Origin of the sequence: Croceicoccus pelagius (genome assembly GCF_001661915.1) — a bacterium.
GTDB lineage: Bacteria > Pseudomonadota > Alphaproteobacteria > Sphingomonadales > Sphingomonadaceae > Croceicoccus > Croceicoccus pelagius.
Window position 1 is genome coordinate 1 of record NZ_LYWY01000037.1, and the last position, 55,887, is coordinate 55,887.

Consider the following 55,887-nt stretch of genomic DNA (forward strand, 5'->3'; position numbering starts at 1 on the left):
GGGATGAGGGATTTACACCGTGGAACTTTACCTGAGGGTTCGTCTGGCGTGTTCTGAAGGGATGAGCCAGCGCGAGGCAGCGAAGCATTTCAACATATCGCGCGACACGGTTCGCAAGATGCTGTCGTATTCGGTGCCGCCCGGTTACCGTCGCAGCGCCCCGGTGCGGCGACCGAAGCTGGAAGCGTTCATACCGATCATCGATGGCTGGCTGGAAGGGGACCGGTCGGTTCCGCGCAAGCAGCGCCATACGGCGAAGCGTGTGTTCGACCGCCTTCGCGCAGAGCATGGCTTCACCGGCGGTTACACGATCATCAAGGATTACATCCGGGAGCGGGTTCAGCGCAGCCGGGAGATGTTCGTGCCGTTGGCGCACGCCCCCGGCCACGCACAGGCTGATTTCGGCGAGGCTCTGGTTGAGATCGGCGGTGTGGAGCAGAAGGCGCACTTCTTCGTGCTCGATCTGCCGCACAGCGATGCCTGCTACGTGCGGGCCTATCCGGCGGCCGTTGCCGAGGCGTGGATGGACGGCCACGTTCATGCCTTCGCGTTCTTCGGCGCGGTACCGCTCTCGATCGTCTACGACAACGATCGCTGCCTGGTCTCTAAGATCCTTCCTGACAGCACGCGGCGGCGCGCGAGGCTGTTCAGCGCCTTTCTGTCGCACTACCTGATCCGCGATCGTTACGGCCGCCCTGGCAAGGGGAACGACAAGGGCAGCGTGGAAGGTCTGGTCGGCTATGCCCGCCGCAACTTCATGGTCCCGATCCCCCGGTTCGCGACATGGGAGGCGTTCAACCTGTGGCTCGAGGAGCAATGCCGCAAACGGCAGAACGATCGGCTGCGCGGCGAGAACGAGACGATCGGCGAGAGACTGCAACGCGATCTGGCGGCGATGCAGGACCTTCCGGCATCGCCGTTCGAGGCCTGTGACCAGACCAGCGGCCAGGTCTCGTCGCAGGCGCTGGTGCGCTACCGGACCAATGATTACTCGGTACCGGTACGCTTCGGCCACCAGGAAGTATGGATCAGGGGCTATGTCGGCGAGGTGGTGATCGGCTGCCGGGGCGAGGTCATTGCCCGTCATCCCCGCAGCTATAGCCGCGAAGACGTGACCTTCGATCCGGTCCATTACCTTCCCCTGATCGAACAGAAGATCAATGCCCTCGATCAGGCCGCGCCCTTGCAAGGCTGGAACCTGCCCGAGGCGTTTGTGACGCTGCGCCGGCTGATGGAAGCGCGCCTGAACCGTCATGGGGGCAAGCATGGCCGGCGCGAGTATGTGCAGGTGCTGCGCCTGCTGGAAAGCTTCACGCTTGCCGATCTGCATGCCGCGGTGAAGCAGGCCCTTGATATGGGCGCGATCGGCTTCGATGCGGTGAAGCACCTTGTATTGTGCCGGGTTGAACGCCGGGTGCCCAGACTGGATATGGCGATCTATCCCTACCTGCCCAGGACGAGGGTGGAGACGACATCGGCGCGCTCGTACATGCGGCTGTTGTCGGGCGAGACGAAGGACGCGGCATGAGCAGCCCGGCTCCCGAACTGCTGCTCACCAATCACCTCAAGACGCTCAAGCTGCCGACGTTCCTGCGTGAGCATGACAAGCTGGCCCGGCAATGCGCGGCAGAGGGCGTGGATCATGTCCGCTATCTTGCCCGGCTTGTCGAACTGGAACTGATCGACCGGGAACGGCGGATGGTCGAGCGCCGGATCAAGGCCGCGCGGTTCCCGGCGGCCAAGAGCCTCGACAGCTTCGATTTTACCGCCATCCCGAAGCTCAACAAGATGCAGGTGCTCGAACTGGCGCGCTGCGAATGGATCATCCGGCGCGAGAACGTCATCGCCCTTGGCCCGTCAGGAACCGGCAAGACCCATGTCGCGATCGGCCTGGGCCTCGCGGCCTGCCAGAAGGGTCTGACAGTCGGTTTTACCACCGCGTCCGCGCTGGTCAGCGAAATGATGGAAGCACGCGACGAACGCCGCCTGCTGCGCCTGCAAAAGCAGATGGCCGGATACAAGCTCCTCATCATCGACGAGCTGGGGTTCGTTCCCCTGTCAAAGACCGGCGCGGAACTGCTGTTCGAACTGATCTCGCAGCGTTACGAGCGTGGCTCGACGCTGATCACCAGCAACCTGCCGTTCGACGAATGGACCGAAACGTTCGGTTCCGAGCGCCTGACCGGCGCGCTTCTCGACCGGCTTACCCACCACGTCAGCATCCTGGAAATGAATGGCGAGAGCTATCGTCTGGCCCAGAGCCAGGCACGAAAAGCACGCCCCAACCCCTGACAGAAATGACAATCCGGGTGTTGGCGACCCCCGCTCGGGCTACGCCCTCACGGCGCTCGCCAACACCCGGATCAACTGGCCTGGTTTTGCGCCGCCCAATGGCCGACTTTTACTCCGCCGTTGACAGTTCCCAAGGGTTGGATGACGCAACCGCATTCAGCTAAGCTGGATTGATGCAGTGGAAACCGCGCAATCTTCGGGAACTCGGTCGAATGGTCGTCGGCGACGCCGAGCATTTCCAATATCGGTCGAGCAAATACATCACCGAGTTTTTCGAGGATTGCGACCTCGAATATGTCCACCAAGGCGAGACACGTCCCGTATGGGCGGCCGAACGGATCGAAGAGATACTGGCGATGCCGCACGCATCCGCAACAGTCATGCCGGATGCCTTTGTGCGGGTGATCCGCCGTCTCCTCGATAGAGCCGAGGTGACGAATGACGATGCGGAGCGCAGCCTAGCCTTGGCCGCACTAAACGTCGTTCTCGCGCGCGAAGGCTGGGCGGCCTTCTACGATGAACACGGCATCGCACAGATTAAACACATCGCCACGAACACTGTAGCGCAGATGGCGAACCCCCATCGGCCGCTCACGCCCTCCGAGATCGAACGTCGAGATCAATTGACAGCCTATCTCAATCGCTGCTCGGAAGATGACTTGATCGGCGAGGTATTGCTGCCCCTGTTCCGCCAGCTCGGCTTCCATCGCATCACCGCAGTGGGTCATAAGGATAAGGCGCTCGAATACGGGAAGGACGTGTGGATGAAATACACGCTCCCAACCCTGCACGTCCTCTATTTCGGGATACAGGCCAAGAAAGGGAAGCTCGACGCGTCAGGGGTCAGCACCAGCAACGTCGCCGAAATCCACAATCAGGTGACGATGATGCTGGGGCATGAGATTTTCGATCCCGAAATAAGTCGTCGCGTGCTGGTCGATCATGCGTTCATCGTCGCCGGCGGGGAAATCACCAAACAGGCTCGCAACTGGATCGGCAATAAGCTCGACGCGAGTAAACGGTCGCAGGTCATGTTTATGGATCGCGACGACATCCTCGACCTGTTCACCGTTACCAATCTGCCCCTACCCAAAGACGCGCTGCCGCCTCCTCCTGCCTCGCCGTGGGATGAGGACGACGACGTGCCGTTCTAGCCGCCTTGCACGTTCCGCATGTGCGCGGCCTCCAGCTCCACCGCCGCATCCTGGACCCGACGGAAGATGCAATCGTCGTGCCCCCTCCCTGCCTTCATGGTTGCCACGGCGCGCTTGGCTTCGTCGGCCGTAATGGTCAGATCGCTCGTATAGCTATCGAACGTCAGCCGGATCGAGAACGCATCCTTTGAAGGATGGCTGACGGTAATCTGGGGGAAGCCCTGGATTCCGAGGCCGTTGACGCGAATGTCGTGAATGATCGCTTCCGCGATCGCTGCGCCTATGTCGCCTGACGAAACGCCGATCGCATATAATGTCCCCATGCTTCTATCTCCATTACGCGCTAGGCGCGGTTCTGCATCCGTCCCCGCAGTTTGGGGCCAGCGCCCCGCTGTGCTAAATCAGCGAGCGTAGGGATTGGCGGCGTCATTGCCCCTTTTGGAAGGGGGCCATGCTTCTGCCCGAAGCGCCAATTCCTACGTTCCGAACCGGCCTTGGACTGACCGGCTCCACACGCCGCTTTCGCGGCCCGCGATCCTTGAAACCTATGCCGGTTTCGTCTCAGCCTTCGCGCGTCGGCGCTTGTTCTGATCTGTCACCTTCTCGAACTCCGGCGCGATCGTCTCCAGCTTGGCGATCAATCCGGACAGATCGTAGCCGTTGCTGTCTTGGCCCTTGTGCCGCTTGAAGCGCTCGACCCGTTTGATAAAACCTTTCGCCTCCAACGCGGTCAGGTGCCGCTGAATCGTCCGTGCGTCCTTGCCCATACGGCGGGCGATCGTGTCCTTGGCAGGATGCGGGTCGTGATCGGCCGACCACCAATGGCTGATGAGCTGAAGCAACACGTTCAGCTCATCAGGCTTCAGACCCATTTTGGCCTGGCCCCACAGCAGGATCGACGGGATCATGCTATAGCCACGCGATAGGACGGTATCCGGCCACTTGTCCTTCCGCTTCTTCGGCTTGGCGATCGCCGCGAGAGAAAAGACGTTCGATCCTGCGTCCTTTGTGGTATCGTTGGGTTGCTTGTTCATGAAGGTGAAATAGCATATTCGCGCGCCATTTCTAGAGGTGGTGGGGAGACAAAAACGACACCCACCCGGAGACATAAGTGTCTCTAGTGTGGGAGACACCCATGTCTTACGAAGCACAGTGAGCCCGTAATCACGATACCGGGTAATCAGGATAAGGAAGCATATTTAGCGGAGACAGATTTGCCTCCCCCAAAATTTCCCGGAGCCGGTTTGGACCGTGTGACATGGCTGACGATGCCCGTCGCCAGTTTTTAATTGAATCCTCAGCCGCGAGCATCTAGATAGGGGACAACATGGCCGTCCCCGCTGTTGCCTATGGCATCAAGGGGCGGCCTTCTTCATATCTGGGGCGATGCTTCCGCCTTATACCAAACCCCATCTCAGCTTCGCCGACCAGCTCGCCCTTCTCGAGGGCCGCGGTTTGGGCGTCACCGACCAAGCCAAAGCCATCCGCCATCTTGAGCGCATCGGCTACGGTCGCCTGTCGCCCTATTGGCAACCGCTGCAAGAGCGCATCCCTGATCCCGACGATGCCACGCGCACCATTCGCACCGATCAGTTTCAAGCCGGTGCCGAGTTTCGCCACGCCGTCGATCTCTATCTCTTTGACAAGCAACTTCGCCTGCTTTTCCTCGATGCCATCGAACGGATCGAAGTCGCGCTGCGCGTGGATCTTGCCCATGCTCTGGGAAAGCGCGACCTCTTTGCTCATCGATCGGTCGCCTATCTCGATCCAAACCGCGCGAACGCCAATTACAAAGGCACGACCCGGCACCTGAGCTGGTTGGCGAAGGCTGACGATTCCGTCGACCGCTGCAAAGACGATTGGGTGTCGGAATTCTATGATACCTACACACCGCCGATGCCGATCTGGATGGCAGTCGAGGCGTGGGATTTTGGGACATTATCTTGGCTGCTAGAAATGGCGCATCCCAACGACCGCTTCGCCATCGCGAAACGCTATAATTTGCTCCCCGATACGCTGGTGAGCTGGATCAAGAGCCTTGCCTTCGTGCGCAACATCAGCGCGCATCATTCCCGTCTGTGGAATACCGGCATCATCAACCAGCCCAAGGTGCCCAAAGCGTTTGAGGCGCCGCGTATGGTCCATATCGGCAACGACGTTGTGCAGCGCAATCGTGTCTATGGCGCGGCAGCAGTTGCCTCCTATCTCGCCAAGCGGATCAATCCGGGCACATCGTGGAGCGGCCGGATGAAAGCACTTTGGCTTTCTTTCCCAGATATGCCCTTCGCCAGCACCGTGCAGGGCGGATTTCTCGAAGGCTGGGATCAGGAGGCAATCTGGAACTGACATAACGCGGAAAGTCGGGCGCGACCCTGCCGGGCACGGCTCTAACACCGCGCCGCGTCGACCGAGCCACCGTGTCGACGTCTCGTCCCTATCGAGTCACGATCCTCGCGTTCGGTGTGCCGCGCGGCGCACCTGCGGCCGCGCAGTGAGCGCGACGTCAGCCTGCAAGTGCCGACTCCCTCCGCTGGAGCCGACTTCGCGCACTGGGCAAAAGAATGGCGGCTTTCGGTATCTACGGCAGGGTCGGCGACCGGCGACTATTGGGGCGCGAAGCTGCCGTCCGGCCTGCTCTCGACAAACGGCAGCTTTCGGGATGAATTCGAGCGGACTCTAACGACCGAGATTATGAAGGATTGCGGGCGCCTTCAGGCGTACGCAAATCCCTCCAATGCAGGAACCCGCAGGCAGCAGGCGGTGGGCTATGGGTATTTCGGATTTTGGCCGCCTGAGTGCATGCGTAACGCAAGATCCGGTGCGTAAGTATTCGATGCAGACGGGCTGGTCGTTGGCGACGTCGAACAGGTTCTGGAGTTGCGATCGGCGGAATTTGCGTCCCAGAATCCGTCGCCTCTTCCGTAGGGCGCAAACGGAACGATCTCCCTGAGCGATGTCGCCTGGGCCCAGTATCGATAGTCGTGCCGGATCACGCTGCGGTCCTTATTGGGAGCGGCGGTGCGCATGGCTGCTGCCGGCGGGTGAAGGTGGCCGCCGTCGTCATAGCTTGCGCATAGTTCCTGTGAGAAGTCGCGGTTCAGGCGCTCAACGACGTAAGGGAAGTCGAAATAGGGGCGCAACAGACGCGCCATTTGCTCGCCCGTCAGCCAATCAGACACTTATGCGGAGCCAACTTGCGGATTGTGAAACATATCGCTGCGCGCCAATCGATGCGTCCTGAACCTAGTGCCTCATTGAAAGTTGCGAGCATTAATCGGACTCTGCACTGCGTTTCCACAGTGCCCTGATCTCGCCTACAAGGGCCTGAATATAGAGCCCTGAATGCTCTGTGGTATCTCCCTTCAATCTGCGCTTCCTCTCGCATGGTCGGCCGGTCAGTTTCCCGCGCCCCCATTCACGTTTTCTTATAAATCTGAAAATCTGGTCAGACCTATTTCCGATTATTCGCAAGCCATAACATAACCGTCATTAGGCGCTGCCGACGTTTGAGCAGTTCCAACAAACGGTTGTGAAATATGAGTCTCACCGAAAATGTCAGAGCGCACGCGAGCCGCAAAGGGCCGGCTCAGGATACCAAACCCAGGTTCCTGAGCGAAGGGAGCAGGTGGACGCTTTCTAAATGTCGAGCGCGCCAAGGGCGAACCGGCGCTGAAGCGTGGATCACTTCTCGCAACATTCGCGGCATCAGCAAGCGGGGGCACGTATGAAGCGCTTGCGTCGCCATTTCTCGGGAAAGCCGGCAGAGCGCCTTCAGAATGCGGTCGTCTCAGAGTGCCGCAATGATATCATCGACCTGATCGAAGTTTATTGCGCGACACTTACGGATGTTGCCACGCCGTCCGTGCTGAGGGCAAACCTTTTGTGGATGATGGTCTTAAGACCGAAATGCTCAATCAAATGGGCACCGCAATTCGAAGTGCCTAGCCAGCGCGTCCTACATCTTAATTACAGCGGATAACTGGGTCCAACAGGAGCGACGCGTGGAGCAGTCGTTGGGTGAGATCGCCCGTAAATGGTCGAAAAACAGCGAGAAGGGAAAAGGGCTTCGGCTAGACGCCGAAGCGCTGGACCAACTCAACGAGATTGGCGTCGGTGAGCTCATACAGGCCGAGGCCGCCAAGCAGCAGAGGTTAGAATGCGGAAAGCGACGAAACCCCTCTACGAGCGGGGAGAGTACAGGCTCGTCTATGACAGAAAACGAGATGGCAGTCTCAGATCGCCGTTCATTCAAATTGTCTGGTACGACAGAGAAGCCGGACGAAATCGCAGCCGTTCGACGGGCACGCAATGCCTTGAAGATGCAGAACGACAGCTAGACGCCCTTTATAGTGAAAATGAGAAGGGCCGGTCCATATGTCATGCTTGTGGCCAAACGATCCTAAGCGCTGAACCATACCTCCTCACCGACGCAATCGCAGCTTACATTGCGGCTCGCGAAGATCGAGCGAGTATTAGCGCAATCCGACCGAGGCTGGGACACATATTTACCTATTTGATAGAAAACGGACTGCAAGCCTCGCGGTGCGATGATGTCGATGAAGAATGGGTAGGTGACTTTCGTGAATGGAATATCGAAGTGCCCGTCGAGATCGGAAATGGGAACACGCGCGAACGGGCTCCAGGGACTGTCGAGGCCAGTGTTCGACAATTGGCAGCCGTTATAAACTTTGCAGCCACGAAGAAGCACACGGTGCATGGTGCCAGCTTTTCCCCAATTAAACCGAGAGATGTTAGCCATACACCCACCTATCGGGCACCGATTGAAACTTTGGGTGCAATGTTCCGCTATTGCACCAACCCGGACCGCCAAATTGGCGAAAGCAAAAAAGCATACGCTAAGAAGATCAAGCAGCGCACCGAACTTCTGCATTTTCTCCAAATCAGCGTATCTACTTGGGCCCGTCCGGACGCCGCACATGATGTCTCCACTGATCCAAAACGCCGCCAGTGGGACCCTGAACAGCGAAAACTCCGACTGAACCCAAAGGGCCGCACGCAGACGCGCAAGTTCCGCCCTACCGTGCCCATTGCCCGGCAGATGGCACCGCTACTCAACGCGACGACGGGCTATTATGTAAATGTTGCGTCTGTGCGGCAAGCTTGGGAGGGAATGCAAAGCGCATTGGGCTTGCCCGGGGATCGGGAGTCCGGGCTAAAGCTCATCCGCCGGTCCATGGCCCAACTGGCACGCAATCGGATGACCCGCGCAGAATGGATCGAAGGAAAGATTATGTTGGGTCACAATCGACCTGACCAATCTGATCTTTATGGCATGGACGAGCCTGGCGATTTGCCACGCGCTCTCGAGGTCACCGAGCAAATTATTGATGAAATCATCATGCTGGCCCCGTTGGCATTTGCGAAAATCGATGCGGACCCAGAAGCCAAATCCGACTCAGAATAGCAAATCCGTGCGTATGTTCCGCTCATTTCACCGGAGAAACACCGGGACGCTGATGTTGAGACAATCGCAAAAATGGCGGAAACGCTGGCGCACCCGACATTGCTAAAACTTCTGTCGCAGGCAGTGTCGGGACGTCCCTAACTACACTGTAAAATCAGGGATTTGTCTTCTACCGTGTTCACGGTTGATCGCCCCCGTTTGCCTGCATTTCGTGTCCCATGTGGGGTCGAAAGTTGGAACAATTTTATGGTGTGTATAACCTATGGCACTGACAGCATTGAAGGTGAAGAACGCCAAGCCCGGTCGCTACGTTGATGGCCGTGGCTTGTGTCTTTTCGTGAAGGAAAGCGGCTCCCGTAGTTGGGTCCTGCGGATGCAGCACAACGGCAGGCGACGCGACTACGGATTGGGATCGGCGCTTGATGTGACGCTGACCGAGGCGCGAGACGCCGCAGCCGCATTGCGCCGCCAGGTCCGCGCCGGGATCGATCCGGTTGCCGAGCGGCGCAAGTCGCGCAAGGTGGTGCCCAGCTTCGAAACGGCAGCACGCGAGTGCTATGAGGCTTTGAAGGACGGCTGGAAGAACCAGAACTACCGCAACTGGATCGCCAGCATGGAAAACCACGTCTTCCCGCTGATCGGCAGGAAGGCCGTCGATCAGGTGGATAGCACCCACGTGGTCGAGGTGCTCACGCCCATCTGGCTCGAAATCCCCGACACGGCTCGTAAGATCTTGCAGCGCATCGGTGCCGTGCTCGACTTTGCGCACATCAAGGGTTGGCGCGAGGAAGAGGCCGCGCTGCGCTCTGTCCGCAAGGGATTGCCGCGCCAGACCGACAAGGTCGAACACTTCAAGGCCATGCCCTATGCAGAAATTCCGGCGTTCATGAAGGAGCTGGCGACCGCATCACCCACCACGGGCCGCGATGCCCTGCGTTTCACGATCTACAACGCCGTGCGGTCAAGCGAGACGCGCAAAGCCGTCTGGACCGAGATCGACCTCGAAAAGGCGGTCTGGACCATCCCCGGCGAGCGCATGAAGGCAAAGGAAACGCATGTGGTGCCGCTCCCTAAGGCAGCAGTTTCGATTCTGCGTCGGCGCTGGAAAATGCGCACGAGCGACGATGGACTTGTGTTCTCCAACAATGGTGAGAAGCCCATCAGCGACATGACAATGACCAAGATGTTGCGCGATGCGGGGATCAAGGGCGCGACCGTCCATGGCTTCCGTTCCGCCTTTACTGATTGGGCGGCGGAGAAGACCGACTTTCCGAAGGAAGTGGCCGACAAGGCCTTGGCTCACAAGCTGAGCAACCAGGTCGAAGCCGCCTATCGCCGCACCGACTTCTTCGACAAGCGGCGTGACTTGATGGCTGCGTGGGCGGAGTTTTTGGCCCCTGATCCGGCAAGGTAGAGTCAATATTGGCGCGTCCCTCCCCAGAGGCACCCCGAGGGACGACGATTTCTTTCATACAAATGCAATTTGCAGAAAATCTACCTTTAGCCGACATACGTAACGCAATCGGCCGGTTGTGGACTGAGAATATCGCGATGAAAAGTTTGTCATATCTGGCAATAGCCAGCCTTGCTCTGCTCTGTTCTTGTGGTGAGGCCGGGTCAACATCGGACCCGGATGTAGGTCTGCAAGTTCAGACCGATCAAAGACCAGAACGAACGGAAGTGCCGCAACCTGATCCGGAGCAGTACGAATTAACCTCGTCTGGTCCGCTTAGCCTAGAAATGGTCCGTCGCGTCAGCTTGCCACGAAGATCTACCGGAAATTCGCCGCCCAGTATCTCCCCAGATGGGACGAAGTTCTTTGCCTACAACGGAATACAGGGACTTTGGGTTAATTCGGTGATGTCAGATGAGGCGGCCAACAATCCTGTAGGCCGTGTTGCGCTTGAAGGGTTTGGTCACGCCGAAACTGTGCCATTCACCTGGTCAGCGAATTCGCGATCGATTCTCGGTGTTAGACAGGCGACAGCAGTGCCGAGTGGATTTGCCCAAGGACCGATGTCGACCGTAGAAATCGCTGTTGATGGCTCCGTTCGTGAGCTACCCGGACTCGAACATCGAGCTGGCAATCTGGATGGGCTTCTCTGGGTTGGAAATCGCGGACTGGCACTTGCCGAGTTTGGCACAAAGGGTAGCTACTACAAGCCCGAGCTGGACAACGCGGAGCCGACGCTCGCGATTGTCGATGCGCGGCGTGGACGGGTCATCCAGTCATTTGAGATGCCCCCATCAGTTGGCCCTCGGAACAGGACTTTGATCACTGGCGTTGATGCACGAATTGATGGAAATGGACGAGTATTTGCACTTCTCGCGGCTACGGGCGATCCGAACGGAACGCGCTGGTTCTTGCTGCGGCAGGGCAACGCCATTCGCCAGCTTGCCATGGATGTCGGGAGGGTCTCGCCCAAACGGTTTGCTGTAACCCCAGACCTGAAATCCGTGCTTGTTGTTCATGATCTCAGCGCAACTGGTGTCATTTGTGAAATTTGGAGCCAGCAGCCCTGTCCGCCCCCGACACCGGTTTCTGGCACTGTGGCTGACTTGCGAGACCTTGAAACGGGCAGGATCATCTGGTCGATCAGGGGGACGGCAACCAATTTTTCGCGGGGCATAAAGCCCGCCATCAGCAATGATGGAAACTACGCCCTTATCGCAATCCCGCCAAACGAAGGAGGCGGTGAGACGATTGCACTAATTTCCATGCGCGACGGTCGCGTCCTCCAGGAAATTGATAACTTGCCAACGTTCGCGGAGAGCGTCAGTTTCAGCGAAGACGACGAGATGATATGGATCAGCGGTCTAGACCTGTTGTTTTCGTATCGGATGCAATGATCTGTCCACTCGCAATGACAGCAATCCGATCTGTCAGCATCGTTATAGTCCCTACTTGGTATCGTGACGATTTCGCTTCAACTTGTCCGAGCTTCGCCGTCCGACCAGTTCACGCAAACTGGCAGTGGTAACGCGGGTTGCCTTGCCAATCTTCACCGTTTCGACTTCGCCACGGGAGATCAGCTCGTAAAGCTTCGTGCGCCCGATGCCGATCATGCGGGCAGCGTCATTGATCCTGACGCAGATCGGCTCGACAGGTTGATGGCCGCTCATTGCGCCGGTTCCTCTTCACGATAGTGAGCGGGATCGGCAATCCAGCGATTGATGGCTGACTCATGCCAGCCCGCGCCATGGATGCTGATCTTGACCTGCGACGGGAATGTGCCCTCGGCGATCTTGCGATAAATGGTGGAGCGGGAAAGGCCGGTGCGGTCGAGCACGGTCTTGAGGCGGATAATGCGTTCGGTATTCGACATGGGGCATTCTCACTTTGATACTGGCGGCCCCTCACCGGAACATAATGAGAACTTTTCAACGCAACTCAAGGATGTTGGGCAAACAGAACGGGCTTCACGCGCACCCAAATGCAGCTGTAGTTTGGGAAGCAGGACAACTACGCATCTCTCGGGACAACCACGGACTTGAGATCGGGCAAGCTGATCAGACGCAAGATTTTTCTCAACCCGTCCCGGGCTCAATCCGCTGGCTATGCTCGATCGTTGGCGGCGGTATCGTTGCTGAGAAATGCGTGAGGTCAGACCTACATGATTCGCGCTTCCATTCAGGAATTAGGGTGCGGCTGGTTTGCGAAAGGGCCAAAACGCATAGCCTCGCTTAGTGTTCTGCCGAATCTGTAAACCAGGGCCACAAACGCAGCATCAATTGGATTGATGCACCAAGAATTGACAGAGCCGCCATTTTGGAGCAAGCGGCTCGCATGAAGCGGTTTGACGCATATGATTCGGGTTTACTTGCTGACCTAGCGTCGATTTCGGCGGGTTATCCCTTCCGTGGCAAGATCGACGCCCTCCCCGAAGGCGACGTTGCCGTGATTCAAATGCGCAACGCTGATCCCGAAACCGGGATCGATTGGGAAGGCCTTGCGCGTATCGAGCTGCCACGGGCATCTGCGAAGGCATTTCTGAGGCCTGGTGACATCATCTTGTCCACACGCGGTGGACGCAACTTCCCCTACTGCATCAAGGAACGCGACGAGCGGGTCGTCTGCTCGCCGCATTTCTTCGTGATCCGCGTCAGAACGGACGCGATCCTCCCCCAATTCCTGGCCTGGCAGATGATGCAGAAGCCCGCGCAGGACTATTTCGCGGCGGGCGCGACCGGCTCCTACATCCTGAATCTCAAGCGCGAGGTGGTGGAGAATCTTCCGATCGCCATTCCGCCGCTCCCGCAGCAGCAGCATATCGCCGACCTTGATGTGGCTATGCGCGGCGAACGCGCGATCCTGACGCAACTTATCGACAACAGAGCCGCCGAAATGACGGCCATTGCCCAACAGCTGCTTGCACCTGCCTTTCAGCGCCCGGAACAGAGAGCATCATGAACGACCAGATCAAACAGGACGAAGTGAACAAGGCCGTTTGGGCCGCCTGCGACACCTTTCGCGGGACGGTCTCTGCCGACGTTTACAAGGACTACGTCCTTACCATGCTGTTCCTGAAGTACCTGTCGGACGTTTGGCAGGACCACTACGACGAATACAAGAAGCAGTATGGCGACACGCCTGAGCTGATCGCGGAACTGATGACGAACGAGCGCTTCGTCCTGCCGGAATCCGCCAACTTCACCACGCTCTACAAGGCGCGGCACGAGCCGGGGAACGGTGAGCGGATCGACAAGGCGCTGCACGCCATTGAAGAGGCAAACGTCGGCAAGCTGCGCGACGTGTTCCAGGACATCAGCTTCAACTCCAACAAGCTGGGTGAAGAAAAGCAGAAGAACGACATTCTGCGCCACCTGCTGGAAGACTTCTCGCGGCCCGAGCTGAACATGCGCCCCTCACGCATTGGAAATCTGGACGTGATCGGCAACGCCTACGAATTCCTAATCAAAAACTTCGCCGCCGATGCAGGCCGCAAGGCAGGCGAATTCTACACCCCGCCCGAAGTGTCCGAACTTATGGCCGAGATCATGGACATGGCCGAGGGCGAGGAAGCCTGCGATCCCACCTGCGGTTCCGGCTCGCTGTTGATGAAGTGCGGTCGCCGCGTGCAGGCCAAGTTCGGCGGATCGAAGAAATACGCGCTCTATGGCCAGGAATCGATCGGCAGCACCTGGGCGCTCGCCAAGATGAACATGTTCCTCCACGGCGAGGACAATCACCGTATCGAATGGGGCGACACCATCCGCAACCCCAAGTTGCTCGACGCCGAGGACCGGCTGAAGCACTTCGATGTGGTCGTCGCCAATCCGCCGTTCAGCCTGGACAAGTGGGGCGTCGACACGGCGGAGAACGACCGGTTCGGTCGTTTTCGTCGCGGCGTGCCGCCCAAGACCAAGGGCGACTATGCTTTCATCCTCCACATGATCGAAACGATGAAACCAAGGACTGGGCGCATGGCCGTGGTCGCGCCGCATGGCGTGCTGTTCCGGGGTTCGAGCGAGGGTAAGATCAGGCAGAAGCTGATCAAGGAAAACCTGCTCGAAGCGGTGATCGGCCTGCCGGAAAAGCTGTTTTACGGCACCGGCATTCCGGCCTGCATCCTCATTTTCCGCAAGACCAAGACGGACGACAAGGTACTGTTCATCGATGCCAGCCGCGAGTTCAAATCGGGCAAGAACCAGAACCAGCTCGAAGAAGGCCACATCGCGAAGATCGTCGAGACCTACCGCAAGCGTGAGACGGTCGAGAAATACGCCTATCTCGCCACGCCCGAGGAGCTGGCCGAGAACGACTACAACCTCAACATCCCGCGTTACGTCGATACCTTCGAGGAAGAGGAGGAGATCGACCTGGTCGCCGTCCGCGCGGAGCGGCTGAAGCTCAAGGCCGAGCTGTCCGCGCTGGAGGAGAAGATGGACGGCTACCTCAAGGAGCTTGGCTACTGATGGCGGGCGAAATCATCCAGTACCAGACGGAGGACGGCGTCACCGTCATTCGCCTTCAGGCGAGTGACGGCAGCGTATGGCTGAGCCAGGCCGATATGGCCGAGCTGTTTCAGGTTACACCGCAGGCGATCACTCAGCACATCCGGGCAATCTACGAGGATGGCGAGCTGGATCAGGACGCAACCTGTAACGATTACTTACAAGTTCGAACCGAGGGCAAACGCGAGGTTTCCCGCCAGATTGCGCACTACAACCTGCAAATGATCCTCGCCGTTGGCTTCCGCGTGCGGTCGCTGCGGGGCATGCAATTCCGGCGCTGGGCATCGGAGGCGTTGAGCGAATATCTGGTCAAGGGCTTCGTCATGGATGACGAGCGCCTGAAGGAGCCGGACAACGACTATTTCGAAGAGCTGCTCGCCCGCATTCGCGACATTCGGGCATCGGAAAAGCTGTTCTACAAGAAGGTGCTCGATATCTACGCAACCGCCGTGGACTATGATCCGAAGGCGGAGGCGAGCCAGCAGTTCTTCCAGACGGTGCAGAACAAGATGCACCACGCCGCCCACGGCCAGACAGCGGCGGAAACCAAACTGGCGCGCGCCGACAGCGCTAAGCCGATGATGGGGCTGACCAGCTGGACGGGCGAGAAGAAGGGCCGCCTGCCCACTAAGCAGGATGCGCAGGTGGCGAAGAATTACTTGGCAGACGACGAGATGGAGACGCTCAACCGCGTTACCGTCGCTTTCCTGGAATTTGCCGAGGCAATGGCGAAGAACCGCAAGCCGATGCACATGGCCGACTGGATCGCCAAGCTGGATGATTTCCTGAAGCTGGGCGATCACCCGCTGCTCGATGGTGCGGGCCGGGTTTCCGCCAAGCAGGCACAGAGCCACGTCGATGCCGAATACGACCGCTGGCACACCCGCGCGATCAACGCGCCGAGCGCGGTCGAGCAGCATTTCATCGAGGCCAGCGCGAAGGTGAAGAAGCTCGCCGCCGACAAGCCCGCCAAGGGCAAGGGCGGTGCGAAATGATTCCGGAGGGTTGGGAAGAAGCATCACTGGGAGAGCTAACGCGGGATCAGGCAATCGGGACGGGCCTTCGCGGAGGGGAAGAAGGCCCTTCGCTGCCGCTCCTCAAGATGGGAAACATCCTCTGGGGTGGTGTTGATCTTCGAGATGTCGAGCACGTCGGTGAAGCCATTATTGCCACCGAAGATTGCCGCGTCACACACGGCGACATCCTTTTTAACACTCGCAATACCCCCCTGCTGGTTGGCAAAACGGCATTTTGGCACGCACCATTTGAAGCCGCGATCGACAACAATATCATGCGAATACGCCTGCGTGCGGAAACGGATTCCGCTTTCGTAGCACGATGGATGGGCAGCAATTTTGGGCGCAAGGCCATTGGCAGGTTTGTTTGTGCGAGCACAAGCGTCGGCGCGGTATATTGGCGAGATCTGCGCAAGCTGAAATTGCCATTGCCTCCGCTGTCAGAGCAGCGCCGGATAACTGAAATCCTATCTACCTGGGACCGCGCCATCGAGAGGGTCGAGGCGCTGATCGCCAACGCCCGCATCCAGAAGCAAGCGCTGATGCAGCAGCTGCTCAGCGGAAAGCACCGACTGCCGGGTTTCAGTGGCGAGTGGCAGCGCAAACCGATCAACGAGATCGTTACCCGCGTTACGCGTCGCAATGACGGCACGGAACTTCCAGTCCTGACGATTTCCTCCACGTCCGGCTTCGTCAGGCAGGATGAGAAATACAGCCGCTTCATGGCTGGAAAGAGCGTCGAAACCTACATCATGCTGAACGAGGGCGAATTTGCCTACAACAAGGGCAATTCCAAGACCTACGAGTTCGGCTGCATCTTTGACCTTGAGGGCTACGAACGCGCGCTCGTTCCGCACGTATATGTCTGCTTCAAGCTCAAGAAGGGCTACAGCCACCGCTTCTACAAAGCTCTGTTCGAAGCGGACTATCTCGCTCCGCAGCTAGGTCGCCTCGTTAACACCGGCGTGCGCAACAATGGCTTGTTGAACATCAAACCCAGCGAGTTTCTCGGCACGAAAGTCCCCGTCCCACCCCTCGATGAGCAAGACGCAATCGCAGCCGTCATGGAAGCGGCTTCGCGCACCGTGATCGAGCACGAAGCCCAACTCACTGCCCTCCGTAAGGAAAAGGCCGCGCTGATGCAGCAACTGCTCACCGGCAAACGGCGGGTCAAACTCCCGGAAAGCGAGGTGGCCTGATGCCGCTGATGACATTCGCAGAAGCAATCGAGGATTCCGCACAGTACTCCAAGCGTCACCTGTTGCTCGGCAACGGTTTCAGCATCGCCTGTCGTGCTGACATATTTCATTACGGGTCGCTCTTCGCGCAGGCTGATTTCACCCAAGTTCCCGAAGTCGAAGCCGTCTTCGCCGCACTCGGCACCCAAGATTTTGAGCAAGCAATCCGCTCACTGGAGAATGCAGCCAGAATCTTGCCACCCTATATCGCACATGGTGATGAGGCCATCGCCAAGATGCTCGAGCACGCTGAGGCACTGAAGGAGATTCTCCTCCAGACAATCGCAGGCAATCATCCCCATGTTCCGCCAGATATTCCCGACGAGAAGTTCTGGACATGCCGTCAATTCCTCGCGAATTTTCTCGCCGGCAACAAGGCAGGTACGGTTTTCACGCTTAACTACGACCTGTTGCTATATTGGACGTTGATGCATGATGACATGCCGTTCGACGATCCGATCAACTTGGCGATAAATGATGGTTTCGGGAACGACGAGGACGAACCCGATGCGGAATACGTTGTCTGGCAGGGAGAAACGAACGCACACAGTGCCTCCGTTATGTTCCTTCACGGCGCGCTCCATCTTTTCGATTCCGGCAAGGAGCTACAGAAGTACACTTGGATCAGGAAAGGTGTCCCGCTGATCGAGCAAGCACGGGCCGCGATCGCGCGTGACGCCTACCCTCTGTTCGTCGCAGAAGGGACTAGTGCTCAGAAGAAGGCCAAAATCCGGCACAATGCCTACCTCTACCAGGGCTTCAAGCAATTCACTGCAAACGTCCAGCAAGGAAAGCACTGCCTGTTCGTTTACGGTCATTCATTGGCCGAGAATGACGATCACATCCTCAAGCGCATTGGGAAGGGTCGATTCAGAGAGCTCTACGTCGGCATCTATGGCGATCCGCAGACGGACGACAATCAAAGGATCATGAACCGCGCGCATGAGTTGGCTGCGATGCGACCTGACCGTTGGCCGCTCGAAGTAGCATTTTACGACGCCGCTTCGGCCAACGTGTGGGGGGCATGAGTATGAGTTGGAATGCACGACGCGAAGGCTGGAAACCCCAAGCCGAGGATGCTCGCGAGGATGGGGACATCGACTATGCGCGGGTTATCCATTCAGCTTCTTTCCGGCGCTTGCAGGGCAAGACCCAAATCCTCAATCTTGGCGATAGCGATTTCTATCGCACCCGCCTGACTCATTCCTTGGAAGTGGCGCAGATTGCTGGCGGGCTTGCCAAGCAACTGGCCAAGAGCTTCCCCAAACACCCTGCCACGGAGCATCTGCCTGACCGAAGCATGATCCAGGCGATCGGCTGCACCCACGATCTCGGTCACCCACCTTTCGGCCATGGTGGTGAGGTCGCGCTCAACTACTGCATGCGGTCGCATGGCGGCTTCGAAGGCAACGGCCAAACCTTGCGTATCCTTTCACGGCTTGAGAGCTTTTCGGCCAGCGCCGGAGCAAACCTGTCTCGCCGCACACTGCTGGGTGTTCTGAAATACCCCGTTGCCTTCTCGCAGGCGCGCAATCCTGCCATTGCACCCAAGCTTTTCAGCGGTCCGACGACGCTGGACATTATCGACGATCAGGCCAGCAAGCCGCCAAAATGCTACCTCGATTGCGAACGCGATGTGGTGGATTGGATTATCAACCCGCTGTCCGAAGCCGAACGCGAGGAATTTCAGGCCAGCGATCCGAAGAACGGCAAGCATCACGTTCCGCGCCACAAATCCCTCGATTGCAGCATCATGGATGCCGCTGATGACATCGCCTACGGCGTACATGATCTTGAGGACGCCATTGCCCTTGGCTTGATCGACAAGGAAACGCTGGCAGCAGCCTTGCAAGATAGGTGCCCCTCGTTTCTCGATGCCCTCAAGGAGAAATATCCCGACGAAAGCGCGAACGACGTTTTCACGCACATGGTCGAAGGTTTGTTCTCCAACAGCGGTACACGCAAACGCTTCATCAGCAGGCTGGTGCACCACTTCATCACCGCTGCTGAGTACGAAGAGAAGGAAGTCTTTTCCGAACCCCTCATTCGCTACCGCGTGGTTTTGCAGCAGCCCCAACGCGATTTCCTGAAGGCTCTAAAAGACCTTGTAGCGGGCGAAGTCATCCTCAGCCCCAGTGTCCAGCATCTGGAATTCAAGGGGCAGACAATGGTGGTTTCGGTATTTGAAGCGTTGCAGGCTGACCCGAAGCGCCTGTTGCCGCGCGACGCCTATGCAAAATTCACGGCTGCCAATGATGATCCGCGCATCATCTGCGATCATGTCGCTGGCATGACGGACACCTATCTCCTGCGTACCTATGAGCGGCTCTTCAGCCCCCGCATGGGTTCGGTGTTCGACAAGCTGTGACCGTGAACATCACCCCCAACACCGCCGAGCTTTACAGCTCCCATATCCCAGCCCTCGCAACGCTGGTTTCGCTGGGCTGGGATTATCTCTCGCCCGAGGAATGCCTTGCTGCGCGCGGCGGCAATCAGGGCATTGTGCTGCGCGATGTGCTGGTCGAGCAGCTGCGGCGGCGGACGTTCGACTACAAGGGGCGGACCTATCCGCTTTCAACCAACGCGATCGACCAGATCGTTCGCGAGCTGACTTCCCCGGCTCTCAACGAAGGCCTGATCACCGCCAACGAGAAGCTCTACAACGCCATCACGCTGGGCATCACCGTCACTGAGTTCGTCGATGGCAAGAAGCACAGCGTCACCGTGCCGATCATCGACTGGGCGCGTCCGCTGGCGAACAGCTTTGTCGCCAGCGAGGAAATGGAAGTGCTCGCCGTGCCGGGCACCCATACGCGGCGCCCCGATATCGTCGGCTTCGTCAACGGCATCCCGCTGCTGGTGATCGAGGCCAAGCGGCCCGACAGTGGCAATCCCAACAAGTCGATGGTGGACGAAGGCATCAGCCAGACGATCCGCAACCAGGGGCAAGAGGAAATCCCGCACCTGTTCGCCTATGCCCATCTGCTGTTGTCCATCGGCATGACCGATGGCCGCTATGGCACCACCAAAACCCCGCGCAAGTTCTGGGCGCAGTGGCGCGAGGAGGAGTTCTCCGAGGACCACTTCCGCCAAGTCAAGAACGCTGCAAAGGAAATCGATCCGCGCGCGGCGATCCTGAAGAACCATGTGCGCGAAGTGCGAGATCACTTCCAGCATCTGTGGAGCGACGAGCAGGCCGTGACCGCACAGGACCGCCTGCTGATCGGCCTCTGCACGCTAGAGCGCCTGCTGGAATTCGTCCGCTCATACGTCCTGTTCGACCGTAAGGTAGACAAGATCGTCGCGCGCCATCAGCAATTCTTTGGCATCCGCGCGTTGCTCGACCAGATCAGCCGGATCAAGCCCGATGGCGCGCGCGAGGGCGGGGTAATCTGGCACACCACCGGTTCGGGCAAGAGCTTCACTATGGTGATGCTGTGCAAGGCGCTGCTGCTGCATGAGAAGCTGAAGGCCTGCCGCCTGGTCGTGGTGACCGACCGCCGCGACCTAGAGAAGCAACTGGCAGGCAACTTCCTGACCGGCGGCGCTTTCGGCTCGGACATTGGCTCGAAAGATGCGGGCAAGGCCAAGGCGCAATCGGGCCGCGATCTGGCCAAGCGCATCGGCAAGGGCACCGAGCGGATCATCTTCACGATCATCAACAAGTTCGGCAGCGCGGCGCGCCACGCGGAATGCCGCAACGACAGCGCGGACATGATCGTGCTGGTCGATGAAGGCCATCGCAGCCAAGGCGGCGAAAACCACGAGCGGATGCGCAAGGCGCTGCCAAACGCCGCCTATGTTGCGTTCACCGGCACACCGCTCCTCAAGGACGACAAGACGGCAAACAAGTTTGGTCGGATTGTCCACGCCTACACGATGAAGGACGCCGTTTCGGACGGCACGGTGACGCCGTTGCTTTACGAGGAACGCAAGCCGATCCTCGACGTGAACGAGCGCGCGATCGACAACTGGTTCGAGAAGGTCACCGCTGGCCTGTCCGATGAGCAAAGGGGCGATCTCAAGAAGAAGTTCGGGACCAAGGGCGCGGTCTATGGCTCTGGCGACCGGATCAATCTGATTGCACTCGATATCGCGACCCACTTCAAGGAGAACTTCAAAGATCTCGACCTTGGCCTGAAGGGTCAACTGGCGACCGATTCCAAGCGCTCAGCCATCCGCTACAAGAAGGCGCTGGATGCAACCGGTCTGGTCAGCAGCGCCATCGTCATTTCGCCACCCGATACCCGCGAAGGGCATTCGGAAGTGGATGAGGCAGAGCTGCCAGAGGTGCTGCAATGGTGGAAGGAAAACGTCAAAGACGATGCGGAAGATTACGAGCGCCAGGTGATCGAGGATTTCTCGACCGAGGGCCGACCCGACATCCTGATCGTCGTCGACAAGTTGCTCACCGGATTTGATGAGCCGCGCAACGCCGTTCTCTACATCGACAAGAAACTCGAACAGCACAATCTGATCCAGGCTATTGCTCGCGTGAACCGGCTGCATGAGCAGAAGAAGTATGGTTTGCTCATCGACTACCGGGGCATTCTGAAGGCGCTGGATACCGCGCTCACGGAATATCAGGACTTGGCCGAACGGACACAGGGCGGCTTCGATCTCGACGACATTGACGAACTCTATGCCGATGTCAGCACCGAGTATAAGCGTTTGCCCAGCCTCCACGCCGAACTCTGGGCAATCTTCAAGCCGGTCAAGAACAGGGCCGATATCGAGCAGTACCGGCAGCTGCTGGTTCCGCAGACCCGCGAGAGCGAGGACGGAACACCTATCGACCTGAACCAGAAGCTCAGGGAAGATTTCTACGAGGCTTTGACAGCCTACGGCATGTGCCTGAAGATTGCTCTGGGATCGCGTTCGTTCTTCGAAGACACATCAATCACCGAAGGACAGATTGCGGAATACAAGCGAGACCTCAAGTTCTTCACCAATCTGCGCAAGATCGTGAAGCAGGACGCACAGGAAACCGTCGACTACAGCGCTTACGAGGATCAGATCAGGAGACTGGTCGATCGCTATGTCGTGGGCGAAGACGTAGAGAACGTGGACGGCGTTCTGATTGTCAACGAGCTTGGAAATCAGCAGGCCGCCGAAACCTGGTCCCCTGAGAAAACACGCAACGAAACTGACATAATCCGATCTAGAGTCCGCAAGACGATCGAGCAGGAACTGGCCGACGATCCCTATGCGCAGCTGTACTTCTCCGATCTGCTCAAGCGGGCCATTGCGGAAGCATCTGCGCTTTTCGACCACCCTTACAAGCAATACATCCTGTTCAAGGATTTGGAGGAAAAGCTCGCCTCCAAGTCGATCGACGACCTGCCCAAACGCCTCGCAGGTCACCGCCATGCGAGCGCCTATTTCGGGATTATCCGGTTGGAGATAGGGGACGAGTTCGCAAAGGGGGATGAGCAAGAAGAATTTATCCAGGCAGCGCTGGATATGGAGAAGTCCGTCGAGAGTGCCATTGCAGAAAACTCGCTGAACCCGGCAAACATTGAAGCGGCTATCCGAAAAGCTTTGTTGCCGCGCCTGTTCGGCCTGACCGGTTTGGACAAGGCAAAGGTTATTACCGAGAAGGTTGTCGAGGTAACACGCATTGGCATTGCTCGTGGAAGTGGTGCAAAAACATGATTGTCCGATACGGCGATCAAGAGGTGTCGTGCCTCGTTCGACAAACCGCAGCTGTCACGGGCCGCATCCGCATCCATGTTTACCCCAACGGTGATGTCGAAATCGAAGCGCCCAGCGATAAGGAAACGGGTCAGATCAGGGCGGCGGCCCAACGACGCGCAAGATGGATATTCCAGCACCGAAACGCAGCAATCACCGCACGGCGAATGGCGCTACCGCGTGAATATGTGAGCGGCGAGACGCACTTCTATCTGGGGCGGCGGCATAAGCTCATCGTCAACGAGAGCAGCGCGCAGCCTTCTGAAGTCAAACTCTTGCGAGGCAAGCTCGTTGTAACCCTCCCAGTGGCTGACCGAGCCGCCGTCAGACGCAGATTGAATGCATGGTATGATGCGCGCGCGGACGAATACCTAAGCGACAAGTTCTCGGAAATCTCAGGCCGGTTGAATTGGGTAGAAGCACACCCACCGCTGAAACTGATGCGCATGAGGACGCAATGGGGCAGCTGTTCCCCGGACGGGGTGATTTACTTGAACCCCGCACTCATACGGGCACCACGTCATTGCATTGAATACGTCATTCTCCACGAACTCTGTCATCTGGTCGAACACAACCACAGCAAGCGCTTCTTCGACTTGCTCACCAAGCAGATGCCCGCTTGGGAGAGCGCAAAACGGGAGCTGGACTCGCTCGCCGAGTTGATCCTCGCGGGACACGAACCAGCGTTCAATCGGACGGTGTCGCAGCAATAGCTCAACCACCGAGTTTACGGGTTTTCAGCTTCGAATGCCCGCTTGCCCTTGCGCCGGAACAGCACGAGCGCCTGCGCGCCGTCAGGCCCGCGCAGCTTGGCGGCGACGGTGAGGAAAGCGCCGTAGAGAGCGGCACGATCATCGTCGGTCAGTTCGACGAGATCGGCCTTGGCGACGAGGCCGCCCAGCTCAATCAGTTGCCGGGTCCGTTCACGGCGTTTGACCTGCCATTCGCGCATGTCGTTTCGTGCCTTTGCCGCTTCAAGCCGATGCCGCGCCGCCGTCGAGCGGCAAAGTGCCCTCCGGTTGCTGGCCAGGTCCGCTCGAAGCGTTGCTCCCTTTGCCCTGAAAGAAGGCCGCGCCGCGCTTGCGCCAGCCCTCCCCAATTGCCTTGTCGGTGTTGGCCACAGCATCGAGCAGCGCGCCTGCAAGGGTCTCAGCGTCGAGCGCATCGGCTCCGGTTGCCATGACCAGCGCTCCGAGGTCGCGCACGCGGCGTTCCTTCAGTTGCTTTGCCTTCTCGGCAAGTGCCTTCAGTTCCAAATCAAAATCGCGGGGTTTGCGCATGGGAAGCCTCCATCGTTTGTGTGATGGAGCCATGATAATCCCGCTTGTAATCCAATGCAGTAAGGTCGCCGGGACAGTGTGATACCGCCTAGTCCCGATCAGGATTTTATCATGAGAGGGCGCGCTTATACGTCGTGCCGACGTGGCGTTTGCGGTGTAACTGGATTGCCGCCATGGCAATCTTTCACTTCAGCGCAAAGGTCATCGGAAGGTCGAGCGGACGCAGTTCCGTGGCGGCGGCAGCCTATCGTGCGGGCGAGCGGCTGCACGACGAGCGGATCGACCGCGATCATGATTTCACCAACAAGGCGGGCGTTCTTCATTCCGAAGTGATGCTGCCCAAAGGCGCGCCCGAGGCCTTCGCCGACCGGGCCACCTTGTGGAACGCGGTCGAGGCCGCCGAGAAGCGCAAGGATGCCCAGCTCGCCCGCGAGGTCGAGTTCGCCCTGCCCCGCGAACTGTCGAAGAAGGACAACATCAAGCTGGCGCGCGAGTTCGTGAAGGCGGAGTTCGTCGAGAAAGGCATGATCGCCGATTTCAATGTCCATTGGGATATCGGCGAAGACGGCAAGGCCAAGCCCCATGCACATGTCATGCTGACCATGCGCGAGGTCACCAAGGACGGCTTTGGCGCGAAGGTGCGCGACTGGAACAAGACGGCGCTGATCGAGCAATGGCGCGAGCGCTGGGCCGATCATGTGAACCGCGCACTCGCCGAACGCGACATCGATGTGCGGATCGATCATCGCAGCCTGGAAGCGCAAGGCATTGCGCTGGAGCCGCAGGACAAGATTGGTCCCGCAGCCTCGCGCATCGGCGTGCGCGGACTGGAAGCCGAGCGGATCGAAGAACACCGTGCCATCGCGCAGCGCAATGGCGAACGGATCATCGCCAATCCGGCTTTGGCACTGGATGCGATCACGCACCAGCAGGCGACATTCACGAAACGCGACCTAGCGGCCTTCGTTCACCGACACAGCGACGGCAAAGAACAGTTCGACGCGGCCTACAAAGCGGTGCGCGCATCACCCGACTTAATCGTCTTGGGCAAGGACGGACGCGGGCAGGATCGGTTCACGTCGCGCGCAATGATCGAGACCGAACAGCGGCTGCATCGCGCCGCAGATTCGATGGCGCAGCGCACCAAACACAGCGTCAATGATGTGCAGCGAAACGCCGCATTCGCTAGCGCCGGAAAGCGCGGCCTGGTCCTGTCCGGCGAACAGAAATCCGCCTTCGAGCATGTAACCAACAGCAAGGGTCTCGCGGTCGTGGTCGGCTATGCCGGGACCGGCAAAAGCGCCATGCTGGGCGTGGCGCGCGAGGCATGGGAAAGCGCGGGCTACACTGTGCGCGGGGCGGCCCTGTCCGGCATTGCCGCCGAGGGTCTGGAGAACGGCTCCGGCATCGCATCGCGCACTATCGCCAGCCTTGAGCATCAATGGGGCAAGGGACGCGAGCAACTCGCTTCGCGCGACGTGCTCGTCATTGACGAAGCGGGCATGGTCGGCACGCGCCAGATGGAGCGCGTGCTGTTCCATGCCGCCAAGGCCGGAGCCAAGGTTGTCCTGGTCGGCGACCAGCAGCAGCTTCAGGCGATCGAGGCTGGTGCGGCATTCCGGGCAATCCATGAATGTCACGGCGGGGTCGAGATCAGCGAGGTCCGCCGCCAGCTATCGGCATGGCAGCAGGATGCGACCCGGCACCTCGCCACGGGCCGAACGGGCGAAGCGATCCGCAGCTACGAGGAACGCGGCATGGTCCATGCCGCCGACACGCGCGAAGTCGCTCGGACAGAGCTGATCGAGCGTTGGGGTCGGGAGCGGCAGACCAACCCCGACGACAGCCGGATCATCCTTACCCACACCAATGACGAGGTGCGCGAGCTGAACCAGATGGCGCGCGAAAAAATGCGCGCAGATGGCGCACTGGGTGCCGATGCCGCGATCAGGGCGGCGCGTGGCGAGCGGCAATTTGCATCGGGCGACCGCATCATCTTCCTGCGCAACGAGCGCGGGTTTGGCGTCAAGAACGGCACGCTGGGCACGGTTGCAATGACAAGTGCCCAAAGCATGGCCGTTCGCACCGACGATGGGCGCGAAGTTACCTTCGACACCAGGGACTACGCCCACATAGATCACGGCTACGCGGCCACGATCCACAAGGCGCAGGGGATGACTGTGGACCGCACGCATGTGCTCGCCACGCCGGGTATGGACAGCCATTCTGCCTATGTCGCCATGTCGCGCCATCGCGAGGGGCTGGCGCTGCACTATGGGCGCGATGACTTTGCTGACCAGTCCAAGCTTGTCCGATTGCTAAGCCGGGAGCGCGGGAAGGACATGGCGGGCGACTACAAGCCCGAACAGGCCTTCGCCGAACTACGCGGCATCAGCTTCCGCGAGCGGGTCATGGAGATGGTTCTGCAGGTGCCGCAAAAGGCCAAATCCATCTTTGGTAACTTCCGCCCGCAGGCCCGCCAGCTTGAACCGCTTCCAGCACAGTCGAACACGCAGAACGACCAGCGCCGCGCGGTCGAACGCTACGCCCGCGCGCTTGGCGATATCGGCACGATGCAGGTCCAGGGCTTGCCCGTGCTCCCGCACCAGAGGGACGCGCTTGAGAAGGCAGGCAGAGCACTCGAAGCGATCCGGCCCCATGCCGCCACCGATCTCGCCAAGGCGCTGGATCGGCATCCTGAGTTGATCGCTGAGGCCGCTGGCGGGCGCAGCCAGGAAGCCATGCGCGCCATGAGCCAAGAGGCTGCCGTGCGTACCGATCCGGCGTTGCGATCCGAGCGCTTCGTCAGCGACTGGCAGGGACTGAGCACAGCGCGCCAGCAACTTGAGCAGCAAGGCGACCGTGCAGGCGCGGCCCGTGTGTCGGCCAAGCTAACCGAACTTGCGAAGGGGCTTGAACGCGATCCGCAGGTCGAAGGCCTGCTGCGCGGCAGGACCCGAGAACTCGGCATTGATCCCAAGCCCGAACGCAGCATCGCCAACGAACTCACCGCAACCCTCAGTCGCGAGCGCACCCGCGCTTTCGACATGGGCATTTAGGAGAACCAACATGGAAGACGAACACATTGAAGAAGTGCAACTGGACCTAGAAGTTGAGGAACCAGCCGCCACGCAGACGGGGCCAGAGGCGGCGCAAGAGTCCGATCCGGCAACGGAAGCCTTCGCCCGCCTCGAAGGGGAAATGGCGATGGTGCGCCATACCGTCCAAAACATGGCCAGGGAGCGAGCCGACATCGTAATCCCGGACTACACGGCAACGCTTGGCCAGATGGCCGATCAGCTGGCACAGGTCTCCAAGACGCTGACCGCAATCGGCAACAAGCCCGCCATCGAGCTGACCCCGGAAGACATTGCAGTTCAGATCAAACGCGCCTCGCTCGACATGCTGCGCGATGCCAGCGACCTGTTCCGGCACGGGCGCAAAGACCTGGACCTTGCAACCGGTCGGCTCGCCGCAATTGTGGGTCGCGTCCACACTGAGGACGAGCAGAAGCGCCAGACTTGGCGCTTTGCAGGCATGGGGTTGGCTGCCGGTATGCTGCTATGGTCGATCCTGCCCGGCACCATTGCCCGCGCCATGCCCGAAAGCTGGCATTGGCCAGAATGGATGGCGGAAAGAGCTCTCGGGGAGTCGTCGCGGTGGAACGCGGGCAGCAGGATGATGCAGAGTGCCGATCCTCTCGCGTGGCAAGTCCTTGTTGCGGCGGCTGACATGCAGCGAGATAACCGGGACAAGATTGAAGATTGCAGGAAGCGTGCGAATTCGAGCGGGAAGAACGTATCCTGCACACTCCAGATTCGGGCGCAAAACGGAGACGATTAGCGCGCCGAAAACCGCCTTCACGCACCAAGAAGCGTCCCGGAAAGCCCCAGAATGTGCTGGAAAAGCCCGCACATTGTGTGGGGTCAATCGTAGGAACGTTTTCTACAACTCTGCCAAAATCTGTTTAAAAACAACGCGCTAAGGCAGTTGACTGGCGCACCCGACAGGATTCGAACCTGTGGCCTCTGCCTTCGGAGGGCAGCGCTCTATCCAGCTGAGCTACGGGTGCGCGGTTCCTTGTGGAACGAGCCAGCCGCTTAACAGCACTCGGCGGCGCTTGCCAGTATATTTGCGCCGGTAATTTCTGCCCGGATGCACACGTTAGCAGTTTTTCAACGCTGTCCTGCCACGTTAACCTCCATGAGCGCAGTTCAGGACTTTCCGATCGACGATGCAGGCAACCCGGTTGGGTGCGAGGAAGACGTTCTCGCCGCACGCTGGGCCGCGATGCATCAGGCCGCAGACGCGATTGCCAAGATGCTTGGCCAGTCGGGGGCGGGATCGGAACGTGCCATGTCGCTCTATCCCGTCGGTCTTCCCGGCGGGGATCTTGCCGAGCTGGAAGAAGCGACCGGCGATCTTCACGCGATGATGGAGCAGGGGCTCTATGCCATCCTGCGCGCGCGGGAAAACGGGGCGGAGGCAAAGGTCGCGGCCAAGACGCTGCTCACCCGCTTTGAGAATCGCCGGCGCGCATTGCTGAGCCAGGAGCGCGAGCAGGCAGACCTCGCCGCCTGACAGGTTTTGCACGGCAGACGTTACGACGCTTGCCATGTTCTCATTTCGTTCCCTACAATCGCGGCATGATCGAATCAGCCGCCATTCCCATTCGCGAACCCACAATCGACACGCTGGCCGGGGCCGCCGCCGTTGCGCAGGGCATAGGGCGCCTCATGGCGCGCAACGATATCTGGACCATACCCGAAATGCCGCTGGTGGGCGGCAGGCGAGCCGACCTGATGGGCATCGATTCGCGCGGCAAGGTCGTGATCGTGGAGATCAAGGTGTCGCGCGCCGACCTGCTCGGCGATGGGAAGTGGACCGATTATCTCGAACATTGTGACAGGTTCTATTGGGGCCTTTCGCCCGATCTCGACCGGCAGTGCCTCGAAAGCGCGGACTTCCTGCCCGAACGCTGCGGCGTGATCGTGGCGGACAGCTATGACGCCGAAATCCTGCGTCCTGCCCCCCTGCTGAAGCTGGCGCCGGCGCGGCGGCGGGCGGAAGTGGAGCGGCTGGCGCGATGCGCCATGCGGCGGCGGCAGGTCGATTTCGATCCGCACTGCGCGCCGTGGGGCGGCGAGCACTCGGGCTGAATAGGCGCAGGTCGGGCACAACCGGTCGACCCGCTTTCTTCACGCGCGCAATACCGGTAAACCGTCCCGCATGGACGGAATCATGACGACTGGCGCGTTGATCGCCATCGCGGCTTCTGCAGCGGCGATGACGGTGATCGTCGGCGTGCGCTATCTGCTGACGAGCGGCGCTTTCGCACTGGCGACGCGGTCGGTTCGGCCCGGACTATACAAGGGGCTCGACAGCCAGATCGGCAAGGAAATTCGCTGGTCGCTGCTGTCTGCCGCGATCTACGGCATCCCCGCCGGCGTCGTCGCGTGGGGCTGGCAGGAGAGGGGCTGGACGCAGATCTACGCCGATCCTGCCGCAATGCCGTTGTGGTGGATGCCGGTCTCGCTGGTGGTCTATCTCTTCGCGCACGACACCTGGTTCTACTGGACCCACCGCTGGATGCATGCGCCGCGTCCGTTTCGCATCGCGCACGCGGTCCACCATGCCAGCCGCCCGCCCACGGCATGGGCCGCGATGGCGTTTCACCCGATCGAAGCGATTACCGGCGCGGTAGTGATCCCCGCACTCGTCTTCTTCGTACCGATCCATGTGGGCGTTCTGGCCGGGGTGCTTGCGATCATGACCGTGATGGGCGTAACCAACCACATGGGCTGGGAAATCTTTCCACGCGCGCTTGTTCATTCGCGCTTAGGGAGCGTGCTGATAACGGCCAGTCATCATCAGGTTCACCACGAGAAGTATCGATGCAATTACGGGCTCTATTTCCGGTTCTGGGACCGGCTTTGCGGAACGGACGCGGGACTGGCAAAGCCGGGCTGGGACGGGCGGTGAAGATGCGCCGTCTTCTGCTGCCGCTGGCCGCCCTGCCGCTGATTGGTGCCACGCCCAAGGCGGGTGCGGATATCGATGTCATGGTATCGAACATGCGGTCCGGGGACGGACAGGTCTTCGCGTGCCTGGCCCCGGCCAAGGATTCGTTTCCCGACTGCAAGGGCACGGGCGGCAAAGACATGAAGATCCCTGCGACCGAGGCAGGGCACTTCACGTTTCGCAACGTCGTACCCGGCCATTACGCAATTGCGATCATCCATGACGAAAACGGCAACGGCAAGATCGACAAGGCGCTGATGATCCCGAAGGAAGGCTTCGGCTTTTCGCGCGACGCGCCGGTCCGCATGGGTCCGCCGCCCTTCAAGGCTGCCGCTTTCGATGTTGGAAGCGAGGACGTTACCCAGCCGATCAAGATGCGCTATATCCTCTAAACCGCGCCTACCCGGAGAAGATGCCTTGCCCGAAATGCCGCTACTGCTGCGCTCGGTCCTCTATATGCCCGGCTCGAATGCGCGTGCGATCGCCAAGGCGCGCACGCTCGACGCCGATGCCGTAGTAATGGACCTCGAAGACGCCGTCGCGCCCGAAGCGAAGGCCGAAGCGCGCAAGCTGATTGCCGAAGCGCTTCACGAAGGCGGCTTCGGATCGCGGTACCGCGTAGTGCGGATCAATGCGCTTTCGACCGAGTGGGGCGCAGACGACATCGCCTCGATGAAAGGCGTGCCGCTCGATGCGATTCTTGCGCCCAAGGTCTGCAGCGCGGCTGACGTGGCGCGGCTTTCCGTTGCCATGCGCGATGCGGCTTTCGGGCCCGAAGTCGCGCTGTGGGCCATGATCGAAACCCCCGAGGCGATTTTGAAGCTGTCGGAGATCGCGGCTGCGGCGAAAGACAGCCCGCTGGCCTGTTTCGTCCTCGGCCTCAACGATCTTGCCAAGGATACCGGCATCGCGCAGCTGCCCGGAAGGGCCGCGTTCCAGCCGGTCCTGACGATGAGCGTGATCGCCGCCCGCGCCCACGGTCTCGCCGTGATCGACGGCGTCTGCAACGCGCTGGATGACGAGGCACGCCTTGTCGCCGAGTGCGAGCAGGCGCGCGATGGCGGGTTCGACGGCAAGACGCTGATCCACCCCAAGCAGGTCGAACCGGCCAATAGGGTCTTTGCGCCGACCGAGGACGACGTCGCCGAAGCACGCGCGATCGTCGATGCTTTTGCCGATCCTGCGAACGCCGGCGAAGGGGCGCTGCGCGTGAACGGCAAGATGGCCGAACGGCTACATCTTCTGCAGGCCGAAAAGTGCCTTTTGCGGGCACAAGTCATTGCGGACAGGCGATAAACTTATATCAACTCCAATAGGGTTAATTTAACACCCCGTTTACCCTTTCCAGCCATACTTGCCCCTCCAGAAAGGCGCAGGCGGTCTCTCGTCTGACCGAAATCTGGGTGGCTTCGGGGGTATCGACATGGACACGGTGAAAGGCGGCTTCGACGACTGGCTCGGCGCCGGCGACACTCTCGAACTTGCCGGTTACGAGGAACAGATCGCCGAGGAACCCCGCGACGCCGGACCCAACGCGCCTCCCCCCGCCATCGGCCAGGACGAGCGCCGGATGCAGGTGCGCGCCTACAACCTGTGGGCGGACCTTCTCGGCTACCGCGCCTATCCCGACATTCGCGATCTCGACGCTTCGGGCGATCCCGATTTTGCCGATTTCTCGATCCTGCTCGACTTTTCGAGCGGCATCGAGGACCCGACCGTGATGCACCTTGGCCGCCGCCTTGCCGAAGAATGCGGTGCCACCGGCACGCATGTAATCGGCCAGCTTTCCGACGTTCCGGCAGGGTCACTGCTGTCGCGCATCACCGATCACTACGTCCAGATTCTCGCCCGCCAGGCCCCGATTGGGTTCGAGGCGGAATTCGTCAACCGTCGCGGCGCACTGATCGTCTATCGCGGCATCCTGCTCCCCTTCTCCAGCGACGATCGCAAGATCGATCACATCTACGGGGTACTGAACTGGAAGGAAGTGGCCGATACCGGCATCGCCGATCTCGTGTCGGGCGAATTGGCAGGTGCCTTCCTTCAGGCAGGCGAAGGCGCAGTCCGCGCCGAAGACCCGCTGCCAGCTCCGCTCTCGCGCCGTCTTCGTGCGATCACGCCGACAGGGTTCGACGCGCTTGACGACGATGGGCCGGAATTCACGCTGCTGATGGCGCGCCGGATGTCCTCGGGCAATGTCGCGCTGCTGGGCGAGATTCCGTTCGATCCGGCACTGATGCGCCAGGCCGCGAACAAGCTTCAAGGCCGCTAAAGGGCACAAAACGCCTTCGGCCCCGTTGGTCGGATATGCCTTTCTTCGGACACCCGCCCCACGTCTTTCCCTATTTCGGCCATCGGAACGCCAACCGCCTGACGATCACCGCCCGCGCGCTGCGCGCCCGCGAACCGAGTTGGGACCACCAGAGCGATCTTGCCAAGATCCGCGCGCTCTGGTCTCAATTCGCGTCCAAGGAACACCCGCGTCTGCCCGTCTCGCTAGTGATCGGAGCGCCCGACGGCAGCGAGTGGCGACACGAAGGCGTCACCAATGACGAAGGCTTTGTCCGGTTCGATATCGAGATCGACGGCTGGGGCCTTCCCGCGACAACCGCGTGGGAGACCGTTCGGTTCGAATGGTACAACGCCAGGGGCGCGCAGAGTGCTGAAGGCTACGTGCTCGCCCCCGGCACCGATGCGAAGCTTGGCGTCATCTCCGACATCGACGACACGATCATCGAGACTGGCATTACCGGTGGCATCTCAAACGTCGCGCGCAACTGGCGACGCTTGCTGGCAACAATGCCCTCTGATCGGACGAAAGTGCCCGGCGCGGGCAAGCTTTACGGCAATCTGGCCGGTGCGATTGCGGACCCAAGCGCGGACAGGGACAAACCCGGCACCCGCCGCATCGCCACGCAGCGGCCGTTTTTCTATGTCTCCTCCAGCCCGTGGAACCTGTTCCATTACCTCGTCGCTTTCATGGAATCGCGCTCGCTTCCGATCGGTCCGATCCATCTGCGCGACTGGGGCTTCAACCGTGCGACGCTGGGTTCATCGGGTCACGGACTTCACAAGCGCATGGCGGCAACCGCGCTGCTCGAAGCCTATCCGCACATGCGCTTTGCGCTGATCGGCGACGATACGCAGGGCGATCTGATCGCCTTTTCGGAAATCGCGATGGAGAATCCGGGCCGGGTGGCCGCGATCTTCATCCGCATGAACGGCGAACCGCACACCCCCGAAGAACTGGCCGCCAAGGCACATATCGAGGACGCGAATATCCCCCTCTGGCTTGGCGACAGCTTCGACGTGGGCGCCGATTTCCTTGACCGCATCGGCGTTTCGCCGGTGGGCGATACCGCGCAGATCGTGGAGACCATCGAGGAAGAAGGCCCCGCCGCAGGCCCGTCCGATTTAGCACAATCCGCCCAAGACGCTTGAGCCTGTGGCCATCCCGGCTTAATCCCCCGTTCAGCGCCCGACGGCCAATCCGGCAAGCAGACGTCCGGACGCCAGGCAGACATGCAAAGAACCCTGTTCAAACCGCTGGCGTACATCGCCATGCTTCTCGCGCTCGCTCTTCTGGGCGCGCGGCCCGCGCTTGCCCAGTCGGTGCTGCGCGATGCCGAGACCGAGGCGCTTTTGAAAGACATGAGCGCGCCGATCATCGCGGCCGCGGGGCTTGAACCCAATAATGTAGATATCGTCCTCCTCGACGAACCGTCGGTAAACGCCTTCGTCGCGGGCGGGCAGGCGATTTACATTCATTCGGGCCTTATCAACGAGGCGGATTCGGCGCTGCAGGTACAGGGCGTGATCGCGCACGAACTGGGCCACATCACCGGCGGCCACGTCATCAATTTTTCCCAAGGCGCGAAAGCGGCCAGCAACATCTCGATCATCTCGCTCCTGCTCGGCGCGGCGGCGGCCGTCGCGGGCGGCGGCGAAGCGGCGATGGGCGTGATCGCGGCAGGCCAGCAGGCGGCGATGGGCAAGTTCCTTGCCTTCACGCGCGGGCAGGAATCGGCGGCAGACCTTGCCGGCGCGCAGTACCTTTCGGGCGCGGGGCTTTCGGGCCGCGGCTCGCTCGAATTCTTCCAGAAGCTGCAGGCACTGGAACACCGCGCTGGCTATTTCGCGAAAGAGGAAGACACCTTCTTCCGTACCCACCCCTTGTCGCGCGACCGTATCGAGACGCTGACCGCGGTCTATGAAAAGGACCCGGCGTGGAACATGCCCTCCGATCCGCGGATCGAGGAACGCTTCCGCCGCGTGAAGGCCAAGCTCTACGGCTATCAGGCAGAGCCCAAGGCCACGCTCGTCGCCTATCCCGAAACCGACAAGTCCATCGCCGGCCACTATGCCCGCGCCTTTGCCCGCAACAAGGAAGCGCTGATCGGCCAGTCGGTCCAGGAGATCGATGCCCTGATCGCGGCAGAGCCGGAGAATCCCTACTTCCTCGAACTGAAGGGTCAGGTCCTGCTCGAATCGGGCAAGCCCGCCGAAGCGCTAGACCCGCTGCGCCGCGCGGTTGAGCTTTCTGGCAATGAACCGCTGATCGCGACGATGTTCGGTCATGCGCTTATCGCGACCGAGGACCGCAGCCACTACGAAGAGGCCGAAGGCATCCTGCGCACCGCCGTCGCGCGCGATCGCTACAACCCGACCGCGTGGTACCTGCTGGGCCGTATCTATGGCGAGCGCGGCGATACCCCGCGTGCGCGCCTCGCCAGCGCCGAACAGCAGATGCTCACCGGCAGGCCGCAATCGGCCTTGCAGAACGCTTCGGCGGCAGAAGCCGGGCTTCCGGCAGAGACCGTCGACTGGCTGCGCGCGCAGGATATCAAGCTCGAGGCGCGGGCCATCATTGAACAGCAGAAGAAGCGCAGGTAAAACCAACCCATGAACCTTGCTGCCAAGCCTTTCCGCCTGACCGCCGCGATCATTGCGATCGTCCTCGCTGTCGCCGCCGCCATTTGGGTCGTCACTGCCCGTGGAGCATCCCCGGAAAGCGAGGCGGACGCCGCCGTTCGCGCCGCCGGGTTCGACCCGGAAGAGCGCGCCGCGATCGAGGCGCTGGTGCGCAACTACCTGCTCGAAAATCCCGAAATCCTGCCCGAAGTCGTCGACCGGCTCCGCGAAAAGCAGGCTGAAGAGGCGATGGCCGGCATTCAGGAACAGCTCTTCACGCCTTATCCGGGTGCCTATCTCGGCAATCCGCAGGGCACGAAAGTCCTTGTCGAATTCAGCGACTATGCCTGCGGCTTCTGCAAGAAGTCGGTCGAGGCCGTGGACGAACTCATTGCCGAAGACCCCAACCTGAAGGTCGTGATCCGCGAATTCCCGATCCTGTCGCAGGGCAGCGTCGATGCCGCCAAGATGGCGCTCGCCGCCGCGCACCAGGGCAAGTACGAGGAATTCCACAAGGCGATGTACGACATCGGCAAGCCCACGCCCGAAAATATCGAGAAGGCCGCACGCGAGGCCGGTCTCGATATCGGGATGGCGAAGAAGGCGGCTGCCAGCAACGCCATCGCCGCCGAAATCGAGGCGAACCGCGCTTTTGCCAACCAGCTTCAGTTCGACGGCACGCCCGCATGGGTGACGCAGGACCAGACCCTGCAGGGCGCAGTCGGCAAGGCTGCCCTTGCCAGTGCGCTCTCCGGCAAGGGCGGCTAAACGGCTCGTCTCACCCGATCGGCAGCGCGGCCTGGCGTTTATGACAGGCCCGCCTTCTTCACGACCGTCCCGATGATCGCCAACACGGACGCATGATACGTGCCGGGCGCAAGCCGTGGTCGATTCTTGGGCCCGCCGGAGTGCTGTCGCGCGACACGCGATTGCGCTATCAGTCGGGTATGTCCGTCCTTCCCGTCGCCCCCGTACCCTTCTTTGCCGACAAGAACCGCGCGTTCTGGCGCCTTCAAGCCCTGGGCTGGGGCGGTGCGATGGTGCTGCGCGCGATGTCCAGCCTCGCGAATGCACAGCCGTTCACGTTCCTCGTACTTGTCTTCCTTGCGACGGTCACGGGCTTCTCGCTCAGCCTCATACTTTCGGTCATCTATCGCAACCTGATGAACCGCCGCGCGATCGTGACATGGGGCGTCACCGCGATCGTTCTGGCAACGGCGGTAGGCGTCTATGCCTTCATCGATTCTTGGGTCATCTCCCTCTACCGGCCCAGTGCCGAACCCAATTTCGCGCAGCTATTCCTTGGCGTGTTCTACCTCGACCTGACGCTGCTCGGCGCATGGTCCGCGCTTTATTATGCGATCAATTTCTACCTGCAGGTGGAAGAGGCGAACGATCGCCTGCTGGACATGGAAAACCAGGCGACGAGCGCGCAGCTTGCGATGCTGCGGTATCAGCTCAATCCGCATTTCCTGTTCAACACGCTGAACTCGATCTCGACACTCGTGCTGCTCAAACAGACGGAACCGGCCAATGCCATGCTTTCGCGGCTGTCGAGCTTCCTGCGTTACACGCTGGTAAACCAGCCGACAGGGCGCGTGACGGTTTCCCAGGAAATCGACACGCTCAAACTGTACCTCGATATCGAGCGGATGCGGTTCGAGGAGCGCCTGCGCACCCGTTTCGACATCGCGCCCGGCGTTGCGGGCGCATTGCTGCCATCGCTGCTGCTGCAACCGTTGGTCGAGAACGCGATCAAGTACGCGGTCAGCGCCCAGGAATCGGGCGCAGAAATCACCGTGAAGGCCGAACGCATCGGCGAGATGCTGCGCATTACCGTGTCCGATACCGGCCCCGGCATTCCGCGCGGCAAGAGGCCGGAAGACGTGATCGGCGTAGCCCACGGCGAAGGGATGCATTCCACCGGCGTCGGCCTTGCGAACATCAGCGAAAGGCTGGCGCAGGCCTATGGGGACGATCAACGCTTCGAGATCGTGTCGCGCCCGCAGGACGGGTTTTCCGTCATAATCACAATTCCGTTCGACACCGAACCTGACGAGGAAGACGAGGCGTACGAAGGCAAGAAGGGCGCAGGGGCGCCCGCCATCGGCCGCCGGATCGCTGAAACCTTGTCGTCCGCTACCCGTTTATCGTCAAACACGTGACAGGATTCCAATTCCCATGACCATCAGAACCATTCTGGTCGACGACGAAAAGCTCGCCATTCAGGGCCTTCAGGTCCGGCTTGAGCCTTTCTCCGACATCGAGGTGATCGCCACTTGCGCCAACGGGCGCGAGGCGATCCGCGCCATCAAGACCGAGAAGCCCGATCTCGTGTTTCTCGACATCCAGATGCCCGGCTTCGACGGTTTTTCCGTTGTGAAGGGCGTGATGGACGTCGATCCGCCGCTGTTCATCTTCGTCACCGCCTATTCGGAACATGCCTTGAAGGCATTCGAGGCGAATGCGGTCGACTACCTGATGAAACCGGTCGAGGAAGACCGCCTTGCCGATGCCATCGAACGTGCACGCACGCGAATCAACGAACGCAAGGGGCTTGAGGAAGTCGAAAAGCTCAAGAACGTGCTGGCCGAAGTCGCGCCCGACGCGATGGACCAGATGCCGGACGAGGATATCGCCGCCGATGGCCGCTACGAAAAGATGCTGAACGTTAAGGATCGCGGCCAGATCTTCCGCGTCGACGTCGACACGATCGAGCATATCGAGGCTGCGGGCGACTACATGGTGATCTCGACCGGAGAGAACTCGCTGGTCCTGCGCGAAACGATGAAGGACCTCGAACGCCGCCTCGACCCGCGCGCTTTCCAGCGTGTCCACCGTTCCACCATCGTCAACCTCAACCAGGTCCGCCAGGTGAAGCCGCACACCAACGGCGAATGCTTCCTCGTGCTCGATTCCGGTGCCGAGGTGAAGGTCAGCCGCAGCTACCGCGACGTCGTTGCGCGCTTCGTGCATTGATTTGTGTGCCCGACCTTCGGGTCGGGCGCCCTCAAACGCCGCAGTTGTTTGTTTGGCCTCAAGCGCCGGCGGGGCCATCCGGCCCCTTGGCTTTCCTCGCATAGGCTCGGGCGGCCGTTCGGCCTTGCGGGTGTCGCTTCGCGCCCCGATTTCAGCACTTGCTCTCAGTTAGAGTTCTACGCAAAGGCACTTCATGACTTTCTCGCTTCCCGGCTTCGACCTTGACCGCTTCGTCCGCGAAACTCTTGCGGAGGATCTTGGCGAGGGCCTGCCGGACGGCGGGCATGACGTGACTTCTGAGAGCGTGATTCCCGCAGACGCGCGCTTCTCCGGCGTGATGGACAGCCGCGATGCGATTACCGTCGCGGGCCTGCCGATTGCCGCAGCGTTCTTCCGCGCGCTCGACCCCACTTGTTCGATCGAGGTGCTGATCGCCGATGGCGAGACGGTCGAAGGCGGGACCGACCTCATGCGCCTGTCGGGCAATGCCCGCGCGCTGCTGACGGCAGAGCGTAGTGCACTGAACACAGTGCAGCACTTGTCTGGCATCGCGACGATGACCGCGACTTACGTTGCCGCGATGGATGGCCACGCGACCCTGCTAGATACGCGCAAGACCATTCCGGGCCTTCGCCACCTCGAAAAATACGCCACCCGCATGGGCGGCGCGCAGAACCACCGCATGGGGCTGTGGGACGCGGCGATGATCAAGGATAACCACGTCGCCGTGGCAGGCTCCGTCAGCGAAGCCGTCGCCCGCGCCGTGCGCGCGGGAGTTCAGAACATCATCTGCGAAGTCGACCGCATCGACCAGATCGAACCCGCGCTGGACGCGGGCGCGACGCATCTCCTGCTCGACAACATGGGGCCGGACACGCTGCGAAAGGCCGTGGCGCTGATCGACGGGCGCGTGCCGGCAGAAGCTTCGGGCGGTGTCAATCTCGACACCATCGGCCCGATCGCGGCGACAGGCGTGACCTACGTCTCGGTAGGCCGCCTGACACAAAGCGCACCTGCCGCCGACATCGGGCTTGATTTCCAGCCACTTTAGGGGGTTTGCTGTCTCAAAGCGGATTGGCAGCTAACGACCCTAATTGCGGACATTATCCCTTGGCGACTTTCGCGTTCAGACAGGATAATTTGGCATCGAAAATATGGAGCAAGTGCGAGCGGGATTGTTCGTTCGAATGTACGACGATATCACTCCAGTTCTGGCCGTGCTCGCTCATCAATTCTAATAAAGCCAGGCACACATATAGTTCACAAACCTCGTCGTTCTCCAAGCCGGAAAAAGTCAGCCATGCTTGAATGTACTCCTGCGGTTGTCCGGCAACTAGCAGCATCGCAGAAGTCACCGCGATGACGTAACGCGGATCGCCGAAACAGAGATTTTCAACATCGATAATCCCCACTTTGCCGCCAATCGGATCAACGATGACATTCTTTGTTGTTGTGTCATGCAGGAAGGCGATGGGCCGTATCTCAAGAAGGCGGTTCCGCATCGAATTGAGAGTTTCAGCGAGACGGTTCGCGTGGCAGTCGCCAAATAAGCCAGCGTGAGAAATGCGCTTACGCAGCCGCGCGAAGTCCTCATCGAGTAAGTCTGGCAAATTCCTGTGCTGCGCCGGCCCAATGCCCGTCACATAGCCAAATGTGCCAGCCGTGCTTAGTTGGCCTACGATTTTCTGGGCTTGCGCGACTTCATAAGCGACCTGTTTGCGCTGCGTCTCTGTCAATGAATTGAGAATCTGTCCCAAGTCAGTGCCTGGAACTCTCTCCATCATGACCCAGGGAAGCCTGGCATCCAAATCCGAGGCAATGATCTCGGGTATGGGAACACCCATGGGCCGTAGTAAAGCGGTCATCTTCACGCTTGCCGCAAGGCTCTGCCTGCGATCATTCGCTCCGGCTTTGACGACCACGGCTGAGCCATCATCGAGATGAACCTCGAAGACGTAGTGAACAAGTCCACTCGTGAACCGCCGGGTTTGGTCAGCCCTCTTGCCAGTTACCTGCTGCGCAATGGCTTCGGCATAGGAGGCCGTAGGGTGAACTTCTGCCATCTGGAAACGCTAGGATTGAGACAGGGCATAAGCAATCTGGAACGTCAGCTACCCACCCCATAGCAGCCAACCGGCGCCCTCTTAGATAATCCCGAAAGCTGCCGCTCCCTAACGCCGCTCGCGAAAGAACCCGCGCAGCAGGTCCGCCGCTTCCGATTCGCCAATCCCTGCATAGACCTCGGGCCGGTGCAGGCAGCCCGCCTGCTCGAAGGTCCGGCACCCGTGTTCTACCGCGCCGCCCTTGGGATCGGACGCCCCGTAATAGACCCGCGCGATTCGGGCGTGGGCGATGGCGCCAGCGCACATGGGGCACGGTTCCAACGTTACATAGAGGTCGCAGCCCGTCAGCCTATCGTCACCCAGCGCCTGTGCCGCGCGGCGAATCGCCAGCATCTCGGCATGGGCGGTCGGGTCTTTCAACGCGCGGGGGGCATTGTGGGCGCTGGCGACAATCGCCCCGTCCCTCACGATGACCGCGCCCACCGGCACTTCGCCAGCCTGCGCGGCCTTGCGCGCTTCGTCCAGCGCGGCCTGCATCGCGGGGGGAAGCGGCCATCGTTTCGCGGTTTCACTCATTTCATTCGCCGACTTGCCCGAATCGCGAGAATGCGGCAATGGGACCTCGCACCGGAAACGGTTCAGCGCCCGTTTGCTTGACGGACGGGCCTGTCGCCGCTATGCGCGCCGCTTTCCGATTACGGATTCACTGTTTTACAAGCGAGTTTATAGCCATGTCGCGCATCTGCGAACTGACCGGCAAGGGTCGCCAGGTCGGCCACAATGTGAGCCACGCCAACAACAAGACCAAGCGCGTCTTTCTGCCGAACCTGCAGAACGTCACGCTGCTGAGCGAAAAGCTCGAGCGCGGCTACAAGTTCCGCGTCTCGACGCATGGTCTGCGCTCGGTCGAGCACAACGGCGGTCTCGACAACTGGCTGCTGAAGACCAGCGATGCCAAGCTGTCGGCACGCGCGCTCAAGGTGAAGCGCGAGCTGAAGAAGGCTGCAGCCGCAGCCTGATTTCTCCCGCAAGGGAAAGATGAAGAAGCGCCCGCGACTATCGCAGGGCGCTTTTTCGCGTTTCCAGCTTCAGCAGGATCGTGCTCTGCATGACTTGCGCGTCGTTGCTGTCGGACACGACCCAGATGGTCAGAGCGCCGTCTGCGCCTTCCTCGACCGCCATGCCTTCGAAATTGTCGGAAATCCCGGGTCCGCCGATTCGCCCGATCAACCGCGCATCGACCCGGCTGGCAGGCTTCGCATCCGCCAGATCGAAAGCGTAGAGCGCACTTTCGAAACGGAACGGCAGGCCGAAACTGCGGCCCAGTACGAGTACGGTGCCATCGGACAGCACCGCCGCCTCCACCGGGCGCAACCCGTCGGGCATGGCGACATGAAAGAGCCAAGGTTCGGGTGCCTCGACAGGGTCGCTATCGAACATCAGGCCGGGAAACGTCCCGTGGCGACCGTCTTCGCGACCTTCTCCAATCACCATAAACCGCCCGTCCGGAGTGCGCGCCAGCGTTTCCGGACCGCGCAGGGGCGACCAGTCCGACATGGCTGCGGGCCGGACCGTTTTCGGCTTTTCGCCTACCTCGCCCAGACGGGAGATCATGTTCTGGTTTTCGCGGGCGAACCATGTGGTGCCGCCCTCGTCGATGACGATCGCTTCCGAATCGACCACGGCAAAGCCGCCCGAGCCATCGGGCACCAAGGCCCGTGCCGTGGCGGTGTCCCCTTCGCCGGGTTTCGGCATGGTGATAAGCAAGCCGCGATCGCTGACGGCAGCCAGTCTGCCGTCAGCAGTAAGCGCAAGGCCGGACAATGAATGAAACTCGCTCGCCTCGCCGGTCAGCCGCCATGCGCCGGCCAGTTTCAGCGGGCCTGCCTCGTCCAGCGCGGCGCCCTCTATAGGCTCCGCCGCGACCGGAAAATCGAACAGGATGCGCGTGCCGCGAGGAACCGTGCGGTCCGGCACGAACAGGATCAGCCACACGAGCAGCAGCAGGGCCAGAAGCCCGCCTGCCCGCGCGATTCGTGTCATCAGTTGCCCGTCGGCCCCGTGAAGAGCAGCGGATCGAGCCGCGCGTCGTTCCACTTCAGGCTCCAGTGCAGATGCGGCCCGGTGGCCCGCCCGCTGGAGCCGACGAGGCCAAGCCGCTGTCCCTGCTTCACATGATCGCCTTCCTTCACGAAAAGCTGCTGCGAATGGAGGAACGCGCTGTTGAGGCCCATGCCGTGATCGATAATCAGCAGCTTGCCTTCGAGCGAGAAGTCATCGACCGCCAGAACCACGACACCGTCGGCAGGGGCCACGTAAGGCGTGCCCGCCCCCGGCGCGATGTCGATGCCCGAATGATAGCTGCCCGGTTCGCCGCGATAGATGCGTTGCGATCCGAACAGGCCGGAAACGCGGCCCTTGACCGGCCAGATAAAATCCTCGCGCCAGCCTTGCGCACCGGTGACTTTATCGCGCGAAGCGTTGATCGCCTCCAGCTCGGGCATGCGGCGCTTCATGAAGGCCTCGCTCGGCCCGCCGGTGCGGCGTGCGGCATTGATATGTTCGATCCGCCAGTCGCGCGGGCTGATCTGAAGCGGCTTTGTCACTTTGGACCCGTCGCTGCGGGTGGCGACCAGAGTCGCGATCGGCCCTGAATCGCGGTCGAACGCGGCAAGGAACTGCCCGTCGGCATCGACCGACACCGGGTCGCCGTTCAGCGTCAGCGAAGTCGTGCCCACCGGCGCATTGCCGCGAAGCCAGCCGCCTTGAGTCATCTCGCCCGAAAGCGTGAAGACACCGGCAGGGAGAGCCTGCGAGGTAGGTGTAGGGGCCGGAGCCGGTTCGGGTGCCGCAGGGGCCGCTGCCTGCGCCTGTCCATCGGACGGTGGTACGACAGTGCAGCCGGTCAGCGCGGCGGCAAGGGCGAAGAAGGTAAGAGGCGCCCTGATCATCCCTTCGGCGAAAGCCGCTCTGTCGCGATCTCACAAGTGGCGTAGGCTTCCTGACGCTCAACGCTCCAATAACGGAGCATGTCGAGCTGGATCGGAACGCCGGACACGGCGCACAGGACGTGGTCCCCCGCGCTCAGCTGGCGAAAGCCGTTGGGGCCGTAGATCAGGCGGGCCGGTTCTTTGGTACTCATCAACATGCAATCCAGATAGGCAAAGGAACCTGTCAAAACAATGACTGCTGGCCCGAAGCGGGATCATCCTGCGACGAGCGGCGCGCTGCCTTGCGGGGACGCGGTGCAGGTGGCGCGGACTCACCGGGAGTGACGTCCAGAGTACCATCGCGGAAACGCAGCGTCAGGCCCGCTTGCGCCGCTGCACTCTCCCGCGTCGTAACGGCATGGCCCGAAGGATCGGTAACTACCGCATAACCGCGTTCGAGCGGCGCATAGGGATTAAGCTGTGGCAGGAGCCGCGAGAGCGAGGCCAGCGCCTGCCCTGCCTCACGCACCCGTTGACGCGCCAGGATGCCGGGATCGGGTACACGAGCCAGATCGCGGCGAAGCTGCACGACATGGCGCTGCAGAAGCGCCGGGCGCAGGCCCCCGCCGCTTTCGGCCAGCGCGCGCCGCGCCTGTTCCGCACGCCCTGCAAGGCCGCGCCGCAACCGGTCGGTCAGGTCGTCGAGCCGCTGGCCCTGCGCCTCGACCAGCATCTTCGGATCGGGAAGCCGCTCGCTCCAAGAAATCAGTCTCTCGCGGGCGAGCGCCACGGGCCGCACGACGCCGCGACGCTGACGCGCGGCATATTCGTCGAGCATGGCCATCAGTTCCTGCCGTACCGGAACGGCCAGTTCGGCCGCGGCGGTCGGCGTGGGCGCGCGCAAGTCGGCAGCGAAGTCGGCCAGCGTCGTGTCTGTCTCGTGCCCCACGGCGGAGATCGTCGGAATCGTCGATTCGGCGATCGCGCGCACGACGACTTCCTCGTTGAAGGACCACAGATCCTCGATCGAACCGCCCCCGCGCGCAACAATCAGGAGGTCGGGGCGCGGCACCGGTCCGTTTGGGGGTAGCGCCGAAAACCCGCGCACGGCATTCGCAACCTGCTCGGCGGAGCCCTGCCCCTGCACCATGACCGGCCAGACGACGACGTGGCTGGGAAACCGGTCGCCCAGCCGGTGCAGGATGTCTCGGATCACCGCGCCGGTCGGGCTGGTCACAACGCCGATCGTGCGCGGCAGAAAGGGCAGGCGGCGCTTGCGTTCGGGCGCGAACAGGCCCTCGGCCTCCAGTTTCGCCTTCAGCTTCGCAAGCAGCGCCAGCAGCGCGCCTTCCCCCGCGATCTCCATCGATTCGATGACGATCTGGTATTTCGAACGCCCCGGGTATGTCGTCAGCTTGCCTGTCGCGATGACTTCCACGCCGTCCTCGGGCCGGAATGCCAGCCGTCCGGCATTGCCGCGCCACATCACACCGTCGATAACGGCGTTCTCGTCCTTCAGCGCGCAATACATGTGGCCTGATGCCGCCCGTTTGACGCCCGAAAGCTCGCCACGAAGGCGCACATGCCCGAAACGATCCTCCACCGTGCGCTTCAACATTTGGGAGATTTGCGAAATCGACAGGGGAGCGGCGTTGTCCCCTTGCCTCTCCTTCGCTAGGAGCCGCGCGTCTTCATCGTAATTTTCAGGGCGATTGGCCAATGAACTTCCTTTTGATCGGCTCGGGCGGACGCGAACATGCGCTGGCATGGAAGCTGGCGCAATCCCGCCTGCTGGTCCCTGAGGGGCGTGAGCCGGGGAAAATATTCGCCGCGCCGGGCAACCCGGGCATTGCCGACCATGCCGAATGCATAACGCTCGACGTGTCGGACCATGACGCGACTATCGCCTTCTGCGAGGAAAATCACGTCGGTCTCGTCGTCGTCGGCCCCGAAGCCCCGCTGGTCGACGGAATTGCCGATGCGCTGCGCGGTGCCGGTATCGCGGTTTTCGGACCCAGCCGGGAAGCAGCCCAGCTCGAAGGGTCCAAGGGTTTCACGAAAGACATGTGTCAGCGCGCAGGGATACCCACTGCCGGTTACGTGCGCGCCGACACGGCGGACGAGGCGCTGGCCGCGCTGAAGAAATTCACCACCCCCGTCGTCATCAAGGCCGACGGCCTGGCCGCGGGCAAGGGCGTGATCATCGCCGAAAGCGAAGCCGAGGCGATAGAGGCGATCCGCGACATCTTCGGCGGGCGGTTCGGCTCTGCCGGTGCGCAAGTCGTGATCGAGGAATTCATGCGCGGCGAGGAAGCGAGCTATTTCGCGATCACCGACGGCGCGACGATCATGCCGTTCGGTTCGGCGCAGGATCACAAGCGCGTGGGTGAAGGCGACACCGGCCCCAATACCGGCGGCATGGGTGCCTACAGCCCCGCCCCGGTGCTGAGCCCCATGCTGCGCGGGCAGGTTCTGGAACGCATCATCGCGCCGACCGTGCGCCAGATGGCAGAAGACGGCACACCCTATCGCGGCGTCCTCTACGCGGGCCTCATGCTGACCGAGGAAGGCCCGACGCTGATCGAATACAACTGCCGTTTCGGCGATCCCGAATGCCAGGTGCTGATGATGCGGCTGGAAGATGATCTGGGCGAAATCCTTCTGGCCTGCGCGACCAACTCGCTCGCCAAGCTGCGGCCGGCGCGTTTCGCGGACCAGACCGCGCTTACCGTGGTGATGGCGGCCAATGGCTATCCCGACACGCCCGAAAAAGGCGGCGCAATCGATGGCCTGAACGCGGCAGAGGCAAAAGGCGGCAAGGTCTTCCATGCCGGCACCGCACAGAAGGACGGTCAGCTTGTCGCCAATGGCGGGCGCGTGCTGAACGTGACGGCCATGGGCGACAGCGTGACCGCCGCGCAGAAGATCGCTTACGAGATGGTAGACGCCATCGATTTCCCGACCGGCTTCTGCCGCCGCGACATTGGCTGGCGCGAAGTGGAGCGTGAAGCGAAGGGCTGAGCGCGAAGCTCAGCCCGCGCCGATCAGCCCAGACGGTTAGCGACGAGCGCCTTCAAATCCGCCTCGGGCCGTGCGCCATAGTGGCTGATGACTTCCGCCGCCGCGACCGCACCCATCGTCAGGCAATCGGCCAGCAGCGCGCCGCGGACGTGGCCGTGGAGGAACCCTGCGGCAAAGCTGTCGCCCGCACCGGTCGTATCGACGACCTTGGAAACGGGTTCGGCAGGCACTTCGGCGCGCTCCGCACCGGCAACTGCAATCGCGCCCTTCTCGCTGCGCGTGGCGACCAGCACCGGCAGCTTCGGCGCAAGAGCGGCAACGCCTGCCTCGAAATCGGCCGCGCCGGTCAGGCCCAGCAGTTCGACTTCGTTGGCGAAGAGGATGTCGATCAGGCCGTCGTCGATCAGCTTGCGGAAATCGTCGCCGTGGCGGTCGAGCAGGAAAGCATCCGACAGCGTGAAGGCGACCTGACGGCCAGCCTTGCGAGCGGCATCGATCGCACCCTTCATCGCGGCGCGCGGATCGTCGGGGTCCCAAAGGTACCCTTCGAGGTAGAGCACCTTGGCGCTGGCGATGAGGTCCGCGTCGATCGCGCTCGCCGGCAAGTGCTGCGACGCGCCGAGGAAGGTGTTCATCGTGCGCTGGCCATCGGGCGTGACGAGGACGAGGCAACGCGCCGTCGGCGGATCGCCTTCGCGCGGTGCGACTTCGTAGTGGATGCCCGCCGCGCGAATGTCGTGCGCGAAGACCGCGCCGAGCTGATCGTCAGCAACTTGCCCGATGAAGGCCGCCCTGCTGCCCAACGCCGCCAGACCTGCACAGGTATTCGCTGCCGACCCGCCGGAAATTTCCCGCGCCGGACCCATGTGGGCGTAAAGCTCCTCGGCCCGCGACGTGTCGATCAGCGCCATCGCGCCCTTGTCGAGCCCTTCGCTTTCCAGAAACGCGTCTTCGCACGGCGAGATCACGTCCACGATGGCATTTCCGATGGCGAGGACGTCGAAACGGGTATCGGTCATGGCTTGGCTAGGGGCCTTTTAGAGGTCGATGGGAAAATTGCAGCGGGGTTAGGCGCACCTGCCCGATACGGCAAGCGCCGAACATCACGCGCTTTATTGACAGCGGAGCCTTATTGACACCGGGCCGGCGCTCGCATCTACCTGCGTCCATGCAGGATGCCCGTTCCGCCCTTTCGATACCGCAGGCCTTTGCGCTGGCGGCGACCCAGCTTGGCGACAGGCGGGTCATCTGGCTTCTGGTGAAGTCGATCCTCATCAGTCTCGTGCTTGCCATCGTGCTGGGCGTTGCGCTGGTCGTGCTGCTGGGCTGGGGGATCGGGGCAATGTTCGGGCTGGACTATGACCAGACCGTGCCGGGCGTCGGGATCGCGATGGTCGCGGTGCTGGGGCTGGTCGGCCTGATCGCGGCATGGCTGGCATGGCGCATCGTCGCGATGGCGGTGCTGCAGTTCTATGCCGACGAAGTCGTCGAGCTGGTCGAGGCGAAGTTCTATCCGGCGCTCTCCCCGCGCGACCTGCCGATGGGCGAACAGGGACGGATTGCCCTTCGCGGCGCGGTGCGGGCGCTTATCGCAAACTTGATCGCCCTGCCCTTCGCGCTGGCGCTGGTCTTCACCGCGATCGGCCCTGCCGTTGTCTTCGCGGTGGTGAACGCATTTCTTCTGGGGCGGGAGCTTCAGGACATGGTCTGGGTGCGCCACATGAAGGACGGCGCTGCCGCGCCGCTGGGCTTTTCCAGCCGCTTCCTTTTGGGTCTGGCGGTCGTCGGCCTGCTGGCCATCCCGATCCTGAACCTTTTGGCCCCGTTCCTGGGGGCAGCGGCGGCGACCCATCTGGTGCATCGCGCCGCGCTGAGGCAGGGGAAGATCGATGCGTAGCCTTATCGCCCTTGCTCTGATCCCGCTCGTCGCCGCTTGTGCCAGCGGGCCCAGCTACACCGTCCCATCCTCGCGCCCCGCGAACAGCGCTCCGGTCCCGCCGCAAGAACCGCAGATCCAGCCGCAGACCGGCTTTCGCGCGCCGCGCATCATGGATGCACCGGGGCTCGACGGCGTGATCGGCACCGATGCCAGCGGCCTCGTCCGCCAATTCGGCAGCCCACGGCTCGACGTATGGGAAGGCGATGCGCGCAAGCTGCAGTTTACGGGCAATGCCTGCGTGCTCGACGTCTTCCTCTATCCCACCGCACCGGGGCGCGGCGAAACCGCGACATGGGTGGAAGCGCGCCGCGGCACTGACGGACGCGATGTCGACCGCGCAGCGTGCATCGCCGCGCTTCGGCGCCGTTGAACTGCTTTCGCACCGAGGTAACCCCGTCTTAAGCTTGTTTGGGTAAGCCATTCCCCGACGAACAAGGGGTTTTGCGCGCTCATGACCATGCATTTCAGCGATATCGCCCGGCAGGCTGCTGCGGATCGGCAGATTTCGGACGAAGAGATTCTCCAGCTCCGCCGCGCCGGTTGGGGGGACGGACAGATCACTGCCGAAGAGGCGGAGGCGATCTTCGCATTGAACGATTCGCTGGGCGGCCGCACCGATGCCTGGGTCGATTTCTTCGTCGAGGCGATCGGCGAATACGTGCTCAACACGTTGGAGCCGCGCGGCTACGTTACCGATGAACAGGCAAGCTGGCTGATTGCGCGACTAAGCGCGAGCGGCAACGTCGAATCGATGGCGGAACTGGAACTGGTCGTCCGCCTTGTCGAGCGCGCATCGAACGTGCCGGAAAAGATGAAGGTCTATGTTCTTGGGGTCATGGAGCATGAGGTGCTGACCGGCACCGGCCCCACCCGCTGCGGCGGTGAGCTTTCACACACCCATGTCAGCGCCGCCGAATGCAGGATCCTTCGCCGCGCAATCTTTGCACCCGGTTCGGACCGCCCCGGCGCGGTTAGCCGCCGCGAGGCCGAAATGCTCTATCGCATCAAGGACGCCTGCCTGGACGCGAACAACGCGCCCGAATGGAAGCGCCTGTTCGTGCAGGCCGTGGGCAACCACCTGCAGGGGTTCTCGTCCGAAAATTCCCAGATCAGCCGCGAACGCGCTGCTGAACTGGAAACGTTCATGGCCGATGCCAGTTCGAACGTCGGCCGCTTCCTCGGCCGCATGGCGAAAACCAGCCCGAACCGTTTCGGTAAAGTATTCGGTCGCAAGGGCACAAACGAACCGACCCGCGGACAGCTTGTCGCAGCCGATCAAGCCGTGACCGCCAGCGAGAAGAAGTGGCTGGATGCCCAGATTTCGGGCAATGGCCAGGTTGACGAATTCGACGCTGCGTTGCTCGACTTCCTCGACGGCGGGAGTGCTCCCGCAGCCTGAAATTCAATTTCTCTGGAGAAATTCGTTCAGGTGGATCCGAGGCCGGTGATGCCGATCGACCCGGAGCGCAGCGTACTTCAGTACGTGAGCACCGGAAGCGGGCCGAACCGCCGGACGCAGGCCCGCATGGGCGGATTTATACGGTGAAACTCTCGCCGCAACCGCATGAGCCGGTCGCGTTGGGATTGTTGAAGACGAAGCCCGCCTGAAAATCGTCCTCGACCCAGTCCATCGTGCTGCCGATCAAATACAGCACGCTGGCGCCGTCGATGAAGAACAGGCCGCCGGGCGTTTCGATACGTTCGTCGAAGGCATTCGCCTCGTTCACGTAGTCGACCGAGTAGGCAAGGCCCGAACAGCCGCGACGCGGTGTCGACAGCTTCACGCCGATCGCGCCGTCGGGCGCCTTGGCCATCAGGTCGGCCACGCGCTGTTCCGCGCTGGCAGTCAGCGTGACGGCGGCCTTGGGGGCGGGGCGGGTCTTCGTGTCAGTCATAATTTCTTTTCCCAGAAGTGGGCACTGCCCATCGCCGGATCAAGGGCATAGGTCGCATAGCCTTCGCTGGCGTACAGCGCCTTCGCCCCTTCGTTGCCCGACAGGACTTCGAGTGTGATCTTGCAGGCCCCACGCTTTTTCGCCTCGTCGGCAATGGCCCGCATCAGGGCGCGGCCGATGCCCTTGCCACGGTGCGAAGGCAGCACGGCCATGTCGTGAATGTTGACCAGCGGCGAACAGGCGAACGTGGAAAAACCCGTGAAACAATTGGCAAGGCCCACGGGTTCGCCATCCTCGCGCGCGATCAGGCTGAACGCTCCGGGATGATCGGCCAATGCTGCAGGCAGTCCTTCCCGCGCCTTGTCCGAAAGCGGCTCACCTCCGCCCATCGGATCGCGCGCATAAGCGTCGAGCAGCACGACAAGTGCTGCCGCGTCCGCCGGATCGCGGTAGTCGGCCAAGGTAATGGCCAAGGTCGAGGCGACGGTCGTGCTCACAACATTCCGAGTTCGAGCTTGGCCTCGTCGCTCATCTTCTGCGGGTCCCACGGCGGGTCCCAGACGAGGTTCACTTCGGCATCGCCCACGCCCGGAACCGCGCCGACGCGCAGTTCGACCTCGCCCGGCATCGATTCGGCCACCGGACAGTGCGGCGTGGTCAGCGTCATGGTGACGACCGCGCGGCTGTTGTCGTCGATCTCGACACCGTAAATCAGGCCCAGATCGTAGATGTTCACCGGGATTTCGGGGTCGTAGATTTCCTTCAGCGCGGTGATCACGCTTTCGTAAAGATCGCCGCCCGGTTCGTTTTCGGCCAGGTCGGCGGGCTTTTCCTTCAGAAAACCGTCGAGATAGTCCTTCTTGCGCTCCAGCTTTTCGACTGCGCTTTCCGCGACCGCCTCTTCAACGCGGGCGCGGCGCGGGGTTTCCACGCTGTTCACTTCCTCGGTCGGCGGGGGTGCCACGACGCGGTCGGGGGTGTTGGTTTCATCGTTTTCGGGGGTCATCCGAAGATCCTCATCGTGCGTTCGATGCCGCGGATCAGCGCGGCGATATCGTCTTCGTCGGAATAGAGGCCGAAGCTGGCCCGGGCCGTCGCGGGAACGCCCAGGTGGTCCATCAGCGGCTGGGCGCAGTGGTGGCCGGCGCGAATCGCGACGTTTTCTTCATCGAGAATGGTGCCCAGATCGTGCGGGTGGATGTCGCCAAGCTGGAAGCTTACGATCCCTGCACTGTCGTCCGGCCCGAACAGGCGAAGCGAATTGATCTTGGCCAGTTCGGCGCGCGCCTTTCGGACAAGATCGTCCTCGTGCGCCGCGATCCGTTCGATACCGATACCCTCGACGTAATCGACGGCAGCGGCAAAGGCGATCGCCTCGGTAATGGCGGGGGTGCCCGCCTCGAAGCGCTGCGGCGCATCGGCCCATGTCGTCTTTTCGAACGTCACCCGATCGATCATCGAACCGCCGCCCTGATAGGGGGGCATGGCGTCCAGGATGTCCTTCTTGGCCCAGAGCGCGCCGATTCCGGTGGGGCCGTAGATCTTGTGCGCGGAAAAGACGTAGAAATCGCAATCGAGAGCTTTAACGTCGACTTTTGTGCGGGGCACCGCCTGACAACCGTCCAGCAGCAGTTTCGCGCCGACAGAACGGGCGAGTTCTGCCGCCTTCGCCGTGTCGAGCCGTGAACCCAGCACGTTCGATACGTGCGCCAACGCGATCAGTTTCGTCCGTTCGTCAACGAGTTGCCGCGCAGCATCGAGGTCAATGCGGCCATCATCGGTCAGCGGGCAGACATCGATCTCAATTCCGACCCTGTCGCGCAGCATCTGCCACGGCACGATGTTCGAATGATGCTCCAGAACTGACAGGAGAACGCGATCTCCGGCCTTCAGGTTTGCTGCACCCCATGTTGCAGCAACAAGATTGATCGCCTCGGTCGCGCCGCGGGTGAAAACGATCTCGTCCTCCACCCCGCCGACAAGGCCCGCGACCTTGCGGCGCGCGGCTTCGTAGCCCAGCGTCATCTCGGCGCTGCGCGAATAGACGCCGCGGTGCACCGTTGCGTAATCGCGCCCCAGCGCGTTGGCCATCGCGTCGACCACGGCCTGCGGCTTCTGCGAAGTCGCCGCAGTGTCGAGATAGTGCCAGGGGCTGCCGTCGGCATTGACCATGCCGGGGAAGTCCGCCTTGCGGGATATCGTCTGCGTGCTCACAGCTGCGCACCTTCGAGCACGGAAAGAGCACGTTCGAGCAGCTTCTCGCCCAGTTCCCCGTCTTCGATGTTCTCGAATGCGTCGGCGATAAAGGCCTGCACCTGCAGCTTACGTGCGATCTCGAGCGGAATGCCGCGCGCGGCCATGTAGAAACCCGCCGACTGGTCCAGCGCGCCGATCGCTGCGCCGTGGGCGCACTTCACGTCGTCTGCGAAGATTTCGAGTTCCGGCTTGGTATTCGCGCTCGCGCCCTTTTCAAGAAGGATCGCGCGGAAGTTCTGTGCAGCGTCGGTCTTCTGCGCATCGCGCACGACCTCGATCCGGCCAAGGAAATTGCCGACCGCCTTGCCCCAGTGAACCGCGCGCACGACCTGGTTCGAGGTGGCGTTGGGTTCGCCATGGATGCAGCGGGTCACGAATTCGCGCGTTTCACTGCCGCCGCCGATGGTGACGCCGCCGAATTCAAAGTGTGCGCCGTCTTCCAGAGTGACTTCGCATTCCAGCCGCGCATAGTCGGGCGCCGCGTTGACCGCAGACAGTTCGAACCGCCCGCCCTTGCCGATGCGCACGCGGATGCGTTCGATGCCGGTGACGTCGCGGCTTTCGGCACGGCTTTCGCCCGCCGGAACCGCGATTTCGGTCCAATCGGTCAGCGTGTTCGCATCCGAAGCTTCCAGCGCCGCCGCGTCGGCATAGCGCCAGTCTTCGTCACGGGTGGTGGGAAGGGTAGCCAGATCGGTCACACGACTTCCTCGTAGCCCTCGCGCTCAAGCTCCAGCGCCAGTTCCGGCCCGCCGGTCTTCACGATGCGGCCCTTGGCAAGGATGTGGACCTTGTCCGGCTTCACGTAGTCGAGCAGGCGCTGGTAATGGGTAATGAGCAGCACGCCCTTGCCCGCATCGCGCATGATCGAATTGATGCCATCGCCCACGGTGCGCAGCGCATCGATGTCGAGGCCCGAATCCGTCTCGTCCAGAATGGCGAACTTGGGATCGAGGATGCCCATCTGCACCATCTCGTTCCGCTTCTTCTCACCGCCCGAGAAGCCGACGTTCACCGGGCGCTTCAGCATGTCCATGTCCATGCGCAGCAGGGCTGCCTTTTCCTTCGCGAGCTTCAGGAACTCGCCGCCGGTCAGTGCCTCCTCGCCGCGGGCCTTGCGCTGGGCATTGGCCGCCTCGCGCAGAAACTGGACGTTGGAGACGCCGGGAATTTCGACCGGATACTGGAAGCCAAGGAACAGGCCGGCAGCGGCGCGTTCGTGCGGTTCCATGTCCAGCAGGTCCTGCCCGTCGAACGTCACCGACCCTTCGGTGATCTCGTAACCCGGACGGCCGCCCAGCGTATAGGCCAGCGTCGACTTGCCCGCGCCGTTGGGGCCCATGATCGCATGGACCTCGCCCGCGCCGACTTCGAGCGTCAGGCCGTTGAGGATCTTCTTACCGTCTACTTCGGCGTGGAGGTTTTCGATTTTCAGCATCGTATCAGTCTCTTTTCGGGCCGCGAGAGGTGCGGGGTTTGTAGCCCTGCCCGCTGTTTTTCTTTTCGTCGAAATGCTTGCGCCGCGCTTCCTGCCGGTCGGCGATACGCATCCGCATTCCAGCGGTGATGCGCTTCAGCACGTCGTCCATGTTAGTGAGGATGTCGTCGGCCTTGATACGCATGACGCGGATGCCCACGGCCTCGAGGCTCTTGTCGCGGCGTTTTGCCAGCGCCTCGTCCTCGCCTTCCTCGTCGATGTCGATCGCCATGCCGAGGCTGTGGCAGTTGAAGTCGACGATGGCGCTGCCGACGACGGCGTGGCGCTTGAAGGTGTAGCGGCCCATGTCGGCCTCTGCGAACTTCTCGGCCAGTGCCTTGTGCGCAGGCGTCGAATGCCGCCGCATCTCGCGCGCACGATCGTGCAGCGCGTCGAGCCGCGATTCGGAAATTTCCCAGCCGCGACCCTTCTTCTTGATCGCGGGTTCGGCGTCGTCAGACGCGGGACGCAGTGTGAGTGGTTTGCGTTCAGTCATTACAAATCGTTTCATCGACGGAGGCGGCGCTGCCAAAAACCTGAGCGACACAAGGCAGGTCTTCGATTTTGAGCAAGCCCTGCGACATAGTATGGCCATTCCAGCCACCCTGAATTCGTGAGGTGCTTCCGCTTGGCGTCAAGAAGCGTCCGCGAAAGTCGACACGACGATAGAGCCGCCACGCCTTCTTTTTGTATTCGGTCATGTCAGACTTGATGGCGGTAAATAGCGGCTTACGGCATTCATCGTAGGCCAGATTCCCAGAAACGGCGCTGGAATTCTTGAAGTCTTTGTCGTTCATTACCGCTATCGACGCACATTTCAGGTAGGTTACGAAAGCAACGGGGACGGCATGACCAGTTTGCCGAATTTCTCTGGCGTTACGCTCTACCCCGTTGAGGGCCTGAATGTACTGACCTGACCGCCACGACTCTTGCCCCCGATGGAAGTCCGGAATGATGTCCTCGTTCAAAAGATCCAATTCTGCGCGAATAGTCTGACAACGCTCGAGGCTCGCCTCAAACGGCTCAAGCTGGTCTTCGAGCAGACAGGCGGAATAGCGATACATCGGAGCGACCATGGGGATCGTGTAATATATCGAGTACGGCTCGGGCTCGGCTGACGCGGCACCACTCAATGTCAAGCTTGCTACACCAAGGGCTGTAATTGCTTTGCCGATCACCCCACGCTCCCCTCAAGCGAGATCGCCAGCAGCTTCTGCGCCTCGACCGCAAACTCCATCGGCAGCTCTTTCAGCACTTCCTTGGCAAAGCCGTTGACGATCAGGGCCACGGCCTGCTCCTCGTCCAGCCCGCGCTGCATCGCGTAGAACAGCTGGTCGTCGCTGATCTTGGACGTCGTCGCCTCGTGCTCGATCTGGGCGGTGGGGTTCTTCACCTCGATATAGGGCACGGTATGCGCGCCGCATTCGCTGCCCAGCAGCAGGCTGTCGCACTGCGTGAAGTTGCGCACGTTGTCGGCATTCGGCCCCACGCGGACGAGGCCGCGATAGGTGTTGTCGGACTTGCCCGCGCTGATCCCCTTGGAAATGATCGTCGAGCGGGTGTTCTTCCCGTTGTGGATCATCTTCGTGCCGGTATCGGCCTGCTGGCGGTTGTTGGTGACGGCGACCGAGTAGAATTCACCCACCGAGTTTTCGCCGTTGAGCACGCAGGAGGGATACTTCCACGTCACGGCCGATCCGGTTTCGACCTGCGTCCAGCTGACCTTGCTGTTCTTGCCCTGACACAGGGCGCGCTTGGTCACGAAGTTGTAGATGCCGCCCTTGCCCTCGGCATCGCCGGGGTACCAGTTCTGGACGGTGGAATACTTGATCTCCGCATCGTCCAGCGCGACCAGTTCGACCACGGCGGCGTGGAGCTGGTTTTCATCGCGCATCGGCGCGGTGCAGCCTTCGAGATAGCTGACGTAGCTACCTTCTTCGGCGACGATCAGCGTGCGTTCGAACTGGCCCGTGTTCTCGGCATTGATGCGGAAATAGGTCGACAGCTCCATCGGGCAGCGCACGCCCTTGGGGATGTAGACGAACGTACCGTCGGAAAAGACCGCGCAGTTGAGCGTCGCAAAGAAGTTGTCGTGCATCGGCACGACCTTGCCGAGCCACTTCTTGACCAGATCGGGGTATTCCTTGATCGCCTCGGAGATGGAGCGGAAAATGACGCCCGCTTCTTCCAGTTCCTTGCGGAAGGTCGTCGCGACCGAGACGCTGTCAAACACCGCGTCCACGGCAACCTTGCGCGCGCCCTCGACGCCGGCGAGGACTTCCTGCTCCGCAATCGGAATGCCCAGCTTGTCATAGACAGCCTTGATCTCGGGATCGAGTTC

General features: G+C 61.3%; 58 protein-coding genes and 1 tRNA gene (1 of these 59 only partly in view). 35 read left to right on the forward strand and 24 right to left on the reverse strand.

The window, feature by feature from the left end:
* Positions 1-19: 19 nt before the first annotated feature.
* From istA to A9D15_RS09360, 3 genes are all read left to right on the forward strand, one after another.
* Positions 20-1,528, forward strand: a complete 1,509-nt coding sequence (gene istA / locus A9D15_RS09350) for an IS21 family transposase (protein ID WP_082924210.1) — start codon at positions 20-22, stop codon at positions 1,526-1,528.
* Positions 1,525-2,292 (forward strand): IS21-like element helper ATPase IstB, encoded by a 768-nt coding sequence (istB, locus tag A9D15_RS09355; RefSeq protein WP_066761576.1) that lies wholly within the window; start codon positions 1,525-1,527, stop codon positions 2,290-2,292. Before istA ends, istB begins: the two co-directional genes overlap by 4 nt.
* 173 nt (positions 2,293-2,465) lie before the next feature.
* Positions 2,466-3,446: a hypothetical protein gene (locus A9D15_RS09360; protein ID WP_066764310.1), complete on the forward strand. Its 981-nt coding sequence runs from the start codon at positions 2,466-2,468 to the stop codon at positions 3,444-3,446.
* Here A9D15_RS09360 and A9D15_RS09365 read toward each other — a convergent pair.
* Together A9D15_RS09365 and A9D15_RS09370 are read right to left on the reverse strand one after the other, a co-directional pair.
* Positions 3,443-3,769, reverse strand: coding sequence for a hypothetical protein (locus tag A9D15_RS09365; protein ID WP_066764312.1), 327 nt, complete (start codon positions 3,767-3,769; stop codon positions 3,443-3,445). The two genes, A9D15_RS09360 and A9D15_RS09365, sit on opposite strands and share 4 nt — an antisense overlap.
* A gap of 222 nt (positions 3,770-3,991) precedes the next feature.
* Positions 3,992-4,480: a helix-turn-helix domain-containing protein gene (locus A9D15_RS09370; protein WP_172807507.1), complete on the reverse strand. Its 489-nt coding sequence runs from the start codon at positions 4,478-4,480 to the stop codon at positions 3,992-3,994.
* A gap of 352 nt (positions 4,481-4,832) precedes the next feature.
* Here A9D15_RS09370 and A9D15_RS09375 point away from each other — a divergent pair, with 352 nt between their 5' ends.
* Entirely contained in the window at positions 4,833-5,792 is a 960-nt protein-coding gene (locus A9D15_RS09375) for an Abi family protein (RefSeq protein WP_066764314.1), read from the forward strand.
* Between the two features lie 419 nt (positions 5,793-6,211).
* Here the strand turns inward: A9D15_RS09375 and A9D15_RS09380 are convergent, their stop codons facing one another.
* Positions 6,212-6,598 (reverse strand): hypothetical protein, encoded by a 387-nt coding sequence (locus A9D15_RS09380; protein WP_066764318.1) that lies wholly within the window; start codon positions 6,596-6,598, stop codon positions 6,212-6,214.
* Positions 6,599-7,447: 849 nt separating this feature from the next.
* On the opposite strand from A9D15_RS09380, the gene A9D15_RS16760 reads away from it, so the two are divergent.
* The 4 genes from A9D15_RS16760 (at position 7,448) to A9D15_RS16555 (ending at position 11,721) form a co-directional block, all read left to right on the forward strand.
* The gene (locus A9D15_RS16760) at positions 7,448-7,783 is read left to right on the forward strand and encodes a hypothetical protein (protein WP_172807506.1); all 336 of its coding nucleotides are present in this window, start codon (positions 7,448-7,450) and stop codon (positions 7,781-7,783) included.
* A 176-nt stretch (positions 7,784-7,959) separates the two neighbouring features.
* Positions 7,960-8,871: a hypothetical protein gene (locus tag A9D15_RS09385; protein ID WP_229660280.1), complete on the forward strand. Its 912-nt coding sequence runs from the start codon at positions 7,960-7,962 to the stop codon at positions 8,869-8,871.
* A gap of 262 nt (positions 8,872-9,133) precedes the next feature.
* On the forward strand, positions 9,134-10,285 hold the full coding sequence (locus A9D15_RS09390) for a tyrosine-type recombinase/integrase (protein ID WP_066764319.1): 1,152 nt from the start codon (positions 9,134-9,136) through the stop codon (positions 10,283-10,285).
* A 62-nt stretch (positions 10,286-10,347) separates the two neighbouring features.
* Positions 10,348-11,721, forward strand: a complete 1,374-nt coding sequence (locus tag A9D15_RS16555; protein WP_156521734.1) for a hypothetical protein — start codon at positions 10,348-10,350, stop codon at positions 11,719-11,721.
* A gap of 51 nt (positions 11,722-11,772) precedes the next feature.
* Here the strand turns inward: A9D15_RS16555 and A9D15_RS09400 are convergent, their stop codons facing one another.
* Together A9D15_RS09400 and A9D15_RS09405 are read right to left on the reverse strand one after the other, a co-directional pair.
* Positions 11,773-11,994, reverse strand: a complete 222-nt coding sequence (locus A9D15_RS09400) for a helix-turn-helix domain-containing protein (protein WP_066764321.1) — start codon at positions 11,992-11,994, stop codon at positions 11,773-11,775.
* Complete coding sequence (locus tag A9D15_RS09405; protein WP_066764323.1) at positions 11,991-12,197, reverse strand: helix-turn-helix transcriptional regulator; 207 nt, start codon at positions 12,195-12,197, stop codon at positions 11,991-11,993. Before A9D15_RS09405 ends, A9D15_RS09400 begins: the two co-directional genes overlap by 4 nt.
* 461 nt (positions 12,198-12,658) lie before the next feature.
* Between A9D15_RS09405 and A9D15_RS09410 the strand changes: the two genes are divergently transcribed.
* From A9D15_RS09410 to A9D15_RS09445, 8 genes are all read left to right on the forward strand, one after another.
* Positions 12,659-13,282, forward strand: coding sequence for a restriction endonuclease subunit S (locus tag A9D15_RS09410; protein WP_066764327.1), 624 nt, complete (start codon positions 12,659-12,661; stop codon positions 13,280-13,282).
* Positions 13,279-14,787, forward strand: a complete 1,509-nt coding sequence (locus tag A9D15_RS09415; RefSeq protein WP_066764328.1) for a type I restriction-modification system subunit M — start codon at positions 13,279-13,281, stop codon at positions 14,785-14,787. The genes A9D15_RS09410 and A9D15_RS09415 overlap by 4 nt, the downstream gene beginning before the upstream one ends.
* On the forward strand, positions 14,787-15,821 hold the full coding sequence (locus A9D15_RS09420; protein ID WP_066764333.1) for a virulence RhuM family protein: 1,035 nt from the start codon (positions 14,787-14,789) through the stop codon (positions 15,819-15,821). Before A9D15_RS09415 ends, A9D15_RS09420 begins: the two co-directional genes overlap by 1 nt.
* Before the next feature lie 107 nt (positions 15,822-15,928).
* Entirely contained in the window at positions 15,929-17,041 is a 1,113-nt protein-coding gene (locus tag A9D15_RS09425) for a restriction endonuclease subunit S (RefSeq protein WP_216634388.1), read from the forward strand.
* Positions 17,041-18,108, forward strand: a complete 1,068-nt coding sequence (locus A9D15_RS09430) for a DUF4917 family protein (RefSeq protein WP_066764338.1) — start codon at positions 17,041-17,043, stop codon at positions 18,106-18,108. The genes A9D15_RS09425 and A9D15_RS09430 overlap by 1 nt, the downstream gene beginning before the upstream one ends.
* Before the next feature lie 2 nt (positions 18,109-18,110).
* Positions 18,111-19,448: an anti-phage deoxyguanosine triphosphatase gene (locus tag A9D15_RS09435; protein ID WP_066765005.1), complete on the forward strand. Its 1,338-nt coding sequence runs from the start codon at positions 18,111-18,113 to the stop codon at positions 19,446-19,448.
* 2 nt (positions 19,449-19,450) lie between these two features.
* A complete protein-coding gene (locus A9D15_RS09440) occupies positions 19,451-22,735 on the forward strand; it encodes a type I restriction endonuclease subunit R (protein ID WP_066765011.1) in 3,285 nt (1,094 codons plus the stop codon).
* Positions 22,732-23,487: a M48 family metallopeptidase gene (locus A9D15_RS09445; protein ID WP_066764340.1), complete on the forward strand. Its 756-nt coding sequence runs from the start codon at positions 22,732-22,734 to the stop codon at positions 23,485-23,487. Before A9D15_RS09440 ends, A9D15_RS09445 begins: the two co-directional genes overlap by 4 nt.
* Positions 23,488-23,501: 14 nt before the next feature.
* Here A9D15_RS09445 and A9D15_RS09450 read toward each other — a convergent pair whose 3' ends face one another.
* Positions 23,502-23,726, reverse strand: coding sequence for a conjugal transfer protein TraD (locus A9D15_RS09450; protein ID WP_066764342.1), 225 nt, complete (start codon positions 23,724-23,726; stop codon positions 23,502-23,504).
* Between the two features lie 22 nt (positions 23,727-23,748).
* Entirely contained in the window at positions 23,749-24,054 is a 306-nt protein-coding gene (locus tag A9D15_RS09455; protein ID WP_066764345.1) for a conjugal transfer protein TraD, read from the reverse strand.
* A gap of 173 nt (positions 24,055-24,227) precedes the next feature.
* On the opposite strand from A9D15_RS09455, the gene traA reads away from it, so the two are divergent.
* Both traA and A9D15_RS09465 read left to right on the forward strand, forming a co-directional pair.
* Entirely contained in the window at positions 24,228-27,113 is a 2,886-nt protein-coding gene (gene traA, locus A9D15_RS09460; RefSeq protein ID WP_066764347.1) for a Ti-type conjugative transfer relaxase TraA, read from the forward strand.
* 10 nt (positions 27,114-27,123) lie between these two features.
* A complete protein-coding gene (locus tag A9D15_RS09465) occupies positions 27,124-27,897 on the forward strand; it encodes a DUF6118 family protein (protein WP_066764349.1) in 774 nt (257 codons plus the stop codon).
* Positions 27,898-28,049: 152 nt separating this feature from the next.
* On the opposite strand, the gene A9D15_RS09470 is transcribed toward A9D15_RS09465, so the two are convergent.
* Positions 28,050-28,126 (reverse strand) — tRNA-Arg (locus A9D15_RS09470).
* 131 nt (positions 28,127-28,257) lie between these two features.
* Between A9D15_RS09470 and A9D15_RS09475 the strand changes: the two genes are divergently transcribed.
* The 12 genes from A9D15_RS09475 (at position 28,258) to nadC (ending at position 39,016) form a co-directional block, all read left to right on the forward strand.
* Positions 28,258-28,635 carry a hypothetical protein gene (locus A9D15_RS09475; RefSeq protein ID WP_066764351.1) on the forward strand — a complete coding sequence of 126 codons (378 nt, stop codon included), beginning with the start codon at positions 28,258-28,260 and terminating at the stop codon, positions 28,633-28,635.
* A gap of 65 nt (positions 28,636-28,700) precedes the next feature.
* Positions 28,701-29,213, forward strand: a complete 513-nt coding sequence (locus A9D15_RS09480) for an MmcB family DNA repair protein (protein WP_066764353.1) — start codon at positions 28,701-28,703, stop codon at positions 29,211-29,213.
* Positions 29,214-29,283: 70 nt separating this feature from the next.
* On the forward strand, positions 29,284-30,036 hold the full coding sequence (locus A9D15_RS09485; protein WP_082924389.1) for a sterol desaturase family protein: 753 nt from the start codon (positions 29,284-29,286) through the stop codon (positions 30,034-30,036).
* 2 nt (positions 30,037-30,038) lie between these two features.
* On the forward strand, positions 30,039-30,467 hold the full coding sequence (locus A9D15_RS09490; RefSeq protein ID WP_066764354.1) for a DUF2141 domain-containing protein: 429 nt from the start codon (positions 30,039-30,041) through the stop codon (positions 30,465-30,467).
* 34 nt (positions 30,468-30,501) lie between these two features.
* Entirely contained in the window at positions 30,502-31,371 is an 870-nt protein-coding gene (locus tag A9D15_RS09495) for an HpcH/HpaI aldolase/citrate lyase family protein (protein WP_066764355.1), read from the forward strand.
* A 58-nt stretch (positions 31,372-31,429) separates the two neighbouring features.
* Positions 31,430-32,347, forward strand: coding sequence for a PAS domain-containing protein (locus A9D15_RS17155; RefSeq protein WP_172807508.1), 918 nt, complete (start codon positions 31,430-31,432; stop codon positions 32,345-32,347).
* Between the two features lie 35 nt (positions 32,348-32,382).
* Positions 32,383-33,516, forward strand: a complete 1,134-nt coding sequence (locus A9D15_RS09505) for a phosphatase domain-containing protein (RefSeq protein ID WP_066764357.1) — start codon at positions 32,383-32,385, stop codon at positions 33,514-33,516.
* Positions 33,517-33,597: 81 nt separating this feature from the next.
* Entirely contained in the window at positions 33,598-34,968 is a 1,371-nt protein-coding gene (locus A9D15_RS09510; protein WP_066764358.1) for a M48 family metalloprotease, read from the forward strand.
* A gap of 9 nt (positions 34,969-34,977) precedes the next feature.
* Positions 34,978-35,754 (forward strand): DsbA family protein, encoded by a 777-nt coding sequence (locus A9D15_RS09515; protein ID WP_066764359.1) that lies wholly within the window; start codon positions 34,978-34,980, stop codon positions 35,752-35,754.
* A gap of 179 nt (positions 35,755-35,933) precedes the next feature.
* Entirely contained in the window at positions 35,934-37,151 is a 1,218-nt protein-coding gene (locus A9D15_RS09520; RefSeq protein ID WP_066765013.1) for a sensor histidine kinase, read from the forward strand.
* A gap of 16 nt (positions 37,152-37,167) precedes the next feature.
* Positions 37,168-37,965: a LytR/AlgR family response regulator transcription factor gene (locus A9D15_RS09525; RefSeq protein WP_066764361.1), complete on the forward strand. Its 798-nt coding sequence runs from the start codon at positions 37,168-37,170 to the stop codon at positions 37,963-37,965.
* Positions 37,966-38,158: 193 nt separating this feature from the next.
* Entirely contained in the window at positions 38,159-39,016 is an 858-nt protein-coding gene (gene nadC, locus A9D15_RS09530) for a carboxylating nicotinate-nucleotide diphosphorylase (RefSeq protein ID WP_066764362.1), read from the forward strand.
* Between the two features lie 52 nt (positions 39,017-39,068).
* Here nadC and A9D15_RS09535 read toward each other — a convergent pair whose 3' ends face one another.
* Both A9D15_RS09535 and A9D15_RS09540 read right to left on the reverse strand, forming a co-directional pair.
* Positions 39,069-40,028: a phosphotransferase family protein gene (locus A9D15_RS09535; protein WP_066764364.1), complete on the reverse strand. Its 960-nt coding sequence runs from the start codon at positions 40,026-40,028 to the stop codon at positions 39,069-39,071.
* A 108-nt stretch (positions 40,029-40,136) separates the two neighbouring features.
* Complete coding sequence (locus tag A9D15_RS09540; protein ID WP_066764366.1) at positions 40,137-40,604, reverse strand: nucleoside deaminase; 468 nt, start codon at positions 40,602-40,604, stop codon at positions 40,137-40,139.
* 155 nt (positions 40,605-40,759) lie between these two features.
* Between A9D15_RS09540 and rpmB the strand changes: the two genes are divergently transcribed.
* Positions 40,760-41,047: a 50S ribosomal protein L28 gene (gene rpmB / locus A9D15_RS09545; RefSeq protein ID WP_066764368.1), complete on the forward strand. Its 288-nt coding sequence runs from the start codon at positions 40,760-40,762 to the stop codon at positions 41,045-41,047.
* A 37-nt stretch (positions 41,048-41,084) separates the two neighbouring features.
* On the opposite strand, the gene A9D15_RS09550 is transcribed toward rpmB, so the two are convergent.
* Genes A9D15_RS09550 through xseA form a run of 4 tightly spaced genes read right to left on the reverse strand, consistent with a single transcriptional unit; the run spans position 41,085 to position 44,726 of the window.
* Positions 41,085-42,071 (reverse strand): esterase-like activity of phytase family protein, encoded by a 987-nt coding sequence (locus A9D15_RS09550; RefSeq protein ID WP_066764370.1) that lies wholly within the window; start codon positions 42,069-42,071, stop codon positions 41,085-41,087.
* A complete protein-coding gene (locus A9D15_RS09555; RefSeq protein ID WP_066764372.1) occupies positions 42,071-42,979 on the reverse strand; it encodes a M23 family metallopeptidase in 909 nt (302 codons plus the stop codon). The genes A9D15_RS09550 and A9D15_RS09555 overlap by 1 nt, the downstream gene beginning before the upstream one ends.
* Positions 42,976-43,176, reverse strand: a complete 201-nt coding sequence (locus A9D15_RS09560) for a DUF2093 domain-containing protein (protein WP_066764373.1) — start codon at positions 43,174-43,176, stop codon at positions 42,976-42,978. Before A9D15_RS09560 ends, A9D15_RS09555 begins: the two co-directional genes overlap by 4 nt.
* Positions 43,177-43,202: 26 nt before the next feature.
* Positions 43,203-44,726 (reverse strand): exodeoxyribonuclease VII large subunit, encoded by a 1,524-nt coding sequence (xseA, locus tag A9D15_RS09565; RefSeq protein ID WP_066765014.1) that lies wholly within the window; start codon positions 44,724-44,726, stop codon positions 43,203-43,205.
* On the opposite strand from xseA, the gene purD reads away from it, so the two are divergent.
* The gene (gene purD, locus A9D15_RS09570) at positions 44,678-45,979 is read left to right on the forward strand and encodes a phosphoribosylamine--glycine ligase (protein WP_066764375.1); all 1,302 of its coding nucleotides are present in this window, start codon (positions 44,678-44,680) and stop codon (positions 45,977-45,979) included. The genes xseA and purD overlap by 49 nt on opposite strands.
* A 23-nt stretch (positions 45,980-46,002) precedes the next feature.
* Here the strand turns inward: purD and A9D15_RS09575 are convergent, their stop codons facing one another.
* Positions 46,003-46,998 (reverse strand): adenosine kinase, encoded by a 996-nt coding sequence (locus tag A9D15_RS09575; RefSeq protein ID WP_066764376.1) that lies wholly within the window; start codon positions 46,996-46,998, stop codon positions 46,003-46,005.
* Positions 46,999-47,147: 149 nt separating this feature from the next.
* On the opposite strand from A9D15_RS09575, the gene A9D15_RS09580 reads away from it, so the two are divergent.
* The 3 genes from A9D15_RS09580 (at position 47,148) to A9D15_RS09590 (ending at position 49,317) form a co-directional block, all read left to right on the forward strand.
* On the forward strand, positions 47,148-47,876 hold the full coding sequence (locus tag A9D15_RS09580) for an EI24 domain-containing protein (protein ID WP_082924390.1): 729 nt from the start codon (positions 47,148-47,150) through the stop codon (positions 47,874-47,876).
* The gene (locus tag A9D15_RS09585; RefSeq protein WP_066764378.1) at positions 47,869-48,288 is read left to right on the forward strand and encodes a hypothetical protein; all 420 of its coding nucleotides are present in this window, start codon (positions 47,869-47,871) and stop codon (positions 48,286-48,288) included. The genes A9D15_RS09580 and A9D15_RS09585 overlap by 8 nt, the downstream gene beginning before the upstream one ends.
* An 81-nt stretch (positions 48,289-48,369) precedes the next feature.
* Complete coding sequence (locus A9D15_RS09590; RefSeq protein WP_066764380.1) at positions 48,370-49,317, forward strand: hypothetical protein; 948 nt, start codon at positions 48,370-48,372, stop codon at positions 49,315-49,317.
* 136 nt (positions 49,318-49,453) lie between these two features.
* Here A9D15_RS09590 and A9D15_RS09595 read toward each other — a convergent pair whose 3' ends face one another.
* The 9 genes in view from A9D15_RS09595 to sufB are tightly spaced (at most 38 nt apart) and all read right to left on the reverse strand, a layout consistent with a single transcriptional unit that may run on beyond the window.
* On the reverse strand, positions 49,454-49,813 hold the full coding sequence (locus A9D15_RS09595; RefSeq protein WP_066764381.1) for a HesB/IscA family protein: 360 nt from the start codon (positions 49,811-49,813) through the stop codon (positions 49,454-49,456).
* Positions 49,810-50,310, reverse strand: a complete 501-nt coding sequence (locus A9D15_RS09600; protein ID WP_066764382.1) for a GNAT family N-acetyltransferase — start codon at positions 50,308-50,310, stop codon at positions 49,810-49,812. Before A9D15_RS09600 ends, A9D15_RS09595 begins: the two co-directional genes overlap by 4 nt.
* A complete protein-coding gene (locus tag A9D15_RS09605; protein ID WP_066764384.1) occupies positions 50,307-50,819 on the reverse strand; it encodes an SUF system Fe-S cluster assembly protein in 513 nt (170 codons plus the stop codon). The genes A9D15_RS09600 and A9D15_RS09605 overlap by 4 nt, the downstream gene beginning before the upstream one ends.
* Complete coding sequence (locus tag A9D15_RS09610; RefSeq protein ID WP_066765018.1) at positions 50,816-51,985, reverse strand: cysteine desulfurase; 1,170 nt, start codon at positions 51,983-51,985, stop codon at positions 50,816-50,818. The genes A9D15_RS09605 and A9D15_RS09610 overlap by 4 nt, the downstream gene beginning before the upstream one ends.
* Positions 51,986-52,023: 38 nt before the next feature.
* A complete protein-coding gene (locus A9D15_RS09615) occupies positions 52,024-52,770 on the reverse strand; it encodes a SufD family Fe-S cluster assembly protein (RefSeq protein ID WP_066764385.1) in 747 nt (248 codons plus the stop codon).
* On the reverse strand, positions 52,767-53,507 hold the full coding sequence (gene sufC, locus A9D15_RS09620) for a Fe-S cluster assembly ATPase SufC (RefSeq protein WP_066764387.1): 741 nt from the start codon (positions 53,505-53,507) through the stop codon (positions 52,767-52,769). Before sufC ends, A9D15_RS09615 begins: the two co-directional genes overlap by 4 nt.
* 4 nt (positions 53,508-53,511) lie before the next feature.
* Complete coding sequence (locus A9D15_RS09625) at positions 53,512-54,042, reverse strand: endonuclease domain-containing protein (protein WP_066764389.1); 531 nt, start codon at positions 54,040-54,042, stop codon at positions 53,512-53,514.
* Positions 54,035-54,724 carry a hypothetical protein gene (locus A9D15_RS09630; RefSeq protein ID WP_066764391.1) on the reverse strand — a complete coding sequence of 230 codons (690 nt, stop codon included), beginning with the start codon at positions 54,722-54,724 and terminating at the stop codon, positions 54,035-54,037. Before A9D15_RS09630 ends, A9D15_RS09625 begins: the two co-directional genes overlap by 8 nt.
* Positions 54,721-55,887 carry the 3' portion of a Fe-S cluster assembly protein SufB gene (gene sufB / locus A9D15_RS09635; protein ID WP_066764393.1) on the reverse strand. The gene runs 348 nt beyond the window's last position, so only the last 1,167 of its 1,515 coding nucleotides appear in the window; its start codon lies beyond the right edge, outside the window; its stop codon occupies positions 54,721-54,723. Before sufB ends, A9D15_RS09630 begins: the two co-directional genes overlap by 4 nt.

What these genes read in the sequence shown, in the direction of transcription:
- A9D15_RS09375 (WP_066764314.1), top strand. Translation starts at nt 4,833, where the DNA reads ATGCTTCCGCCTTATACCAAACCCCATCTCAGCTTCGCCGACCAGCTC.
- A9D15_RS09360 (WP_066764310.1), top strand. Translation starts at nt 2,466, where the DNA reads ATGCAGTGGAAACCGCGCAATCTTCGGGAACTCGGTCGAATGGTCGTC.
- A9D15_RS09595 (WP_066764381.1), bottom strand. Translation starts at nt 49,813, where the DNA reads ATGACTGACACGAAGACCCGCCCCGCCCCCAAGGCCGCCGTCACGCTG.
- A9D15_RS09535 (WP_066764364.1), bottom strand. Translation starts at nt 40,028, where the DNA reads ATGGCAGAAGTTCACCCTACGGCCTCCTATGCCGAAGCCATTGCGCAG.
- A9D15_RS09415 (WP_066764328.1), top strand. Translation starts at nt 13,279, where the DNA reads ATGAACGACCAGATCAAACAGGACGAAGTGAACAAGGCCGTTTGGGCC.
- A9D15_RS09540 (WP_066764366.1), bottom strand. Translation starts at nt 40,604, where the DNA reads ATGAGTGAAACCGCGAAACGATGGCCGCTTCCCCCCGCGATGCAGGCC.
- A9D15_RS09575 (WP_066764376.1), bottom strand. Translation starts at nt 46,998, where the DNA reads ATGACCGATACCCGTTTCGACGTCCTCGCCATCGGAAATGCCATCGTG.
- A9D15_RS09370 (WP_172807507.1), bottom strand. Translation starts at nt 4,480, where the DNA reads ATGAACAAGCAACCCAACGATACCACAAAGGACGCAGGATCGAACGTC.
- sufC (WP_066764387.1), bottom strand. Translation starts at nt 53,507, where the DNA reads ATGCTGAAAATCGAAAACCTCCACGCCGAAGTAGACGGTAAGAAGATC.
- A9D15_RS09515 (WP_066764359.1), top strand. Translation starts at nt 34,978, where the DNA reads ATGAACCTTGCTGCCAAGCCTTTCCGCCTGACCGCCGCGATCATTGCG.
- A9D15_RS09605 (WP_066764384.1), bottom strand. Translation starts at nt 50,819, where the DNA reads ATGACCCCCGAAAACGATGAAACCAACACCCCCGACCGCGTCGTGGCA.
- A9D15_RS09420 (WP_066764333.1), top strand. Translation starts at nt 14,787, where the DNA reads ATGGCGGGCGAAATCATCCAGTACCAGACGGAGGACGGCGTCACCGTC.
- A9D15_RS09555 (WP_066764372.1), bottom strand. Translation starts at nt 42,979, where the DNA reads ATGATCAGGGCGCCTCTTACCTTCTTCGCCCTTGCCGCCGCGCTGACC.
- A9D15_RS09525 (WP_066764361.1), top strand. Translation starts at nt 37,168, where the DNA reads ATGACCATCAGAACCATTCTGGTCGACGACGAAAAGCTCGCCATTCAG.
- A9D15_RS09585 (WP_066764378.1), top strand. Translation starts at nt 47,869, where the DNA reads ATGCGTAGCCTTATCGCCCTTGCTCTGATCCCGCTCGTCGCCGCTTGT.
- A9D15_RS09505 (WP_066764357.1), top strand. Translation starts at nt 32,383, where the DNA reads ATGCCTTTCTTCGGACACCCGCCCCACGTCTTTCCCTATTTCGGCCAT.
- xseA (WP_066765014.1), bottom strand. Translation starts at nt 44,726, where the DNA reads ATGCCAGCGCATGTTCGCGTCCGCCCGAGCCGATCAAAAGGAAGTTCA.
- A9D15_RS09625 (WP_066764389.1), bottom strand. Translation starts at nt 54,042, where the DNA reads ATGACTGAACGCAAACCACTCACACTGCGTCCCGCGTCTGACGACGCC.
- A9D15_RS09450 (WP_066764342.1), bottom strand. Translation starts at nt 23,726, where the DNA reads ATGCGCGAATGGCAGGTCAAACGCCGTGAACGGACCCGGCAACTGATT.
- A9D15_RS09405 (WP_066764323.1), bottom strand. Translation starts at nt 12,197, where the DNA reads ATGTCGAATACCGAACGCATTATCCGCCTCAAGACCGTGCTCGACCGC.
- A9D15_RS09475 (WP_066764351.1), top strand. Translation starts at nt 28,258, where the DNA reads ATGAGCGCAGTTCAGGACTTTCCGATCGACGATGCAGGCAACCCGGTT.
- A9D15_RS09520 (WP_066765013.1), top strand. Translation starts at nt 35,934, where the DNA reads ATGTCCGTCCTTCCCGTCGCCCCCGTACCCTTCTTTGCCGACAAGAAC.
- A9D15_RS09510 (WP_066764358.1), top strand. Translation starts at nt 33,598, where the DNA reads ATGCAAAGAACCCTGTTCAAACCGCTGGCGTACATCGCCATGCTTCTC.
- istB (WP_066761576.1), top strand. Translation starts at nt 1,525, where the DNA reads ATGAGCAGCCCGGCTCCCGAACTGCTGCTCACCAATCACCTCAAGACG.
- nadC (WP_066764362.1), top strand. Translation starts at nt 38,159, where the DNA reads ATGACTTTCTCGCTTCCCGGCTTCGACCTTGACCGCTTCGTCCGCGAA.
- purD (WP_066764375.1), top strand. Translation starts at nt 44,678, where the DNA reads ATGAACTTCCTTTTGATCGGCTCGGGCGGACGCGAACATGCGCTGGCA.
- A9D15_RS09430 (WP_066764338.1), top strand. Translation starts at nt 17,041, where the DNA reads ATGCCGCTGATGACATTCGCAGAAGCAATCGAGGATTCCGCACAGTAC.
- A9D15_RS16555 (WP_156521734.1), top strand. Translation starts at nt 10,348, where the DNA reads ATGCAATTTGCAGAAAATCTACCTTTAGCCGACATACGTAACGCAATC.
- A9D15_RS09400 (WP_066764321.1), bottom strand. Translation starts at nt 11,994, where the DNA reads ATGAGCGGCCATCAACCTGTCGAGCCGATCTGCGTCAGGATCAATGAC.
- A9D15_RS09550 (WP_066764370.1), bottom strand. Translation starts at nt 42,071, where the DNA reads ATGACACGAATCGCGCGGGCAGGCGGGCTTCTGGCCCTGCTGCTGCTC.
- A9D15_RS09495 (WP_066764355.1), top strand. Translation starts at nt 30,502, where the DNA reads ATGCCGCTACTGCTGCGCTCGGTCCTCTATATGCCCGGCTCGAATGCG.
- A9D15_RS09425 (WP_216634388.1), top strand. Translation starts at nt 15,929, where the DNA reads ATGGGAAACATCCTCTGGGGTGGTGTTGATCTTCGAGATGTCGAGCAC.
- A9D15_RS09365 (WP_066764312.1), bottom strand. Translation starts at nt 3,769, where the DNA reads ATGGGGACATTATATGCGATCGGCGTTTCGTCAGGCGACATAGGCGCA.
- A9D15_RS09455 (WP_066764345.1), bottom strand. Translation starts at nt 24,054, where the DNA reads ATGCGCAAACCCCGCGATTTTGATTTGGAACTGAAGGCACTTGCCGAG.
- A9D15_RS09490 (WP_066764354.1), top strand. Translation starts at nt 30,039, where the DNA reads ATGCGCCGTCTTCTGCTGCCGCTGGCCGCCCTGCCGCTGATTGGTGCC.
- A9D15_RS09390 (WP_066764319.1), top strand. Translation starts at nt 9,134, where the DNA reads ATGGCACTGACAGCATTGAAGGTGAAGAACGCCAAGCCCGGTCGCTAC.
- A9D15_RS09465 (WP_066764349.1), top strand. Translation starts at nt 27,124, where the DNA reads ATGGAAGACGAACACATTGAAGAAGTGCAACTGGACCTAGAAGTTGAG.
- A9D15_RS09380 (WP_066764318.1), bottom strand. Translation starts at nt 6,598, where the DNA reads ATGGCGCGTCTGTTGCGCCCCTATTTCGACTTCCCTTACGTCGTTGAG.
- A9D15_RS09560 (WP_066764373.1), bottom strand. Translation starts at nt 43,176, where the DNA reads ATGTTGATGAGTACCAAAGAACCGGCCCGCCTGATCTACGGCCCCAAC.
- A9D15_RS09590 (WP_066764380.1), top strand. Translation starts at nt 48,370, where the DNA reads ATGACCATGCATTTCAGCGATATCGCCCGGCAGGCTGCTGCGGATCGG.
- A9D15_RS09485 (WP_082924389.1), top strand. Translation starts at nt 29,284, where the DNA reads ATGGACGGAATCATGACGACTGGCGCGTTGATCGCCATCGCGGCTTCT.
- A9D15_RS09410 (WP_066764327.1), top strand. Translation starts at nt 12,659, where the DNA reads ATGAAGCGGTTTGACGCATATGATTCGGGTTTACTTGCTGACCTAGCG.
- A9D15_RS09435 (WP_066765005.1), top strand. Translation starts at nt 18,111, where the DNA reads ATGAGTTGGAATGCACGACGCGAAGGCTGGAAACCCCAAGCCGAGGAT.
- A9D15_RS09480 (WP_066764353.1), top strand. Translation starts at nt 28,701, where the DNA reads ATGATCGAATCAGCCGCCATTCCCATTCGCGAACCCACAATCGACACG.
- rpmB (WP_066764368.1), top strand. Translation starts at nt 40,760, where the DNA reads ATGTCGCGCATCTGCGAACTGACCGGCAAGGGTCGCCAGGTCGGCCAC.
- traA (WP_066764347.1), top strand. Translation starts at nt 24,228, where the DNA reads ATGGCAATCTTTCACTTCAGCGCAAAGGTCATCGGAAGGTCGAGCGGA.
- A9D15_RS09445 (WP_066764340.1), top strand. Translation starts at nt 22,732, where the DNA reads ATGATTGTCCGATACGGCGATCAAGAGGTGTCGTGCCTCGTTCGACAA.
- A9D15_RS09580 (WP_082924390.1), top strand. Translation starts at nt 47,148, where the DNA reads ATGCAGGATGCCCGTTCCGCCCTTTCGATACCGCAGGCCTTTGCGCTG.
- A9D15_RS09610 (WP_066765018.1), bottom strand. Translation starts at nt 51,985, where the DNA reads ATGGTCAATGCCGACGGCAGCCCCTGGCACTATCTCGACACTGCGGCG.